Origin of the sequence: Kribbella sp. CA-247076 (genome assembly GCF_050942445.1) — a bacterium.
GTDB lineage: Bacteria > Actinomycetota > Actinomycetes > Propionibacteriales > Kribbellaceae > Kribbella.
Window position 1 is genome coordinate 2,919,833 of sequence record NZ_CP192051.1, and the last position, 56,847, is coordinate 2,976,679.

Consider the following 56,847-nt stretch of genomic DNA (forward strand, 5'->3'; position numbering starts at 1 on the left):
GCCGAGCCGGTCGTCCCGCTCGCAGATGGTGACCTGATGGCCGAGCTTGGCCAGCCGTACGGCGCTGGCGAGACCGGCGAGCCCGGCCCCGATGACGATCACTCGAGCCATCAGATCGCACTGCTCCCGGTCGCCGGGTCGCGGCGTTTCTCCCGCCAGGCCTTGAATCTGGCGTAGCCGCGCTTGATGAAGCGGGAGGCGACGTACACCCCGATCAGGCCGAGCACCAGCAGGACCGCGGCGATCACGAGCGCGACCTCCGGATGGAACGCGGCCAGCGACATCACACCGACGACGGCGATGTCCTCGCCCGACGAGGCGGCGATATTGGTGACCGGCTCGGGGGAGGTGTTGATCGCGAGCCGCAGACTCGACTTGACCGCGTGCGAGAGCAGCGCGACCAGACCGCCGGCGGTGGCGACCGCGGCCTGCTCCAACGTGCTCGCCTCACCGGACAGCAACGCGGCGACGATGGCACCGACCGTCGGCCGGATGACCGTGGAGATCGCGTCCCAGGCGGAGTCGATGTACGGGATCTTGTCGGCGACGAACTCGAACAGGAAGAGCGCACCGGCGGCGATCAGCACGCCGTTGCTCGTCAGCGCCGTCGGCACGTCGTCGGCGCCGGCGAACCGGCCGAGCAGACCGAGGATCAGCACGCAGGCGTAGGCGTTGATGCCACTCGCCCAGCCCGACGTGAACGCCAACGGCAACGCTTCCATGTCCTGCTCCGTAACCCTCTGTCGCCACCCCGTGCGACGACCGCGCTGTCAGTATTGAACCGTACGTGACGAGTTTTGGTTAACCGTTGACTTCCGCGTCGCCTCGACTCACAGTGAGCAGGCTGACAGTCTGTGTGACGGCACCCCGCCCGTCGGTTCAGGAGAACATCATGCGTCGTCGTCCGAAGATTCTCGCCGCAATGACTGCGGTAGCGCTGGCCATCACGGTGACCGGCGTGTCGTCGTCCGGCGGTCCGCCCGCGGCCGCGTCGATCCCCGGACCGTCCGCCACGGCCGCGTCCGCGTTCAGTGCGGCCGCCGCGAAGTACGGCGTACCGGAGTCCGTGCTGCTCGCCGTGTCGTACGCCGAGACCCGCTGGGACGACCACCAGGGTGCGTCCAGCACGGACGGCGGCTACGGCCCCATGCACCTGACCGCGGTCGATCCGAGCCGGGTCATCGACCTCTCCGGCAAGCGCAAGGTCGCCAAGACCAGCTCGCTGCGCACGCTCTACAAGGCGTCCGAGCTGACCGGGCTGGATCCGGTTGCCCTGCGCAATGACACCGCCGCGAACATCGAAGGCGGTGCCGCACTGCTGGCGTCGTACCAGCGTTCGCTCGGCCTCCCCGTCGGCGCCGACACCTCGGCAGCCCAGTGGTACGGCGCGGTGGCGTCGTACGCGGAGGCCTCGGACCGTGCGTCCGCCGCCGTCTTCGCCGACGACGTCTACTCGATCATGGCCCGTGGCGCCGCCCGGACGACGAACACCGGGCAGCAGGTCGTGATGCCGGCCGTCGCGGTCAGCCCGGACAAGTCCCAGGTGAACAAGTTGTCGTTGCCGGCGGGCACCAAGGCGACCAACTCCGGTGTCGAGTGCCCGGCGTCGCTCGGGTGCGAGTGGCTGCCGGCGCCGTACCAGGACCTGGGCAACGGCGACTACGGCAACCACGACCTGGCGAACCGTCCGAAGACCGGCAAGATCGACTACATCATCGTCCACGACACCGAGGGAGGCTGGCAGGGCACGCTCAACCTGGTGCAGGACCCGACGTACGTGAGCTGGCAGTACACGATGCGCTCGTCCGACGGGCACACCTGGCAGCACGTCAAGTCCGACGACGTCGCCTGGCACGCCGGCAACTGGTACGTGAACATGCACAGCGTCGGCATCGAGCACGAGGGCTTCGCGGCCCAGGGGGCCACCTGGTACACCGAGACGCTCTACCGCAACTCGGCCAAGCTGGTCCGCTACCTGGCCGCCAAGCACCGGATCCCGCTCGACCGGGCCCACATCATCGGCCACGACCAGATTCCGGGGACGATCCCGAGCACGGTCCGCGGCATGCACTGGGATCCGGGACCGTACTGGGACTGGGAGCACTACTTCGACCTGATCGGCGCGCCGATCTACGGGCACTCGATCTTCCCGGTGAAGCCCGGCTCGATCGTCACCATCAAGCCCGGGTTCGACGACAACGTGCAGGTGCTGACCAACTGCACCGGCGCCGGCACCACCTGCACCCCGCAGGGCACGAACTTCGTCTACCTGCGGCAGGCGCCGGACGACGCGGCACCACTGGTCAAGGACATCGGCCTGCGGCCGGACGGCTCGGACAGCACGACCGTGGTCTCCGACATCGGCGCACGGGCCGCCGCCGGTTCGCAGTACGTCGTGGCGAAGCGGCAGGGTGATTGGGTGGCCGTCTGGTACCTCGGGGCGATCGCCTGGTTCAAGAGCCCGGCGTCGGACCCGGACGCGTTCGCCAAGCCAGGTCTCGTGGTGAAGCCGAAGAAGGGCAAGGCGTCCGTGCCGGTCTACGGGCGGGCCTATCCGGAGGAAGCGGCGTACCCCGAGGGGATCCCGTACCAGGTGGTCACGCCGCTGCAGTACTCGATCCTCGCGGGACAGGCCTACCCGGTCGGTGACGCGTCCATCGAGACCGACTACTACCGCGCGGTGACCTTCGACGGCCAGCCGCCGACCGACCACGTCCAGGTCGTCGGCAAGGACCGCTACTACCAGATCTGGTTCGGCCACCGCATGGCCTACGTCCGAGCCGCCGACGTAGACCTCCGCCCGGCGATCTAGTCTGCAGAGGTGATCGACGAAGCCGTCCAGTCCTTGCTGGACGGCTTCGTCATGTCGATCCGCGAGGTCGCCGAGGTCGAGGCGGTCTGGCTGCACGGCTCGCTGGCTCTCGGCGACTTCCAGCCCGGCCGCAGCGACCTCGACGTGATAGCCGTGGTCTCGGCCGGTGACTCCGGTCACCCGCCGCGAGCTTGCCTTGAGCAACGTGTCGCTGTTCGGCCCGCCGCCTTCGTCGATGCTGCCGGCAGTCACCGACGAGGAGCTCTTCGCCTTCGTCCGCCAGGATCTCCAGGAGTTCTGGTTCCCGGTCACGACCCGGCGGCGGCCCTGGTACGCCGACGTCTGGGTCGACCTGGGGTTGTTCACGCTCGGCCGGGCCCACGTGACCCTGACGACCGGACAGTTGATCACCAAGCGGGCGGCGCTCGCGGTGCTGCCCGGATTGGGTGCGCCCGCGGCCGTGGTCACGGACATTGCCCGGCGTCGGTACGGCCCTGCCGTGCGGTCGAACCCGTTCTGGCGTCAACGACGGGCCGTCCTGACTCAGCAGTTCATGGGGTCGGCGATCCGTGCCGTGGTCAGTTCACCGTGATCGGCGTGCCGTTGGTGAGGCTGAGGAGCTCGGCGTACGTGGTGGGGAAGACGGAGTGTGGGATGCCGGCGGCCGCCCAGACGACGGCGTACTGCTCGATGGCGGTGTCGACGTACGTCGCGACCTGGTGCGGGTGACCGACCGGGGCGACGCCGCCGATCGACTGACCGGTGTGCTCCTTGACGAACTCCGGGGTGGCGCGGCGCAGCTTGCCGATGCCGAGCTCGGCGGCGACCTTCGCGGTGTCGACCCGGTGCGCGCCGGACGTCAGGATCAGCACTGGGGCGCCGTCGCCGTCGAAGATCAGGCTGTTCGCGATCGCGCCGACCTCACAGCCGAGCTCCGCCGCCGCGGCCGCGGCCGTCGGGACCGCCTCGTCCAGGATCACGATCTCGCCGGTGGCGCCGGCCGCCCGGAGCGCGTCGGCCACCCGTTGCACGTTGGGATGATTGCTCACCCTCGGCAGCTTAGGCGGCCGGTCACACCGCCCTGAGCTCGGCCGCGCCGAACGAGACGTTGAAGCGGTCGCACCAGATCGTCATGCTGCGGAAGTCGGCCAGCTGGACGTCCTTGGGGATCACGTAGTTCTGGTTGCCGTGGTTGCCCTTCAGGTCACCCAGGTTTTGGTACTCGCCGTCGTCGAACACGTGCCAGCCCTTGCGGCCGGGGACCACCTTGGCGTCGCTGAGCCAGACCTTGAGGTCGGGGCCGTCGGAGGTGGCGAGGTTCTCCAGGCGCAGGACGCGGGAGCCGTCGGCGAGCCGGAGTACGGCGACGGTGCCCTCGGTCTCGTGTTCGTGCGTGATCAGCTTCCCGGTCAGCAGGACCTCGGGCCCGGCCGGCTTGGTGGTCGACGGCTTGGTGGTCGACGGCCTGGTGGTCGACGGCTGGGTGGCTGACGGCGCTGTCGGTTTCGGGGTTGCGGTCGGCTCTTCGGAAACTGTCGGTGGCGTGGTCGACGATGAAGGTGTGGAGATCGGAACTGCGCCGGGCAGCGCTTCGTCGACGACCTTGTCGGTGAAGATCCGCCACGGCTGGAACAGCGGCAACGCGACCGCGGTGACCACCACGGCCACCGCCGCCGCGACGATCAGTGCTGCCCGCCAACGCGACCTGAGCTTCGGCATCCTCGCCTCTTCCGTTCTCCCGGCGCCCACCCCGGGCGCAGCTTCACTCACGGCGCCCACCGCGGGCGCTGCTTCGTCGAGCAGTGCGGCGCCCGTGGAGTGTACGGCGCCTGTTCCTTCCTCAGTCTGGACGGCGGACCGGTCGCGCGGGGACGCGCCGGGCTTACGGCCCGTTGACGTTTGTCGGCGCCCGGCGATACGCTGTTCGTGTTCGAACAGATGTTCGATTACCTCCGGCCCGATCTCCGCGGGAGACCGGGTCACGGTGATCCGGACAGCTGGACGGCTCCGGTGCGGAGTTGCGGTCGCATCGGATTCCGGTGGTCCCGGCGGGCCGGGCGCCGAGGTGGTCCTCGACCCCCACCTCACGCCCGCCCGCCGGGCCGCCGATCAGGGGAAGCACGTCGTACACAGGAGGCGATGGACCATGTGGGAGTTCGACGAGGCCGTCGAAGTGCGCTCGGACGTCGTGGACGGCGTCGAGACCCCCGACCAGTTCCTCTGGCGCGGCCGCCTGTGGCGCGTCTGCTCCGTCCAGGCCCACTGGACCGAAACCGCCGCCTGGTGGGAGCGAGGCATCATCGGCGCCGGCCTCGGCCCGTCGTACGACGCCCGCACTCGACCGGCCGAGGAAGCCGGCGCGGCGACCCACACGAACGGTGCGGTCGGTGTGCTGGATGCGGACTGGGGGCCGCGACGTTCGGTGTATCGAGTGGAGGCGGGGTGCGGCCGGCAGGGGCGGCGAGAGTTGTTCGACCTCGCGCACGACCCGGATTCCGGCCGCTGGCAACTGGAAAGGGTGACCGACCGATGACCGTTTCACCGGTATCCCCGGCAGCCGCCGGCGCGGCCAGCCGCGACCTGTCCCGCGCCCGCGCCGCGCTGGCCGAGGCGATGGAGACGAGCGACCACCTGATCCGCTATTCCAGCGCCCATGTCGCGGCGCTCCGGGTCGCGGCCGCGGTCCTCGCCGTCCGCGCCCGGCCGGTGCGCTCCGGCGCCCGCCGCCGGGTCCAGCGCAACGCGTGGGTGCTGCTGGCCGAGGTCGCGCCGGAGTTCGGCGAGTGGGCCACGTTCTTCGCCGCCGGCGCCTCACAACGCGCCGCCGCCGAAGCGGGCCTGGAGCGCGCGGTCACGACGCGCGAGGCGGACGACCTGGTCCGCGCCGTAGAGACCTTCTACGACCTCGTCGAAACCAGCCTGCGCCTGTCCGCCACCCCGGCCCTTACCGCGACCACCGACCCCCAATCCGTCCTCACCCAATCCTGGATGCAAGCCAGCTGACCCCCTCACCCACCACGACCGCCGAGTGCGTCGGGTGGGTGAGCCACGACTCGGGAGACGTGAGTTTGAGCGAGCTACGCAGAGGTGTCGGGAAGGACCTGTGCGGTCGCGTCCATGCGGTGACCGGCGTCGAGTGCTACCTGGCCGACACCCACTACCCGGAGCCGCACCAGTCCCTCGACGGCGACTCCTGGCACGACGGCCTCTGCAGCAAGTGCGCCGGCGGCGGCACCATCCAGGACCTGCCCTGCGACCGCTGCAACACCACCGGCTTCGAACCCGTGGCCCTGATAGACCCCGACACCTACCAACCCGGCTGACCAACCTACGTCCCCACCCCGGCTGACCAACCCACTTCCCACCCCGGCGGAATGGTCTCGTTGGCTTGGGTTGTTGGTGTGGGGGAACCGGTGGGGATCTAGGGTCGGGGGAGTGAGCGGACTTCCTGTGCTGGATGCCGAGGATCAGCGGGTTCTCGGGAGCTTGATGGAGAAGCAGACGACGGTGCCGGCGTCGTATCCGTTGACTGCCAACGCACTGCGGACGGCCTGCAACCAGACCAGCAATCGCGACCCGGTGGTCGACTACGACCAGGGCACTATCGAGCGGGTGGCGCGGTCGTTGCGGGACCGCGAGCTGCTGCGGATCGTGTGGGTGGACACGGGTCGGCGGACGCTGAAGTACCACCAGATCCTGGACGAGCGACTCGGGCTCGAGCAGGACGAGCGGGCGCTGCTGGCGGTGTTGCTTCTGCGGGGTGCGCAGGCGCCCGGTGAGTTGAAGACGCGGACCGAGCGACTGCACCCGTTCGCCGACCGGGCCGACGTCGAGGCGTGCCTGCGCCGGATGGCCGAGCGTCCGGAGCCACTGGTCCGCGAGCTGGAACGTCGCGCAGGCCAGCACGACCACCGCTGGATCCATCTCCTCGGTCCGTTGCCGGAGGAGGTCGCGCAGCTCGCCACGCCGGCGGTCGACCGGGACGCGGTGATCGCCGACGGTGCCGACGTACGGGATGCCAAGGTGCGTACGGCGTACGACGCGGTCGCCTCGACGTACGCCGAACACCTGGTCGACGAGCTGGACGGGCTGCCGTTCGAGACGTGGCTGCTCGATCGGGTGGTTGCGCAGGCTGCTGGCCGGCCGGTGGTGGAGGTCGGGTCGGGGCCGGGGCACATCACCGCCTATCTGGCCGATCATGGCGCGGACGCCAGGGGGATCGACTACTCGCCCGAGATGGTGGCTGAGGCTCGCCGTCGGTTTCCCGATCAGAGCTTCGAGATCGGCGATCTGCGGCGGTTGGGTCGTCCGCCGACGAGCTCCGGCTGGGCGGCGGTCCTGGCGTGGTACTCGCTCATCCACCTCGCTGCAGCTGAGCTTCCCGACGCGCTGGCCGCCCTGATCCGTCCGCTGGATCCTGGCGGTTGGCTCGTGCTCGGCTTGCACGCCGGTGATCAGGTCCGTCACGTCGACGAGTTCCACGGTCATGAGATCGACCTCGACTACGTGCAGCACGACCCGGCGTTCGTCGTCGCCACCGCCGAGTCCGCGGGCCTGGTCGACGTCGAGTGGTACCTCCGCGGCCCGATCACCAGCCGCCAGGAAACAACCCAACGCCTGTACGTCATCGCCCGCACCCCAGCCTGACGCCACGTCGGCCGGAAAGTCGGCCCGGGAAAGTCGGCGCGGGAAATAGGCGTCAGCTCGTCTGGTGGCGGCGGGACTCAGTCGTTGGTGGGTGGCCCTGGTTCAGTCGCGGCGTAGCGGGCGGCGGTGGTGCGGACGGCTTCGTCGACTACCTGGGTGACGCGTTCGGCGCTCACCTCCCAGCCCGGCACGAGGAGTGTCGGCCAGAAGATGTAGTTGGAGATCATGCCCAGGAACTGGGTGGCTGCGAGGTCGACGTCCTCGACCCGCACCGTGCCAGACTCGTGCTCGGCCAGGAGGTAGCTGCGGACGGACTCGAAGTAGGGCATCTTCCCCTGCGAGAACTGCGCGTGGGCCAGCTCGGGGAACCGCGGCAGCTCGGCGATGACGATCCTGAACAGGTCGGTCATCTGGGCACGGCCCAACAGTTCGGCGTAACGGCGACCGATGATGCCGAGCCCGTCGACGACGTTGCCTGCCGGCGGAGGATCCTCCTCGTCGGCGGTCGACCAGGACTCGGTCACGATGGCGTCGAACAGGGCCGCTTTGGTCGGAAACTGCTTGAACAAGGTGGCCCGCGACACGCCGGAGCGCTCGGCGATCCGCGCCAGCGATGTCCGGTCGTAGCCCAACTCGAGAAACAGTGCGGTCGCGGCCGTCACGATCAGTTCGCGCTTCTCCTGGGCGACGCGCTGGTGGTACGTCGGTACGACACTGGGCATGGACCGAGCATACGAGGTGAGTGGCTTGACTCACCACTGTCGGCGGCCTACTGTCAAGGCAGTGGTGAGTCGCTCGACTCGCCACCTGCCGGGCCGCTCAATGCCGTGGATCCCGGCCTTCCCCCACGGACCGAAGGAACCTTTGATGCCCCGCTTCGACAACCAGACCGTGCTCGTGACCGGTGGGACCGGCGGCCAGGGCTCGAGCCACGTGCGCGCCTTTCACGCGGAGGGAGCGAACGTCGTGATCGGCGACATCGACGCGGAACGCGGCGCCGCTCTCGCCGACGAGCTCGGGGCCCGCGCTCACTTCACCCGCCTCGACGTCACCGACGAGAGCTCGTGGTCCGCCGCTGTGCGAGCCGCCGAGAGCGCCTTCGGCGCCCTGAACGTGCTCGTCAACAACGCGGGCGTGCAGAACCCGCCGGCAACCATCGAGAACACCGAGCAGGCCACGTGGTCGCGCATCCTCGACATCAACCTCACCGGGATCTTCCTTGGCATCAAGGTCGCGGCCCCCGCTCTGCGCCGCGCGGCCGGGGGAGCCATCGTCAACATCGCCTCGACCATGGGCCTGGGCGGCACGGCTCACTACGCGCCGTACGTCGCCAGCAAATGGGCCGTGCGAGGACTGACCCGAACGGCAGCACTCGAGCTCGGCCGCGACCACATCCGGGTGAACGCCATCCACCCCGGCGTGATCGCGACCTCCTTCATCCACGAACCAGCAGCCGGCGCCACCGCGGCGATCGCCGACTTCTACTCACCCGAGCCGTTCGCCATCCCTAGGCTCGGAGAACCGGCCGACGTGACCCGCCTGCTGCTGTTCCTCACGTCATCGGACGCGTCGTTCATCACGGGGTCGGAGTACGTCATCGACGGCGGACTCCTCCTCGGCCCCGCCCTTCAGGCCGAGACCGTATGAGCACTCCAGACACGACCCGGTCGAACGGCTCCGCACGGGACGCGTCATTGTCCCACCTGCCCAACCACATCCGACGAGCCATCGAGATCACCCCCGCCGCGCGCACCAGAGAACGGATCATCGACATCACGACGTTCGGGCGCCGCACCGGCCGGGCACGCCGCATCGAGATCTTCTTCTACCGAGCCGCAGGCGCAACGTATCTGTGTAGCGGCGCCGGCAGGGCCGCGACCGACTGGCATGCGAACCTTGTCGCCAATCCCGACTTCACCTTCCACCTCAAGAACGGGATCCGCGCGGATCTGCCTGCCCGGGCCACGCCGGTCACCGATCCGGCCGAACGTCAGGCCGTGCTGGCGGAGATCGTCGCGGATCTCAATCAGCCCCACGACCCCGGCACCATCCGGCCGACTCGGCTCGAAGACTGGGCTGACAGTCGGCTGATGCGCGTCAGCTTCCACCATCGGCAGTGATCGCCCACCCCTCGCTCATCCCGCAGGAACCGCCGCGTGCCGGTCCGTGGAGAGCCGGGAAAGTGGGTGGACATCGGTTTCCTGGGTGGAATAGCGTTTCGGCGGCAGCCGTATGTCGGAAGGACCAGAGGCGAGATGCCCGTACGTCGTCGAGCTAGCGGTCACGGTTGATTCAGCATCAGCCGTCGCGAGGTGGGCCGGAGGGCCCGGGAGTCGCGTAGCCGGAAGCGCCTGTGGGCGCCCGGCGGATCGAGTTCGCGGTGCGCGGTAGCTCGTGCGCTCTGCGCTGACGTTGCCCGGTCCGATGCAACCACCGATTCTCGAAAGCGCGGTGCTGAACCGTGACGCACACTTCCTTCGACGTCCCGTCAGACCGGTCGCCGGTGATCGCGGCGACCGACCTCACCAAGACCTACACCTTCCACAAGCAGCAAGCCGGGCTCGGCGGCGCGATCAGGAGTCTGGTACGGCGGACGTACGAGACCCGCCTGGCCGTCGACGCGATCACCTTCTCCATCGACCGCGGTGAGGTGGTCGGACTGCTGGGCCCGAACGGCGCGGGCAAGACCACCACCCTGAAGATGCTCTCCGGCCTGCTGTACGTCACGTCCGGCGAGCTCGAAGTCCTCGGCTTCACCCCGTCGGACCGCAAGCACGACTACCTGCGCCGGATCGCCCTCGTCATGGGTCAGAAGTCCATGCTCTGGTGGGACGTGCCGGCGATGGAGACACTGCTGCTGCACAAGGACATGTACGGCCTGGGCGCGAAGGAGTTCGACCGCAACGTCGCCGAGCTCGCCGAGCTGCTCGAGGTCCAGGACCTGCTGGACGTCCAGGTCCGCAAAGTGTCCCTCGGCGAGCGCATGAAGCTCGAGCTGATGGCGGCCCTCGTCCATGGTCCGGAGATCCTGTTCCTCGACGAGCCGACGATCGGCCTCGATGTGGTCGCCAAGGCGCGCGTGCGGACGTTCCTTGCCGAGGTCAACCAGCTGCGCGGCACCACGATCCTGGTGACCAGCCACGACATGGACGACATCGAGGCGCTCTGCTCGCGGGTGATGATCATCGACGACGGACGCCTGCAGTACGACGGCGGTCTCGACGAGCTCGTGCACGCGGCCCGGCCCCGCAAGCTCGTCCGGGCGACGTACGCGTCGGACGTCGACGGCAGCCGGCTCGCGGCGGGTGAAGGGGTGACCGCGGTCGACACCGCCGGTCAGACGATCACGCTCGAGGTGGATCGCGAGCGCGCCGGCGATGTACTCGAGCAGCTGACCCGGATCGGACCGCTGGTCGACCTGGACGTCGCGGACGCCGACATCGAGGAGATCATGCGCGACCTGTTCCTGCGCCGCGGCTCGCTCGGGGACGCGTCGTGAACACGGTCGTCCGCACCCTCCGGGTGCTGCGCCGGATGACCGCCGCGCAGATCGTCCAGGCGTCGATCTACCGCGGTGCCTGGACCATTTTCATGGTGGCGAACATCTGCGTGCCGATCATCTCGCTGCTGATCTGGCGGACGGCGATCGCGAACGGCGCGCGACTGCCGATCGACGAGCGCTACGTGACGACGTACTTCGTCCTGCTCAGCTTCGTCACGATGGCGACCTCGTCCTGGATGGCCGGCTTCCTGGCCGAGTCCATCCGGCTCGGCAAGCTGTCCAGCTGGATGGCCAGGCCGGTCTCGCTGCTGCTCAGCTTCGTCGCGAACAACCTGTCGGAGAAGGTCCTCAAGCTGATCGCGCTGGTGCCGATGATCGGCGTGCTGTGGTGGATCTTCCGCGACTCGATGAACATCCCGGCCGGTCCGGGCCGCTGGGCCGTGTTCGCGGTGAGCATCGTGCTCGGGGCGATCCTGGTGTTCACGATCGACATCATGATCGGCGCGCTGGCGTTCTGGATGGACGACGTGACCGCGTTGGCGCAGGCCCGGGAGATCATCGCCGGCGTGTTGTCCGGTGCTGTCGTACCGCTGGCACTCATGCCGGACTGGTCGCGCGGGTTCATCGACCACCAGCCGTTCCGCTTCACGGTGTCGTTCCCGGTCGAGATCGTCGCCGGCGGTCTGTCCGGCCACGAGCTGCTGGTGGGGCTGGGGATCCAGGCCGGTTACGTGGTCGTCTTCGGGATCCTTGCACGCCTCGTCTGGGCGGCCGGCATGCGCGCGTACTCGGCGGTGGGCGCATGACCGGGGATCACGGCGGGCGGCGCGTCGCCGGTGCCCGTACGTCGGCCGACGACCGGGCGCCGCTCGATGCCAACTGGGTGCAGCGGCAGCGGCGGCATGTGCGGCTGTGGCGGCGGTTCCTCGGACAGGCGGTGGTTCGGGAGACGCACTACCGCGCGCACTTCGCCACCACGTTGCTCGTCGGCTTGGTCGAGCTCGGGCTCGGCGTCGTACCGATCCTGCTGCTGTTCGGCTTCACCGAGGAGGTGCAGGGCTGGTCGCGGGCCGAGGTGATCACGCTCGTCGGCTTCTACCAGATCATCACCGGGTTGATGGCGGCGTTCGTCGCGCCCAACCTGCAGCGGATGACGACCTACATCACCGAGGGCGAGCTGGACGGCGTGCTGCTGCGACCGGTGTCGAGCCAGTTCTACCTGACCCTGCGGTGGATCAACGTGGCCGAGCTCAGCAACGTCGCGAGCGGGATCGCCGTGCTGGCGATCGGCCTGGTGCAGTCGGGGGCGAGTCCGGACGCGGTGCAAGTGCTGCAGGCGTTCGTGCTCGCGGCCTGCGGGCTGGTGCTGCTCGCGGCGGTCTGGAGTGCGCTGTCGTTCCTGGCGTTCTGGCTGCAGTCGGTGGGTCCGATCGCCTACATCTACCTGAACCTGGTGGAGGCCGGCCGGTATCCGCTGGCGTTCTTCCCGGTGGCGGTCAGGGCCTTCCTGACGTTCGCGTTCCCGGTGGGGTTCGCGTCGACGTACCCGGCCCAGGCGCTGGCGGGCGATCTGGGCTGGACCCCGGTCGCCGGCGGGCTCGCGCTGGTGGTGGTCGCGGTGACGCTCGTCCGGATGCTGTGGCGGCGCGGCCTGCGCTCCTACGCCAGCGCGAGCTCCTAGCCGAGCCGCTTGCAAGCTCTCAGCGCCGGCGGGCCGGGTCCTTGGTCAGCGCTTGGCGTACGCCTCGGCGGCCTGCGACTCGAACTCCAGACTGACCGCGGGCTGGTCGCCGACCACCCAGGCGTCGTGGCCGGGCTCGATCACGTACGCGATCCCCGGCGTCACCCGCGCCTTGGCGCCGTCGTCGTGGACGACCTCCAGCTCGCCGGAGAGCAACGTGCCGACGTGCCGGATCTGGCAGGACTCGCCGCCGACGACGGGCTTGATGCACTCCGACCAGCGCCAGCCCGGCTGGAACGTGATCCGGGCGACGGTGGCACCCGGCAGCTTGACCACGTCGACGGTGGTCTTGTCCGGCGTACGGCGCTCGTCGGGCTCCTCGAAGGACTTGCTGTGGATCGACATGACTGCCCCCTTGATCGGTGGTTCCCCTTCCTCCGACGGTCGCGCATCCGCCCGTCCGTGCACAGATGCCGGCGGCTTACCACCCGCTTACGGCGGGCGGGGGTGGTGCGCCGGGCCGGGGGAGTGGCGGGAAGTAGGGTGTGGCCGGGTGGGGTCGACGGTTCGAGGAGGGTCATGACGATGGTCGATCGGCGGCGGCGGTCGGTGCGGACGGCGCTGGTGGCCGAGGCACTGCGGGTTGCGCTGGCAGCACGCGCGCGGACCGAGCCCGGGGCCGGGTTGGACATCGTCGACCTCGGTGGTGGGACCGGCGGGTTCGCCGTACCGCTGGCGGTCGAGGGGCACCGGGTGACGGTCGTGGATCCCAGCCCGGACGCGCTGGCGTCGCTCGAGCGGCGGGCGAGTGACGAAGGCGTGAACGATCTCGTCCGCGGTGTGCAGGGTGACGCGGCCGAGCTTCCCGGACTGGCGGGGGAGTCGAGCGCGGACGCCGTCCTGTGTCACGGGGTGCTGGAGGTCGTCGACGATCCGGTGCAGGCGTTGCAGGCGATGGCGTCGGTCCTGCGGCCGGGCGGCGTACTCAGCCTGCTTGTTGCCCAGCGCAACGCTGTCGTGCTGGCCCGCGCGCTCGCCGGGCACCTGGCGGAGGCGCGGGTCGCGCTGCAGGATCCGGACGGGCGCTGGGGCGCGACCGATCCGATGCCGCGGCGGTTCGACGAGGCCGGGATCACCGGGCAGCTGGCGGACGCCGGTTTGATGGTGCATACCGTGCACGGCGTACGGACGTTCGCCGACCTCGTCCCGTCCGCGTTCGTGGACTCCGAGCCGGGCGCGACCGAGTCGCTGGCCGAGCTGGAGCGCGCCGCCAGCCAGCACCCGGCGTTCCGCGCCCTGGCCACGCAGCTCCACATCCTCGCCACCCGCTGACCACCCAGCACTTGGTGTGTCGTGGCTCACAGAGCCGAGGCCGGCGACGGACCGTGATGGGGCGGCTACCGGGCCCCGGAAGGCGCTCCGACACGCCGAAGGCGGCAGGTTTGAGAAGAGTGTGATGGGGGCAGTTGCCGGACCGTGACGCGCTGGACAGGCGGTCAGGGTTTCGTGTCAGCCGACCGCGGCCTAGACTGAAGACGGCCTATCGAGATCGCGCTCACCATGGAGGGATCGACGGTGCCCCTCTCGGAAGAAGAGCAGCGCCAGTTCGAGCAGCTCGAACGTGCCCTTGCTGCGGAAGACCCGAAGTTCGTTTCCGCCATGCGAGGGACCAATGTGCGCTTGTACTACAAGCGCCGGGCAGTGCTTGCCGGCGTTGGATTCGTGCTGGGCATCGCGGTGCTGATGACCGGTGCGATCATTCCCAACACCATCATCGGGGTCATCGGCTTCGTGATGATGGTGGCCTGCCTGTATATCGCCGCGCTGAGCATGAAGCGGATCAGCAACGCGGGGGACGCCGACGACATGCCGCCGCCGCCTCCGCCGCCGACCAAGCGGCACCGGACCAAGCACGACTCGTCCGGCAGTTTCATGGAGCGGATGGAAGACCGCTGGCGCCGCCGCCGCGACGAAGACCTCTGACGCGCCTGAGCCCACGCTGACGTCACACCCGTGCCCCCGCGGCGCGGGTGTGCTGCTGTCTCCCCGGCGCTGTGAAGCCTGCAGGTACGTAGTACCCACCGCAGGGCCGACGCTCGGTGGTGCTCCTGCAGCAGGCGCTACAAACCGAACGGGCCGCACCTTCGTGCGGCCCGTTGACGGTTAGTTGGCGTGTCTCCTGCGGAGGGCCAGGGAGCGGAGGCGGGCGAGGAGGAGGTCGAACTCGTCCAGCAGGTCGGACGCCTCCGTGCTGCCCCGGCTCAGGTACCAGCGCCACGACGGCGGCAGCAGCCGCGCTCGCCAGCGCCGCAACCGCGGTGCCCGGGACCACAGCGCCTTGCGTACGGCGGACGCCTCGGAGCGCAGGTCCAGGGTGAGATCCGCGTCACCGGCGTACCGCAGCGCCTCGATGCCGCGAGCGAGCCGCAGCGCCTGCGGATGCACCTCGTCGGGCAGTTTGGTGACGAGCCAGTCGCCGGCCTGCCGCGGGGTGGAGATGTCGGACCAGTCCAGCCCCAGGTCGCGGGAGGTGTCGCGGATCTCCGCCCACAGGCCCTCGGCTCCGAGCCGGCCGGGCGGCCTGGCGAACCGGCGGCGCCGGGTGAGCGTCCGGATCAGCCACGGGATGGCGAGCAGCAGGAGCACACCCAGGACGATGGCGATCGTCCGGCCACCGCCGTTGGTGAACCAGTTGCCCTCGTCGATGACCGCGACCCCGCTGTCGTCGGGCAGGTTGCGGTCCTCACCCGGCCGGACGATTCCCGGGTCCTCGGTCGCGCCCGGTGAGACCGGCGCGGTGGTCGGCGCCGCACTCGGGTTGGTCGGGTCCGGGGCCGCGGGGACGGTCCAGTTCGGCGTGCTGGCGACCCGGGCGGCCGGGGTCGGCTCGAACCGGACCCAGCCGATGCCCTGGAAGTACAGCTCCGGCCACGCGTGCATGTCGTGCATCCGCACGGTGTACTCGCCGTCCTCACCGGCCTGACCCGGCAGGAAGCCGATGCCGACCCGGGACGGGATGCCGACGATCCGGGCCATCAGCGCCATCCCGGTCGCGAACTGCTCGCAGTACCCGGTCTTGTTCTCCAGCAGGAAGTTGCGCAGCGCGCTCATCCCGCTGCCGCGGCTGTTGTCGGTGCTGTAGGTGAAGCCACCGCCGCTGCGGAACCAGGACTGCAGCAGCACGGCCGCCTCGAACGGGTTGCCGTTCGCCTGCTCGGTGATCTCGGCGGCGAGTTCCTCGACGTCGTCCGGCGTGCGGCGGGGGATTCGGCTGGTGTACTGGTCCGGCTCGCCGGCGCCGATCGCGTCGTGCAGTTGCTGCGGCGTCGGCTGCAGTTCGTACGCCGTGACGTCGTAGTTCTTGCCGCCGACCACCTGACCGTTCGACGAGACCACGTCGAGCGAGCCGGCGTCGTACCGCCAGTCACGCTTGAGCGAGATCGAGCGGACCGGGTACGGGACCGGGGCGAACTGGGAGCGGAAGCTCCGGCTGACGTCGATCTCCATCTTCGACTGCGGGACCTTGCCGAGGTCACCGGCGTACCCGGGCGGCGGGGCCAGGTCGCCGCTGATCTTGCGGCCCTCCTGGCGCGGCGCGATCCGCCAGGTGTCGCCGTCGAAGAAGTCGAGGGCGGTCAGCCGCAGGTAGGTGCCGCCGGACGGGCCGCCCTTGTAGGTCAGCGCGACCACGTTGTCGCCGCGCTTCAGGTTCTTGCCCATGTCGAGCATCGGGTCGGTCGAGGAGATCGAGGCGCCGACGCCGCTGCCGGGACCGCTGCCGGCCAGACCGTTGCCGACGACACCTTCCGGGAGCGCGGGCAGCAGGGCCGGCAGCAGCGCGGCCAGGGCGACCACGGTCAGGCCGATCCGGCGGCCGGCCTGACCGAGCGCGGACGCCTCGACCGGCTCGGCCGCGTCCAGGTGGGAGACACCCGAGATCCGGCGGCCCCACCGGCTGAGTCGGCTGCGGCCCTCCGCGGAGAGCAGCAGGATGTAGCCGAGCGCGGGCGGGACGAACAGCAGCGCCGGGAGCCCACCGTGCACGGTCGCGGCCGGCACCGTGTACATGATCAGCAGCAGCAGCCCGGCCCACGCGGCCTGCCGAAGCTGTACGGCGATGACGTGGATCAGCAGCCCGGTCGCGGCGATCACCGAGGCGGCGAACAGCGTCAGGTGCTCGTCCGGCGGCAGCGGCGCGCTGAACCGGTTGATCGAGTCCATCGCGTTGACCATCTGCTGGTTGAACTCGAGCGCGGTCGCCTTCACCGGGATCAGCCCGAACTTCAGCGTCTCCCGCAGGAAGAAGAACGACAGCAGCTCCACCAGCACCGCGAGCTGCACGAACGGTACGACGACCCGCGGGGCGCGCAGGTTCTGCAGGAGGATGCCGACCCCGGTGATCGCCCCGCACAGGAACGCGCTGATGAACAGGAACGGCCCGGAGAAGACCGGCGTGAGCACCAGCGCCCCCAGCACCGTCGCTCCCCACGCGGCGAGGGAGATCCGCACGTGACCGGTCATGGGGTCACCTGCCGGGACTCGGCCGTCAAGACACTCATGCGATCCTTCCGCTCCGTAGTCCGAGGCTGGACCACACGGTCGGTACGTGGTCGCCGCGCCGGACCCTGGCGACCCGCCAGCCGTTCCGTCGCAGCTCGTTTTCGGTGGCGTCCGCGGCCGTGGTCAGCCGGGCCGCCTTCTCGGTCGACTCGGCGCCGACCGCCCAGCTGGCCGCGTCCAGCACCAGCGCGACACCGATCGCCTGACTGGTCCGCCAGCGGTTCAGCGAGGTGATGTCCTCGGTGCTTAGCGCGCCGACGATCGCGATCACCAGGCTCGGCTCCTGCGCGTGCCGGTCGACGGTCAGCAGCGGGCCGATCTCGGCGTACTTGTGCTCCTCGACGGTCGCGCACTCGGTCAGCAACTGCTGGGTCGTCAGCGGCTGGTGGACGGCCGCCGACGTCCGGTGGTTGATCGCGGACAGCGTCGTCGGCCCGCCCAGCAGCGTGGTCGCGTAGCCGCGGCGGATCCGGTCGGTGCCGATCGAGGCGGCCGCGCTGACGGCCCACTCGAGACTCGACGACGGGCCGTGGCCGTGGTGCGAGATCGTCCGCGCGTCCAGGAACATCGCGCACCGGCTCTGCCAGGGCTGCTCCTCGCGGCGCACCATCAGCTCGCCGCGGCGCGCGGTCGACCGCCAGTGCACCCGGCGCAGGTCGTCGCCGTCGCGGTACTCGCGGACGGTCGCGTCCTCCTCGCCGGCCGAGGCGATCGCCCGCGGACGGTTCTCACCGGATCCGGCGCGGTCCGCACCGAGCCGGATCTCGGGCAGCCGGAAGACCCGCGGCGTGACCAGGAGGTGCTGGCTACGGGTGAACGTCCGGCTGGTCTCGACCAACCCGAACGGGTCGGCCACCGTCAGCATCAACGGCCCGACCTGGAAGAGACCTCGTACGTCGCTCTTGACCGGATAGCCCACCGTACGGCGCCAGTTCGGGCTGACGCGGTCGACGACGAACCGGGGCCGGTGCCCCAGGACGTAGGGGATCCGGTCCTCGAGCAGGAGCAGGCCGGCGGGCATCCGGCCCTGGTTGCTCAGGGCAAGCTCCACGGTCGCCTGCGACCCGACCGGAACCTGGTCCGGGGTGAGGCTGCGCCGTACCTGCAGCCGCAGCCGGGTCCGGCCGACGACGAGCGCCGCGACCACGGGCAGCGCGACCAGGAGGATGCCGACGCGCAGCAGGTCCTTCTGGCCGAGCAGGAGCGCGCACAGGGAGGCAGTGATGCCGGCCGCGACGAAGGCCCGCCCTCTGGTGGTCAGCCCGCGCAGTGCCTGCCGCATGCCTCAGTCCCGACGAGTGCGGGGCAGCGGCACGGTCGCCACCAGCCCGGAGATGATGTCGGCTGCACCGCGCCCACCGAGATGCGCCTCAGCCGCAGGGAGCACACGGTGCGCGAGCACCGGTGCGGCGAGCTCCTGGATGTCGTCCGGCAGGACGAACTCCCGGGAGTCGAGGGCCGCGGCCGCCCGGGCGGCGCGGATGAGGTGCAGGGTCGACCGCGGGCTCGCGCCGAGCCGGAGCTCCTGCGAGCGGCGGGTGGCTCCGACGAGGGCGACGGCGTACTCCTTGACCGACTCGGACACGTGCACCGACTGCACCGTCTTCACCAGCCGGAGGATTTGCTGTCCGTCGGTGACGGCCTGCAGGTTCGCCAGCGGGTCGTCGGCGGCGTGCCCGTCGAGCATCCGCAGCTCGGCGGCCGGCTCCGGGTAACCCATCGAGACCCGGGCCATGAAGCGGTCGCGCTGCGCCTCGGGGAGGGGATAGGTGCCCTCCATCTCGATCGGGTTCTGGGTCGCGATCACCATGAACGGCGCCTCGAGCTGGTACGTCGTGGTGTCGACGGTGACCTGGCGTTCCTCCATCGACTCCAGCAGCGCGGCCTGGGTCTTCGGCGAGGCGCGGTTGATCTCGTCGCCGACGACGATGTTCGCGAACACCGCGCCCGGCTTGAACTCGAAGTCGCGGATCTCCTGGTTGAAGACCGACACGCCGGTGATGTCCGACGGCAGCAGGTCCGGCGTGAACTGGATCCGGCGGACGCTGCAGTCGATCGACTTGGCCAGCGCCTTGGCCAGCATCGTCTTGCCGACGCCCGGCACGTCCTCGATCAGCAGGTGTCCCTCGGCCAGCAGGACCGTGACGGCGACCTCGACCACGTCGGGTTTGCCCTCGATCACCTGCTCGATCGCCCGGCGGACCCGGCCCGCCACCTCGGACAGCTCGTCGAAGTCCCCGGCCCCTGCCAGCGCCGAGCTGGTCGCGGTGGTGCTCACCCTGTGTCCTCCCCATTCGTTGACGGCCGACACATTCTCACCCGGTGTAGGGGTCCGGCCTAGAGCAGCGGAAGTTTCGTTACCTGGCGTTTCGGTGTTCATCGGCACAGGCCCTCACCGGCGTCGGTCGGAAAGTCGTCCCTCCAAGCGTACGGGTGCGGAAAACCCTTCGCGGAAGAGAAGCAGAAGAGAAGCAGTGCGGCGGGTTCGGGGCGGCACGTGGGGGAAATGGGGCGGAAGTTGGTTGACGGTGGTGGAAAGTGGAGTAAGGTGGAGCGCAGTGGAACTGAAGTGGTGGAAACAGCTCGCCTGAGACGGAGAGTCCGCAACGGGGAGGTGGAGCGTGTTCCTCGGAACTCACTTCCCCAAGCTCGACGACAAGGGACGGCTGTTCCTGCCGGCGAAGTTCCGGGAGGAGCTGGCAGAGGGCCTGGTGATCACCCGTGGACAGGAGCGGTCGCTGTCCGTGTGGCCCGAACGCGAGTTCGTCCAGCTGACCGAGCAGTTGAAGCAGGCCCCGATCACCAACAAGGGTGCGCGGGACTACCTGCGGATGCTGTTCGCCGGCGCCTCGAACGAGGTGCCGGACAAGCAGGGCCGGGTCACCATCCCGCCGATGCTGCGCGATTACGCGGGACTGGATCGCGACTGCGTCGTCATCGGGGCGATGAACCGGGTGGAGATCTGGAACACGGAGAACTGGAACAGGTACTCCGCGGAGCAGGAGCAGGCGTTCGCCGACCTCTCCGAGGAGGTCCTGCCGGGGATCTTCTAAAGCTGAACAGTGGGCGAGCAGGACCACGAGCGAACCGACCGTCCGGTGAGATCACGGGTCCGACTTCCGACCTCGAGGTGTTGGCGTCACTTCCCCGGCGCCAAGACCGGAGGTACTTCCCCGGAAGGCGTACCCGTGATCTGACCGGACGGTTCTGCATCCGCCCCCGACGAACAGCGCACAGCGGTACGGCACCGGGTCCGCGACCCCGGTGCGGAGAGGCAGGACGAACACCACACAAGACCTGCGGGGGCAGGGTCGCTCCCGCGGCGACGGAAGGGTCGAGGATGGACGCTGCGGAGCGGCATGTGCCGGTGATGCTGGAGCGCGTGGTCGCGCTGCTGGCTCCCGCGCTCGCGCACCCCGGCGCCGTCCTGGTCGACGCGACCCTCGGTCTGGGTGGTCACTCGGAGGCGTTCCTGCGCCGGTTCCCCGACGCCCGGCTGATCGGTCTCGACCGTGACCCCGAGGCGCTCCGGCTGGCCGGCGAGCGACTGACGCCGTACCAGGAGCGCACCACGTTCGTGCACGCCGTGTACGACGAGCTGCCGCGGGTGCTCGCGGACCTCGACGTACCGGCGATCGACGGCATCCTGTTCGACCTCGGCGTCTCGTCGATGCAGTTGGACGAGGCGGAGCGCGGTTTCGCCTACGCGCAGGACGCGCCGCTGGACATGCGGATGGACAGCACCGGCCCGACCACGGCCGCGGACATCGTGAACACCTACAGCGCGGCCGACCTGGCCCGCGTGCTGTTCCAGTACGGCGAGGAGAAGTTCGCCCGGCGGATCGCGGACCGGATCGTGCGGGAGCGCGAGACCGAGCCGTTCACCACCAGCGCGCGGCTGTCCGAGCTGGTCCGCAACGCGATTCCGCAGGCGGCCCGGCGGACCGGCGGGCACCCGGCCAAGCGGACCTTCCAGGCGCTCCGGATCGAGGTGAACGGCGAGCTCGACGTACTGCGGCGGGCGCTGCCGGCCGCGATCGAGGCGCTGGCGCTGCACGGCCGGATCGTGGTGATGAGCTACCACTCGCTGGAGGACCGGATCACCAAGCAGACGTTCGCCGCCGGCACCAAGTCCGACGTACCGGACGACCTGCCGGTGATCCCGGCCGGGCACGAGCCGTACCTGAAGTTGCTGACCCGGGGTGCGGAGAAACCGACCGAGGAGGAGGTCGCGGCGAACCCGCGGGCCGCCTCCGCGCGCGTGCGGGCGGCCGAACGCGTCCGGGAGAAGGGGCTGGTGGCCTGATGAGTACTGTCTTCAGCCCGTCGAAGGCGCGGGTGACCCCGGCGGTCACCACCGCCAAGCGGCCGGAGCCGAAGCTGCGGGTGGTCTACGGCGCGCCGTTCCGGCCGCCGCGGATGCCGTTCGTCATCTTCGTGGTGTCGCTGCTGGCGGCCGGCCTGGTCGGGCTGCTGCTGCTCAACACGGAGCTGCAGAGCGGGACGTTCCAGGTGACCGAGTTGAACAAGCAGGCCGACCAGCTGAAGGACCAGCAGGAGCAGCTGGAGAAGCAGGTCCGCACGCTGGAGTCCCCGCAGCACCTGGCCGACTCGGCGCTGCGGATGGGCATGGTGCCGAACCCGAACCCGGTCTTCCTGCGGATGTCCGACGGCCGGGTGCTCGGCGTGCCGGAGGAGGGCAAAGCGGGCACGGGGGCGGCGATGTTCGGGCCGGGGATGGCGGCGACCACGCCGAAGGCGACCCCGAAGCCGCCGGCGACCGTGAAGCCGCCGGTGAAGCCGCCGGCCACCGTGAAGCCACCCGCGGCGACGGTGAAGCCGCCGGCGACCGGCACGACCGCACGCACTGGTACGGCGACGGGCACCAAGCCGCCCGCGCGGACGACGACCACCGGGGGATGATCGGATGACCGACCGACGGGGCAGCGAGCCGCCACGCAGGCGTGGTGAACCGGGGCGGACCACTCCGCCCCGCAAGGCTTCGCCTCGTCCGTCGTCGGCTACCGAGCGCACCCGCGCCACCCCGCAACGTCCTGAGTCCACCCGCGAACGCCTCCTCCGCAAAGCCCGCGAGGAGGCGCAGCGCGCGGCCGAGGATCAGGGCGCGCGCCGTCCGGTGAGGAAGGCCCCCGAGAAGAAGGCGCCGGCGAAGAAGGCCGCAGCCAAGAAGCCCATTGCCCGTAGGGGCCCGGCGGACGACCCGAGGGGAGCAGCAGGCGCCCCGAGGACGGCAGCGGCCAAGAAGGCAGCTGCTGGTCAGCGGCGGCCGGTCAAGAAGGCAGCGAAGAAGGGCTCGCCGCCGCGGAAGCGGGTGGAGGACCGGCGGACCCAGCAGCCCAGGAAGCGGCCGCCGCGGCCGAAGACGCGGAAGCCGCCGCGGACGCTGACGTTGGGGCGGCCGACGTTGCGGTTGCGGGTGACATTCGGGGTGATGGCGTTCGTGCTGTCGCTGTTCGCCGGGCGGCTCGTGCTGCTGCAGGGGGTGGACCCGGACAGCTACGCCCTGGCCGCGACCCGGGAGAACACCAAGCCGTTCGTGCTGCACGCTTCCCGCGGCGCGATCCTCGACCGGAACGGCGTACCGCTGAGCGTGTCCGAGGATGCGGTCGCGATCACCGCCGACCCGACGCAGACGAAGCCGGTCGCCCAGCAGCTCGCCCGGATCCTGGCGCCGAAGCTGACGGGTACGACGTACGGCAAGCTGGTGACCGCGATGACCGGGAAGGGGCGCTTCGCGTACCTGGCGCGCCAGGTCAGCCCGCAGATCTGGAACGGCATCGAGGCCGAGCTGAAGGCGAAGAACGCCGCGATCGCGCAGGAGAACAAGAGCAAGCCGCACGATCAGCAGGCTCCGCTGCTGGCCGGGATCTACACCGAGGAAGACCCGATCCGCAGCCACCCGAACGGCACCATCGCGGCCAATGTGGTCGGCGTGGTCGGTGCCGACGGCAAGGGCCTGGCCGGCCTCGAGTACGGGATGGACGACAAGCTGTCCGGCCAGGACGGCAAGGCGATGTACGAGGTGGACACCAAGGGCAACAAGATCCCGAACGCCAACCACACCGTCCAGGAGCCGAAGCCCGGCCTGACCGCCCAGCTGACCCTGGACGCGGACCTGCAGTGGTTCGCGGAGAAGCGGATCGAGCAGGCGGTCAAGCAGTACAAGGCCACCGGCGGCACGGTGATCACCGCGGACGTGAGGACCGGCGAGATCCTGGCGATGGCCAACTACCCGACGTTCGACCCGAACAAGCCGGTGAAGTCCAGCCAGCTGTACAACCCCGCGCTGGAGCAGGTGTACGAGCCGGGCAGCGTGCAGAAGGTGGTCACCATGGCCGCGCTGGCCGACGCCGGGTACATCGACCTGAACACCAAGCTGAAGGTGCCGGGCAGCATCGAGGTGCAGCGCCGCACGGTCCGGGACCACTTCTCCCACGGCACCCTCGACCTGACCATCGCCGGTGTGATCGCGAAGTCCTCGAACGTCGGCACGATCATCGCCTCCCGGGAAATGCGGATCCCGCAGTTCGTGAAGTACCTGAAGGACTTCGGGTTCGGTGAGCCGACCGGACTGAACTTCCCCGGCGAGAGTCGGGGCGTGATGCCGCCCGGTGACGAGTGGAGCGAGCTGACCCGCTCGCAGGTCGCGTTCGGCCAGGGGCTCGCGGTCAACGCCGTCCAGATGACCGCCGCGGTGAACGCGGTCGCCAACGGCGGTGTCTACGTGCCGCCGAAGCTCGTCCGGAACTACGTCGACGAGAACGGCGCCGTCGTCCCGAACCCGGGCGGTCCGGCCCGCCGGGTGGTCAGCGAGAAGGCGGCCAAGGAGGTCGCCACGATGATGGAGGCGGTCACCGCCAAGGGCGGCACCGCGACCCAGGCCGCGATCGACGGTTACCGCGTGGCCGGCAAGACCGGCACCGCGCAGCAGGTCGACTCCGCCTGTGGCTGCTACCGCAAGTGGGCCACCTCTTTCGCCGGATTCGCTCCGGCCGACAACCCGCGCTTCGTTACGTACGTCGTACTCCAGAACCCGACCAACGGTCGCAGTGGCGGTGGACAAGGAGGACCGGTGTTCCGTGACGTGATGAGCTACGCGCTGCAGAAGTACGTCGTACCCCCGACGGGTGCGAAGCAGCCTGTCGTGCCGCTCGAGTGGTGACGCAGGGTCAGGTGGGAGTTACACGGGCTGGAGCGGTAGCCTCAGGGCCCGTGTCCACACCTACCGCCTCCGGCGGAGCCGTTGCGGCGATCAGGCCGCGGCATGTCGTCCCGGTCAGTCTCACCGAGATCGCCCGGACCGCCCACGCGCGGATCCCGACCAGCAGCACGATCGAGGTGACCGGGGTCTCGCTCGACTCCCGCTCCGTCCTTCCCGGTGACCTGTACGCCGCCCTGCCCGGTGCCGTCACGCATGGCGCGGCGTTCGTGGCGAAGGCGGAGCAGTCCGGCGCGGCCGCCGTACTGACCGACCCGACCGGCGAGGAGCGGGCCAGGGAGACCGGTCTGCCCGTGCTGGTGGTCGAGCGGCCGCGGGACGTGCTCGGCGCGGTCGCCGCCCGGATCTACGGTGAGCCGACGAAGGAACTGCACCTGCTCGGCGTGACCGGCACCAACGGCAAGACCACCACCAGCTTCCTGCTGGACTCCGTCCTGCGCCGGCTCGGCCCGGCCGCGCTGATCGGGACGATCCAGACCCGGATCGGGGACGAGGTGGTGAAGAGCGTCCGGACCACCCCGGAGGCGACCGACCTGCACGCGCTGTTCGCGGTCATGCGCGAGCAGGCGGTCGGCTGGTGCGCGATGGAGGTCTCCAGTCACGCGCTGGCGCAGGGCCGGGTGGACGGGGCCCGGTTCGCGGTCGCCGGGTTCACCAACCTGACGCAGGATCACCTGGACTTCCACAACACGTTCGAGGAGTACTTCGCCGCCAAGGCCTCGCTGTTCACCCCGCAGCGGTGTGATGTGGCCGTGGTGATGATCGACGACGAGTACGGGCGCCGCCTGGCCGCGCAGACCGTCGTACCGCTGGTGACCGTGTCCACGACCGGTGCGGCCGACTGGACGGTGGCCAACAAGCATCAGTCCGAGCACGGCACCACGGTGTTCGACGTCCAGGGGCCGGGGGAGACGCTGACGGTCGAGATCGGGCTGCCGGGTGACTTCAACGTGGCGAACGCGCTGCTGGCGGCGGTGATGCTGCGCCAGGTCGGCGTACCGGCCGAGGAGATCGCGGCCGGGTTGCGGACCGCCGCCGTACCGGGCCGGATGGAGACGTTCACCCGCGAGGACGGACTGGCGGTCATCGTCGACTACGCGCACACGCCGGACGCGGTCGAGCTCGCGCTGCGGGCCGCGCGCGGCGCGACCAAGGGGCGGTTGTACGCCGTCGTCGGCTGCGGCGGCGACCGGGACCAGGGCAAGCGCCCGGCGATGGGCGCCGCGGCCGCGCGGACCGCGGACGTGGTGATCATCACCGACGACAACCCCCGTAGCGAGGACCCGGCGGCGATCCGGGCGGCCGCGCTCGAGGGCGCCCGGGCCGCCGTACCAGGGGTCGATCTGCACGAGATCGGCGACCGCCGGCAGGCCATCGCCGGTGCGATCGACCTGGCCGGCCCCGGGGACACCGTCGTCGTGCTGGGCAAGGGCCATGAGACCGGCCAGGACGTCGGCGGTGTGATCCACCCGTTCGACGACCGCGAAACCGTGCGTGAGTTGCTGGAGGCAGAGCGGTGATCCCTGTCAGTTGCGGCGAGATCGCCGAAGCCGTCCGGGGCGAGCTGGTGGGCGTGGACCCGTCGGCCGTCGTCGACGGCGCGGTGGTGATCGACTCGCGAGCCGCGGTCCCGGGCGGGCTGTTCGTCGCCCTCCCCGGTGAGCGCGTCGACGGGCACGACTATGTCGGTACGGCGACCGAGGCCGGCGTCACCGTGTCGCTGACCACCCGAGCCGTCGACGGTTCGCCGTGCATCGTCGTCGCGGACACCCAGAAGGCCCTCGGCGACCTGGCCCGGCTGGTGGTGAGCCGGCTGCCCGGGCTCACCGTGATCGGGCTGACCGGGTCGTCCGGGAAGACGAGCACCAAGGACCTGATCGCCCAGCTGATCCGCCCGTACGGCGAGACCGTGTCGCCGGAGGGCTCGTTCAACAACGAGATCGGGCACCCGCTGACCGCGCTGCAGGCGACGGAGAACACGAAGTACCTGGTGGCCGAGATGGGTGCGCGGCACCTCGGCGACCTCACCTACCTGTGCGGGATCACGCCGCCGACGGTCGGGCTGGTGCTGAACGTCGGAACCTCGCACATCGGCGAGTTCGGCAGCCAGGACAACATCGCGCTGGCGAAGGGTGAGCTGATCGAGGCGCTGGCCCCGGGCGGCACCGCCGTACTGAACGCCGACGACCGGCGGGTGGCCGCGATGGCGAGCCGGACCGGCGAGCGGGTGATGACGTTCGGGGAGGCCGAGTCCGCGGATGTCCGGGCGACCGACGTCAAGCTGGACGCCGAAGGCCGGCCCGGATTCACGCTCCGGATCGGGGAGTTCAGCCGGGCGGTCCAGCTGCGGCTCGTCGGCGAGCACCACGTGTCCAACGCCCTCGGCGCGGCGACCGTCGCCGCGGCGGTCGGCCTCACCCCGGAGCAGATCACCGAAGGCCTCGCCGGCGCGACCGCGGTGTCGGCCGCCCGGATGGAGGTCACCGAGCGCGCGGACGGCGTGACCGTGATCAACGACGCGTTCAACGCCAACCCGGACTCGGTCCGCGCCGCGCTGAAGGCGCTGGTCGCGATCGGCCGCTCCCGCGGCGCCCGGACCTGGGCGGTGCTCGGCGAGATGCTCGAGCTCGGCGACACCTCCACCGACGAGCACGACGCGATCGGGCGGCTGGTGGTCCGGCTGGACGTCAACCGGCTGGTCGTCGTCGGCCCGGGCGCGAAACCGATCCATCTCGGCGCCTCGCTGGAGGGCTCCTGGGGCGACGAGTCGGCGTACGTCGACACGATCCCGGAAGCCCTGGACCTGCTCCGGGCCGAGCTGCGGGCCGGTGACGTCGTCCTGGTGAAGTCCTCGAAGGCGGCCAAACTGCGCAGCCTCGCCGACGCCCTGCTGGAGGACGCGCAGTGATCTCGATCCTGTTCGCCGGTGCCGTTGCGATGGTGCTGACGCTGCTCGGCACGCGCTGGGCGATCACCCTGCTGGCCCGGCGCGGCTACGGCCAGGAGATCCGCGACGACGGGCCGACCTCGCACCACACCAAGCGCGGTACGCCGACGATGGGCGGCACCGTCTTCATCGTCGCCACGATCATCGGCTACTTCGCCGCGAAACTGCTGACGATGTCGCCGCCCAGCGCGTCCGCGCTGCTGGTGCTGTTCCTGTTCGCCGGCATGGGCGCGGTCGGCTTCCTGGACGACTTCATCAAGATCTTCCGGCAACGCAGCCTGGGCCTGCGCAGCAAGGCGAAACTGGCCGGCCAGACGATGGTCGCGGTGGTGTTCGCCGTCCTCGCGCTGCAGTTCCCCGACGAGCGGGGCCAACGGCCCGCGTCGCCGTTCATCTCGTTCATCCGCGACATCGGCTGGCTGGAGTTGCCGCTGATCCTCGTGGTGATCTGGATCCTGCTGCTGATCGCCGGCATGTCGAACGGGGTCAATCTCGCGGACGGCCTGGACGGTCTGGCCACCGGTGCCTCGATGATGGTCTTCGGCGCGTACACCTTGATCTGCATCTGGCAGTTCAACCAGAGCTGTGCCACCGCCGAGGGCGCCGGAGCCAAGTGTTACGAGGTGCGCGACCCGCTCGACCTCGCGGTGGTCGCGGCCGCACTGACCGGTGCGCTCTTCGGCTTCCTCTGGTGGAACGCGTCGCCGGCGAAGATCTTCATGGGTGACACCGGGTCGCTGTCGCTCGGCGGCGCGCTGGCCGGCATGGCCGTGATGACCCGGACCGAGCTGCTGGTGCTGCTGCTCGGCGGTCTGTTCGTCATCATCACCGCCTCGGTGATCCTGCAGGTCAGCTACTTCAAGGTCACCAAGCGCACCACCGGTGTCGGCAAACGGATCTTCCGGATGGCGCCGCTGCAGCACCACTTCGAGATGCTCGGGTGGGAACAGGTGAACGTGGTGATCCGCTTCTGGATCATCCAGGGCCTGTGCGTCGTCATCGGTCTGGGCATCTTCTACGCGGAATGGGTGACCGGGTGAGGCTGGCAACACGCACTGACGACGGCTGGGCGACCACCCGGTTCGTCGTTTTCGGGTTCGGTACGGCGGGCTACGCGTGCGCTGACTCGCTCCTCCAGGCCGGCGCCGAGCACCTCGTCGTACTCGACGACCGGGACAACGAGGGGTTGCGCGAGAAGGCACAGATCCTCGAGACCCTCGGTGCCACCATCACGCTTGGCCCGGGCAGTACGGCGGAGCTGCCCAAGGACGTCGACGTGGTCGTGACGTCGCCCGGCGTACCACCGCATGCGCCGTTGCTGGCGCAGGCGGCCGAGCGGGACGTACCGATCTGGAGCGAGATCGAGCTGGCCTGGCGGCTGCGCGACCCGGCCAATGCCGCGCCTTGGCTGTGCATCACCGGCACCAACGGCAAGACCACCACCGTGCAGATGCTGACCGCGATGCTGACCGCGGCCGGCCACCGGGCTGTTGCCGCCGGCAACGTCGGACTGCCGTTGCTGGAAGCGGTCATGGACCCCGAGCCGTACGACGTGATCGCCGTCGAGCTGTCCAGCTACCAACTGCACTTCACCCACTCGATGTCCGCGCACTCGGCCGCCGTGCTGAACATCGCACCGGACCACGTCGACTGGCACGGCTCGCTGGACGAGTACGCGAAGGCCAAGGGCCGGATCTACGAGAACTGCCAGATCGCCTGCGTCTACAACGTCGCCGACCCGGCCACCGAGCAACTGGTGGTCGACGCCGACGTGATCGAGGGCTGCCGCGCGATCGGCTTCACCCTGGGTACGCCGGACATCTCGATGGTCGGCCTGGTCGACGAGCTCCTCGTCGACCGCGCGTTCGTCGAGCAGCGCGCGTCCTCGGCACTCGAGCTGGCCACGCTGGACGACATCACCCCACCCGCCCCGCACAACGTGGCGAACGCGCTGGCCGCCGCCGCGCTGGCCCGGTCGTTCGGCGTACCGGCAACCGCGGTGCGGGACGGATTGCGCGGGTTCCGGCCGGACAAGCACCGGATCGCGCACGTCGCCGAAGTTGCCGGAGCCAACTATGTCGACGACTCGAAGGCGACCAACCCGCACGCGGCGCAGGCGTCCCTGCTGGCCTACGAGCACGTGGTCTGGATCGCCGGCGGTCAGGCGAAGGGCGCGACCTTCGACGAACTCGTGGTCGCCGCCCGCGACCGGCTGCGCGCCGTCGTCCTGCTCGGCCAGGACAAGCTGGTGATCGCCGAAGCTCTCGCCCGACACGCACCGGATGTCCCGACGATCACCGTCGAGGCAACGGACACTGGAGCCATGGAGATCGTGGTGGGGGAGGCGGCGAAGCTTGCACAGGCAGGAGACACCGTGCTGCTCGCCCCCGGCTGCGCCTCCTGGGACATGTTCGCCAACTACGGAGCCCGCGGCGACGCCTTCGCCGAAGCCGTACTGCGGCTGGGCCACAGCTGATCCGGGGGTGATCGCGTGACGTCGATCGCGGATCAGCCGGATCAGAAGAAGCGGACCGACGACCGGCCGTGGGTCGCGGCCATCCGCGAGGTGCTCGACCGGCCGCTGACGTCGTACCACATCCTGCTCGGGGCGACCGGCCTGCTGTTGGTGCTCGGGCTGCTGATGGTGCTGTCGGCGTCCAGCGTGCTCTCGCTGCGCGCGAACGGGAACAGCTACACGATCTTCGTCCGGCAGCTGATCTGGGTCGGTGTCGGCCTGCCGATGGCGTACGTCGCCTCGCGGATGACTCCGCGGCACTTCCGGATGCTCGCGTACGTCGCCTTGCTCGGCTCGGTGTTCCTGCTCGTGCTGACCTACATCCCGGGTCTCGGCGTCGGGGTCAACGGCAACACCAACTGGCTGAACCTGGGCGGTCCGCTGCAGATCCAGCCGAGCGAGTTCGCCAAGCTCGCGCTGGTGATGTGGTGCGCGGACCTGTACGCCCGCAAGGAGAAACTGCTCACCCAGTGGAAGCACCTGCTGGTGCCGATGGTGCCGGTCTGCGGCCTGGTGATCGCCCTGGTCGTCGGCCAGCGCGACCTGGGGACGGCGCTGGTGCTGATGGCGGTGATGATCGGCCTGATCTGGATCGTCGGCGCGCCGACCCGGTTGTTCGTCGCGACCATCGTGGTGGTCGGCACGATCGCGTCGTACTTCGTCATCACCGCGAAGCACCGGATGGACCGGATCTCGTCGTTCTGGGACCCGTTCAACGACCCGTCCGGGGTCGGCTGGCAGGCGTACCACTCGTTCTACGCGCTGTCGACCGGCGGCTGGTGGGGGGTCGGCATCGGCAACAGCCGGCAGAAGTGGGGCAACCTGCCGGAGGCGCACACCGACTTCATCTTCTCCGTGATCGGTGAGGAGCTCGGCCTGGTCGGGTCGCTCACCGTGCTCGCCCTGTTCCTCACCCTGGCCTACGCCGGGGTGCGGATCGCGACCCGGAACACCGAGCCGTTCGTCCGCTACGCGGCGGCCGGGATCACCATCTGGATCATGGCGCAGACCCTGGTCAACCTGGGGGCCGTGATCGGACTGCTACCCATCGTGGGGATCCCGCTCCCGCTTTTGTCGTACGGTGGTTCCGCACTGCTGCCGACATTGATCGCGGTCGGTATGTTGCTGTCCTTCGCGAAGGCCGAGCCCGGCGCGCAGGCCGCCCTGAAGGAGACCAGGCGGCCGCGGTTCGGGTGGCTGCCGACGCGTTCGCACTGACGAGAGAACCCGCGGGAGCGTTGAAAGCTGTGCCCAGCATCGTCCTGGCCGGTGGCGGTACCGCCGGCCACACCTCACCCCTGATCGCCACCGCCGACGCCCTGCGCCGGATCGACCCCACCATCGAGATCCTCGCCCTCGGCACCGAGCGCGGCCTGGAGACCCGGGTGGTCCCGGAGGCGGGCTACCGGCTGGAGCTGATCCCGCCGGTGCCGCTGCCGCGCAAACCCACGCCGGCGCTGCTCGCCGTCCCCGGGAAGATGCTCGCCTCGGTGAGCGCCGCCCGCCGGGTGCTGGACGAGGCCAAGGCCGACGCCCTGGTCGGCTTCGGCGGCTACGTGTCCACCCCGGCGTACGTCGCCGCCTGGCGGCGGAAGACGCCGATCGTGGTGCACGAGGGCAACGCGGTGCCGGGGATCGCGAACAAGTTCGCCGCCCGCTACTGCACGCAGAACGTGGCCACCTCGTTCCCGGGCACCGACCTGCCGCACGCGTCGTACGTCGGCCTGCCGATCCGGCGGGCGATCTCGACCCTCGACCGGGCCGCCCTGCGCGCCGAGGCGCGGCAGTTCTTCGGGCTCGACCCGCAGGCGCCGACGCTGTTCGTGACCGGTGGCTCACAGGGAGCGCAGCGGCTGAACGAGGCGTTCGCCGGCGCCGCCGCCGACCTGCAGGCCGCCGGGATCCAGGTGATCCACGCGATCGGCCCGAAGAACACCCTCGAGGTCCCGCAGACCGGCCCGCTGCCGTACGCCGTCCTCCCGTACGTCGACCGGATGGACCTCGCCTACGCGGCCGCCGACCTGGTCGTCTGCCGCTCGGGCGCGAACACGGTCACCGAGGTCTCAGGCGTCGGCCTGCCGGCGATCTACGTTCCGCTGCCGCACGGTAACGGTGAGCAAAGACTGAACGCGAAGCCGGTGGTCGACGCGGGCGGCGGGCTGCTCGTGGACAACGCCGACGTCACGCCGGACTGGGTGCGCGCCACCGTGCCGCAACTTCTGCACGACTCCGCGCGTCTGACAGCCATGTCCACAGCAGCCCGAGGCGTCATCCGTACGGATGCCGACGAGCGATTGGCGCGAATCATCCTGGATGTGGTGGGGTCTGCTTCGTGATCGTCACCGCTCCTGACACGACGCTGCCGGCGGAGAAGCTCGGCAGAGTCCACTTCGTAGGTATCGGCGGCGCGGGCATGTCCGGGATCGCCCGGATCATGGCCTCCCGCGGGATCGAGGTCTCGGGCTCCGACGCCAAGGACGGGAAGGTGCTGGCCGCGCTGCGCGCGCTCGGCGCCACCTGCTGGGTCGGTCACGCCGCCGAGCACGTCGCCGAGGCCGACACGGTGGTGGTGTCCACCGCGATCCGCGAGACCAACCCCGAGGTGGTCGCCGCCCGGGCCGCCGGGATCCCGATCCTGCCGCGGGCCGCGGCGCTCGCCTCGGTGATGGTCGGCCGCCGGACGCTCGCGGTCGCCGGCACGCACGGCAAGACGACCACCACGTCGATGCTGACCGTCGCCCTGCAGCACTGCGCGGCCGACCCGTCGTTCGCGATCGGCGGCAACCTGAACGAGTCCGGCTCGAACGCCCACGACGGCACCGGCGACCTGTTCGTCGCCGAGGCGGACGAGTCCGACAAGTCGTTCCTGACCTACCGCCCCGAGGTGTCGATCGTCACCTCGGTCGAGCCGGACCACCTGGACAACTACGGCGACGAGGCCAGCTACCGGCTCGCCTTCGAGCAGTTCTGCGACCGGGTGATCCCGGGCGGCTTCATGGTGATCTGCTTCGACGACCCCGGTGCGCGCCGGCTGGCCGAGTTCGCCCGCGCTCGCGGCATCGACGTACGCACGTACGGCGAGTCCGGCGACGCGGACCTGCGGGTGACCGAGTTGACCGCGACCGGGGCGACACAGTCGTTCGTGCCGGTGTACCGCGGGCGCAAGCTGCCTCTGGTCCAGCTGCAGCAGGCCGGCAAGCACAACGCGCTGAACGCGTCGGCCGCGCTGACGGTCGGGCTCGGGCTCGGCTTTTCCGCGTCGGATCTGGCCGAGGGGCTGGCGTCGTTCACCGGCACCGGTCGGCGGTTCGAGTTCAAGGGGCTCGAGGACGGGGTGCGGGTGTTCGACTCCTACGCCCACCACCCGACCGAGCTGGCCGTCGACCTGACCGCGGCCCGGCAGGTGGCGGGGGAGGGGCGCGTGATCGCGTGCTTCCAGCCGCATCTGTTCAGCCGGACGCGGATCTTCGCGGCGCAGTTCTCCGAGGCGCTCGCGCTCGCCGACGAGGTCGTCGTGATGGACGTGTTCGCGGCCCGCGAGGACCCGGAGCCCGGCGTGACCGGTGCCCTGATCGCGAACCACGTGCCCCTGAAGCCGGAGCAGGTCCGGTTCGAGCCGTCGTGGTCCGCCGTACCGCAGGTGGTCACCGACCTGGCCGAGCCGGGCGACCTGGTGGTCACCCTCGGCGCCGGCGACGTGACGCTGATCGGCCCGGAGGTCGTCGGTCTGCTGGCCGAACGCGCCGCCGCCCGCGAGTCTGCGGCAGCAGCTCTCACTCCTGTGGTGGAGTAAAAGGGTGAGGTCTCCTGGATGAGCCAGAGCGTTGATCTGGCTCGGGCACAACAGCGGTTCGCGCGCCGGCAACGGCTGGTGCGGTGGCGGAGCTGGTTGCCGTGGGCGGTCGGCGGCGCCCTGCTGGTGCTCGGCGGCCTGGTCGTCTGGTTGTTCTACTACTCGTCCGCGCTGGCGGTCGGCGGCGTCCGGGTGAGCGGCGCGGATACGGTGCCGGTGGCAACGATCGAGAACGTCGCCGAGGCGCCGGTGGGAACGCCGCTGGCGAAGGTCGACCTTGGCGCGATCGCCGAACGGGTGCGGACGATCCCGGCGGTGGCGGACGCGCAGGTGACCCGGGCCTGGCCGGACAAGGTGGTGATCGTGGTCACCGAACGGGTCCCGGTGGTCGTGGTCACCGACGGCTCCCGGTTCGAGCTCGTGGACGCGACCGGCTCGGCGTTCAAGACGGTGCCGGACCGGCCGGCCGGGCTGCCGGAGGCCAAGGTGACCGGGGCCCGGCGGGACGTGACGATCCGTTCGGTGGTGACGGTTTCGGCCGCCTTGCCGTCCGCACTGCGGGCACAGGTGGGATCGATCTCGGCAGCGTCGCCGGACTCGGTCACCCTGCACCTCGGGTCCGGGGTGAAGGTCGTGTGGGGCAGTTCCGATGACAGCGAGCGCAAGGCGGCGGTACTCAGCGTGCTGATGAAGCGCAAGGCGACCGTGTACGACGTCTCCGCGCCCGATCTCCCTGTCACCAAAGGGGAAAAGCGGTGACGGATCACATCACGGGACAGTGCGGCGAGGCGCGTGGACTTTGGTTGGAAGCGTCCCGTACCGTGCGTCGTAATCTAAAGTTGACATAAGTCTAAGCATTCACTTGAGGTTCAGTCTTTTCGCTGGACAACGGGAAACGAACGAGGCGAGAGGCGCGGACGTGGCGGCACCGCAGAACTACCTGGCACTCATCAAGGTCGTCGGCATCGGCGGAGGCGGCGTGAACGCCGTCAACCGGATGATCGAGCACGGTCTGAAGGGCGTTGAGTTCATCGCCATCAACACCGACGCGCAAGCGCTGTTGATGAGCGACGCGGACGTCAAGCTCGACATCGGCCGCGAGGAGACCCGCGGCCTGGGCGCCGGCGCCAACCCGGCGATCGGGCAGAAGGCCGCCGAGGACCACGCGGAGGAGATCGAGGAGGCGCTGAAGGGCGCCGACATGGTCTTCGTCACCGCCGGCGAGGGCGGCGGCACGGGCACCGGCGGTGCGCCGGTGGTCGCCCGGATCGCCCGGTCGCTCGGCGCGCTGACCATCGGTGTCGTCACCCGGCCGTTCTCCTTCGAGGGCAAGCGCCGCGCCACCCAGGCCGAGGACGGCATCAGCACCCTCCGCGAGGAGGTGGACACGCTGATCGTCATCCCGAACGACCGGCTGCTGACCATCTCCGACCGCGCCGTGTCGGTGCTGGACGCGTTCAAGCAGGCCGACCAGGTGCTGCTGCAGGGTGTCTCCGGCATCACCGACCTGATCACCACCCCCGGCCTGATCAACGTCGACTTCGCCGACGTCAAGGCGGTCATGTCGAACGCCGGCTCCGCGCTGATGGGCATCGGCTCGTCCCGCGGCGAGGACCGCGCGGTCGCGGCGGCCGAGGCGGCCATCTCCTCTCCGTTGCTCGAGGCAAGTATCGAGGGTGCGCACGGCGTACTGCTGTCGATCGCCGGCGGGTCCGACCTGGGCCTGTTCGAGATCAACGAGGCCGCCCAGCTGGTGTCGGAGTCGGCGCACTCGGACGCCAACATCATCTTCGGTGCGGTCATCGACGACGCCCTCGGCGACGAGGTGCGGGTGACGGTGATCGCGGCCGGCTTCGACGGCGGGATGCCGAAGCGCCGCGAGCAGGCGATGAACGCCGCCCGCCCCCAGGCCACATCGCGTCCGGCGGCCGGCTCCGACGGCGGATCGTCGTACTCGGCGCCCATGCAGTCCGGATCGGGTGCCCCACCGGCCTCGTCCGCGACTCCGCCGGTGACCCCGGCCGGTGGGCAGCCCGCGTCGGCTCCCGGCGCGACTCCGGCCGCGCCGCCCGCGGCGGGCCAGGCGTCAGGCGCGCAGACCTCCGCCGGACAGACCCCAGCGGGGCAGGGGCCGGCCGGACAGACCTCCGCGGGGCATGCTTCGGCTGGGCAGGCGCCCGGCGGGCACGGCTCGACGGGCCAAACCGGCGGGCAGGGCTCGGCTGGACAGGCCGGCGGGCAGGGCTCGGCTGGGCAGGCATCGCCGGGTCAGGCAGGCGCGGCGGCGGCTGCCAACGGACAGGCTCCGGGGAACCCGCCGGTGCCGACCGACGACACCGTCCCGGTCCCCGCGCCCACGGAGGGCCGTCCAGGCGCCGGCACGACGAACTCGGCCCGCCCGCAGACCGGCGACCCGGTCCGCACCGTGCCGCCGACCGCGCAGCCCACGCCGCACACCCCGGCCTCGCCGACCACCCAGCACTCCTGGCCGGTCAACGGCCCCAGCGGCTCCTCCTCGTCGACCCCGTCGACGCCGACCCGCCCACCCCGCAAGCCCGAGCCCGAAGAAGACCTCGACATCCCCGACTTCCTCAAGTAGCCCGTCGTACGTCGGCGGGGCGGGTCCCGGGGCCTTGCACCTGCGGCGGTGGGCTTGAACACGAAATAACCTGGGTCGACTCCCCAGTTCCTGTGTCAGCCCACGGGACCGGCCCGCGCGTCCTGCGGTAAGCAGTGTCGTGGCCGGTAGGCTCTGGATGTGTTCGGGTACGACGAGGTCCGCCGTGATGTCCGCTTCGCCTTCACCGACCGGTACGGCGGTGTGAGCACGGCGCCGTACGGCGAGCTGAACCTCGGCGGAGCGGGTGAGGATCCCGAACGGGTCGGGGAGAACTTCCGGCGGATCGCGGACGCGTTCGGCGTCCGGCCGGAGGCGGTCGTCCGGGTCAGCCAGGTCCACGGCCGCGACGTCCACGTGGTCCGCCCCGGCGACGAGCTGCCGCCGGCCCGCATCCCGAAGGCGGATGCGCTCGTCACCACCAGGCCCGACGTGGTCCTCGCCGTCCGGGCCGCCGACTGCCTCCCGGTGCTGCTGGCCGCGGAGGGTGTCATCGGCGCGGCCCACTCCGGCCGCAAGGGCATGTACGCCGGCGTCGTACCCGCCACTGTGGACGCGATGCGCGAGCTCGGTGCGGACCGGATCACCGCCGTCCTCGGGCCGTACGCGTGTGGCAACTGCTACGAGGTGCCGGCCGAGATGCGGGCGGAGGTGGCCGAGCGGGTGCCGGCGTCGTACGCCGAGACGAGTTGGGGGACACCGTCGATCGACGTCGCCGCCGGGGTGCGGTCGCAGCTGGAGGAGCTCGACGTCGAGGTGGTCGACGCGACCGCCTGCACGATCGAGTCGGAGGACCTGTACTCCTACCGGCGGGAAGGCCCCGTCAGCGGCCGGCTGGCCGGGCTCGTCAAGTTGGCCGGCTGATGACGACGCGTGCCGACGAGCTGCGGGACAACGTGCGGCTGGTGCGGGAGCGGATCGAGAAGGCCTGTGAGGCGGCCGGGAGGACCCCGGACGAGGTCACCCTGGTCGCGGTCACCAAAACCTTCCCAGTCAGCGATGTGCGGGCGCTGACGGCCCTCGGAGTGCGGGACGTGGGCGAGAACCGCGAGCAGGAGCTCAAGGTGAAGGCGCCGGACTGTCCGGACGTCACCTGGCACTTCGTCGGCCAGTTGCAGTCGAAGAAGGCCCGTTCGGTGGTCCGGTACGCCTCGGTCGTGCACTCGGTGGACCGGTCGTCGCTGGTGACCGCGCTCTCGAAGGCCGCGGTCGCGGAGGAGCGGACCGTGCGCTGCCTGCTCCAGGTGAGCCTGGCGTCGTACGGATCGGCCGACGCCGCCACCGGCGCCGGACGCGGGGGAGTCGAGCCGTCCGCCGTACTCGAACTGGCTGCGGAGGTGGCCGCCGCGGACGGGCTGGAGCTCGGCGGCGTGATGGCGGTCGCCCCGCTCGGATCGGACCCGGACGAGGCCTTCGCCGGGCTGCGGGACGTAGCCTCCCGGCTACGCTCCGAACATGCCGGCGCGGACTGGATCTCGGCCGGGATGACCGGCGATCTGGAGGCGGCGATCCGGCAGGGAGCGACACACGTGCGCCTAGGGCGCGCCTTACTCGGAACCCGTACTCCGCCGGGTTAGTGTCGACATCGAGCAGGTTTTGCTTCCTGCTCACCGTTGTCGTCGAACCGGATCGAGGGGCTGGAGGGCCATGAGCGGCGCGCTGCGCAAGATGGGTGTCTACCTCGGCTTGGTCGAGGACGGGGAGCGCTACAACGCGCGGTACGACGACTACGACGAGTACGACGACTACGACGAGGACGCGGTCGAAGCCGTCGACGGGGAGTCCCACGAGACCGAGCCGGTGCCTGCCGGCCGGGACGGCCGCGAGTCCCGCGAGACGCAGGGCGCGACGGTCAGCAAGTTTCCAGATCGACGTGGTGTCGCACCGTCCCCGGAGGTTACCGAGTTGGCCCGCATCACCACCGTGCATCCGCGCAGTTACAACGAGGCGCGGGTCATCGGTGAGCACTTCCGCGACGGCACGCCCGTCATCATGAACCTGACCGAGATGGACCACGCCGACGCCAAGCGCCTGGTCGACTTCGCCGCCGGGCTGATCTTCTGCTGCCGTGGCTCGATCGAGCGGATCACCACCAAGGTGTTCCTGGTCTGCCCGCCGAACGTGACGGTGGCCGCCGAGGAGAAGGAGAAGATCGCCGCGGACGGGTTCTACAACCAGAGCTGACGCCTCGCGTCCGCCACGGTTTCCGTCGGTCTTCTACACTCATTGACGACATGGTTGCTTTAGCGCTCGTCCTCACGGTTCTCAGCTGGGTCCTGCTCGCCTTCTTCCTGATGCTGGTGGCGCGGTTCGTACTCAGTCTGATCGTCATGTTCGCGCCCCAGTGGCACCCCAAAGGGCCGCTGCTGCTGTTCTTCGAGCTGATCTACTCGGTCACCGATCCGTTCCTGCGCCCGCTGCGGCGGATCCTGCCCCCGATCGGGGCCGGTGGGATCCGGATCGATCTCTCGATGCTGATGCTGTTCGTCATCGTCTCGCTGGCGATGTCGATCAACTCGACCGCCCTGCGTTCACTGTGAGCGTGAGGACGCTGGGGACGGGGTAGGTAGAGTCTCGGAGAAACGGGGAACCTAGGCCGTTGTCGCCGCCCGGATTCCGTCATAAGACAACGAAGCGATAACGTGATCTACTGAGTCGCCGGGGTGAGAGCCACGGGGACTCCGCCAAGACACAGACAAACGAGGTGAAAGATGCCGCTGACGCCGGATGACGTCCGCTCGAAGCAGTTCACGCCCGTCCGACTACGGGAGGGCTACGACGTCACTGAGGTCGACTCGTTCCTCGACGAGGTCGAAGCCGAGCTCGAGCGACTTCTGGCCGAGAACGAGGAGCTGCGGGCCAAGCTCGCGGCGGCTCAGCGCGCGGGTGCGGGGCAGGACCGGCCGGTCGACCAGACCGCCGCGCTGCCGCCCGTCGTGCAGCAGCCCAAGCCCCCGGTCGTGGTCGAGAAGCCGGAGGAGAAGCCACCCGTCGTCGCGCCTGTAGCGGCCGCGGGGGCTGCTGCGGCGGCAGGGACCGTCGGTGACGCCTCCAGCTCGGCCGTGCGGCTGCTGGAGATGGCCACCAAGCACTCCGACGACCTCGTCCAGGAGGCGAAGGACACCGCCGACAAGATCATCGGCGAGGCCCGCGCCAAGGCCGAGCGGCTGGAGAACGAGGCGCGTGGCAAGGCCGACCGGATGACCGGCGAGGCCCGTGCCCGCGCCGAGAAGCTGGACGGCGAGATCGCCGAGCGCCGGGCCCAGATGCTCGGCACCCTGGAGAAGCAGAAGGGCCAGCTCGAGCGGACGATCGACGACCTGCACGCCTACGAGCGCGAGTACCGCAGCCGGCTGAAGACCTACTTCACCGAGCAGCTCAAGGCGCTGGGCAACGGCGACGACACGCTCAGCCCGCGCAACGGCTTCCGCCCGGAGGCCCGCGCCCAGGCGCACGGTCACGGCGTGTAAGACACAACACCTCGAGAAGAGGCGGTGCTTTCCGGCGGCACCGCCTCTTCGTCATGTCCGGACCCTTCTGACCGAGGGTTCCCCGCCGGTGACAAGCAGTTACGGCCAGGCCGGTACGTCGCGCGCCGGGCCGGCGCGAGCCCGGGACTTCGGGCCCGCGCCGTGCGGCCGCCGCGTCAGGCCTTGGTCAGCCAGTAGGTCAGGTGCAGGTCCTCGTCGGTGCCGGTGGCAACGTCGGCGGACTCCGACGGGGCGGACTGGCTGAGCTCGACGGCCAGCACCTCGCGGGCGATCTCGTCCGCGTGCTTGCCGAGAGCATCGGTCAGGTCGGCGTCGGTCGAGGTCAGCCAGACCTTGATCCGGTCGGAGACCTCCAGGCCGGCGTTCTTCCGGGCCTCCTGCAGCGTCCGGACCACCTCGCGGGCCAGCCCGGCCTGCTTGAGCTCCGGGGTGACCTCGAGGTCGAGGGCCACGGTCTCGCCCTGCTCGTTGACCACCGACCAGCCCTCCCGCGGCCGCTCGGACAGTAGGACCTCCGCTTCGCCGACCTCGACGTCCTCGCCGTCGACCACGACGGTCGCCGTACCGGACGTCTTCAGGGCGGCGGCCAGCGCGGCCGCGTCGGCCGCGGCGATCGCGGCCGCGACCACCGGGGTCTGCTTGGCGAACCGCTTGCCGAGCTCGCGGAAGTTGCCCTTCGCGGAGAACTCGACCAGGTCGGCGCCGGCCGACGACAGCGGCTCGACCGAGCCGACGTTCAGCTCGTCGGCGATCTCCCGCAGGAGCTCCGAGGACAGGTCCGCGATCGCGGCCGAGCCGACGAGCGCGCGGGACAGCGGCTGGCGCGTCCGCACCTTCGCCTCCGCCCGGGCCGACCGCCCGAGCTCGACGACCCGCCGGGCCATCGACACGTGCTGCGCGAGACCGTCGTCGATGAGCGCGGCGTCGTACGTCGGGAAGCTCGACAGGTGCACCGACTCCGGCAGCTCCGGGTTCACCGGGCGGAACACGTCCTGCCAGACTCGCTCGGTGACGAACGGCGTCAGCGGCGCCATCACCCGGGTGAGTACGTCGAGCGTCTCGTGCAGCGTGGCGAGCGCACCGGGCTCGCCGGCCCAGAAGCGCCGCCGAGAGCGCCGGACGTACCAGTTCGAGAGCACGTCGACGAACGAGTTGATCAGCGACCCGAGCCGCTGGGTGTCGAAGTCGGCGTACGCCTGGTCGGTATCGCGGACCAGCCGGTGCGTCTCGCTGACCAGCCAGCGGTCCAGCACCGAGCGCTCGGCCACCGGCGGTACGTCGGCCGTCGGCGACCAGTCGGCCAGCCGCGCGTACAGGGCGTGGAAGGCGACCGTGTTCCAGTAGGTGAGCAGCACCTTCCGGACGATCTCGTTCAGCACGTTCGGGCCGATGCCGCGGGCCTTCCACGGCGACCCGGAGGCGGCCATGAACCAGCGCACCGCGTCCGCGCTGTGGTCGTCCATCAGCGGGATCGGCTCCAGGATGTTGCCCAGGTGCTTGGACATCTTCCGGCCGTCCTCGGCCATGATGTGCCCGAGGCAGACGACGTTGCGGTACGACGACTCGTCGAAGACCAGCGTGCCGACGGCCATCAGCGTGTAGAACCAGCCACGCGTCTGGTCGATCGCCTCGGAGATGAAGTCGGCCGGGTAGGACTGCCCGAACTTCTCCTTCGACCCCTCCGCCCACGGGTAGCCCCACTGGGCGAACGGCATCGCGCCGGAGTCGTACCAGGCGTCGATCACCTCGGCCACCCGCCGGGACACCTGCCCGCAGGTCGGGCAGTCGAAGGTGATGTCGTCGACGTACGGCCGGTGCGGGTCGGTGTCGCCGAGGTCCCGGCCGGCCAGCTCGCCGAGCTCGGCGAGCGAGCCGACGCACACCTGGTGGTCGTCCTCGCACCGCCAGATCGGCAGCGGCGTACCCCAGTAGCGGGAGCGGGAGACGGCCCAGTCGATGTTGTTCCGCAGCCAGTCGCCGTACCGGCCCCACTTGACCGAGTCCGGGTACCAGTTGGTCTTCTCGTTCTCCCGGAGCAGGGCGTCCTTCACCTGCGTGGTGCGGATGTACCAGGAGGGGAGCGCGTAGTACATGACCGGGGTGTGGCAGCGCCAGCAGTGCGGGTACGGGTGCTCGTAGGCGACGTGGCGGAAGAGCACACCGCGCTCCTGCAGGTCCTTGACCAGTGCTTCGTCCGCCTTCTTGAAGAACTGCCCGCCGACCAGCGGTACGTCGGCCGCGAAGTGGCCGTCGCTCTCCACCGGGTTCACCACCGGCAGCCCGTACGCACGGCACACAGCGAGGTCGTCCGCACCGAACGCGGGCGACTGGTGCACCAGACCGGTGCCGTCCTCGGTGGTCACGTACTCGGCGAGTACGACGTAGTGCGCCGGCTCGGGGAACTCCACCAGCTCGAACGGGCGCTGGTACGTCCACCGCTCCATCTCCCGGCCGCCGTACCGACCGGTGACCGTCCAGCCCTCGCCGAGCGTGTCCAGCAGCGGCTCCGCGACCACCAGCGACTCGGTGCCGTCGGTGGCGACGACGTACTGCACGTCGGGATGGACCGCGACCGCGGTGTTCGACACGAGGGTCCACGGGGTCGTCGTCCAGACCAGCAGCGATGCCTGACCCGCGAGCGGACCGGAGGTCAGCGGGAAGCGCACGTACACCGAAGGGTCGACCACGGTCTCGTAGCCCTGCGCGAGCTCGTGGTCGGACAGACCGGTGCCACAGCGGGGGCAGTACGGCGTGATGCGGTAGTCCTCGACCAGGAGACCCTTGTCGTGGATCTGCTTGAGCGACCACCAGACGGACTGCACGTACTCCGGGTCCATCGTCTTGTACGGGTGGTCGAGGTCCACCCAGTAGCCCATCCGGGTGGTGAGCTCGGCGAACGCGTCGACGTGCCGCAGCACCGACTCACGGCACTTGGCGTTGAACTCGGCGATCCCGTAGGCCTCGATGTCGTTCTTGCCGTTGAAGCCGAGCTCCTTCTCGACCGCGACCTCGACCGGCAGGCCGTGGCAGTCCCAGCCGGCCTTGCGCTCGACCGAGAAGCCCTTCATGGTCCGGTAGCGCGGGAACACGTCCTTGAAGACGCGGGCCTCGATGTGGTGCGTCCCGGGCATCCCGTTCGCGGTCGGTGGGCCCTCGTAGAAGGTCCACGGCGGGTTGCCGGCCGACTGCTCCAGGCTCTTGGCGAACGTGTCGTGCTGGTCCCAGTGGACAAGCACCTCCCGCTCGAGCGCGGGGAAGTCCACCTGCGCCGGGACCTGCCGCCACGGAGTTGCTGCCATCTCTGTCGTCCTTCGTCGAGCGCTGCTGCGTGCTGGACGAGGGACGAAGCACCGGCGATTCCTTCGCCGGGCCGCGCGGTACCACCCTCCTTGGTGACCCGAAAGTTGCGGCCACCCACTTCCTTGTCGCGCCGCTGCCGGTTCTAATGGGTCCTTGCGGACTGTTCTTCCGGCGGCTCCGGGGTGATGGCCCCATCACTGCCGTGCGGATCGCGGTTGTCAGTGTACGACGGCGTACCGGGCAACTACGAATCGTTAATCGGTGGTCAGGCGAGTGCCGAGCCAGGAGAATTCTGCTGCCGCACGGGCATGGTCCGAGGGGGAGGGGAAGTACGTAACAAGGCTGTGACGCGCGGAACACGGGGTGAATTTGAAGAACCGACTACCGTATGTCCACGGTCTGCGCGTCGGACTGGCACGTGGTGGACACGTGGCCTACTGTCTTGCGACCAGTCCGCTTCAGTCTCCGACGAAGGCAGGGGGTAGCTGACCGTGGCTACATCGGCTCCCAAGAAGTCCGCCCCCCAACGCACCGCCGCGGCCAAGAAGAGTGCCGCGACATCCGCCGAGCCGGCCCCGAAGAAGGCGGCCCGTAAGGCACCGGCGAAGAAGGCGTCGCCGGCGACCAAGGCTTCCGCGAAGAAGACGGCGGCGAAGAAGTCGACCGGCACCTCCGCGGCCAAGAAGACTCCGGCCAGGAAGGCCCCTGCCAAGCAGGCACAGACGAAGAGGGTGGCCATGAAGACGAACGAGAACAGGACCCCGGCGACGGCGCCGGCGAAGTCCGCAGCACACAAGGCAGAGACCCTCACGGTGAAGTCCGGCGAGAACCCGTGGACCGCGGCCGAGCTGGCCGAGCTGCGTGGCGAGCTGGAAGCCGACGTGGTGCACCTGAAGAAGGAGATCCGCGACGCCGAGCAGGAGATCGTCGGGCTGCTGCGTGACGGCGGTGACGGTGCCGGCAACGACCAGGCCGACGTCGGCTCGACCACGCTCGAGCGCGACCACGAGATGTCGCTGGCGAACAACGCCCGGGACATGCTCGACCAGATCGAGCGCGCGCTGGCCCGGATCGAGGACGGTACGTACGGCGTCTGTGAGAGCTGTGGCAACGCGATCGGCAAGGGTCGGTTGCAGGCGTTCCCGCGTGCGACACTGTGCGTGTCATGCAAAGAACGCGAAGAACGCCGCTGAGCGACCCCGACACGTCCCAGGCAGGGGACACCCCCGCCGAGCCCACGGAACCGGCCGACTCCCCGTCGGCCGGTTCTCCGTCGTCTCCGGACCCGGCCGGTGAGCCCCCCGCGCTCACGGAGGGTGACAGCCCACCGCGGCGGCCGTCCTGGAAGCTGATGGCGCTGTTCGCGGCGGTCGGGCTGCTGATCCTGTTCCTGGACCAGTTCACCAAGGCGCTCGCGCTGCAGCACCTGACGCCCGGCGAGCCGGTGAACGTGATCGGGAGCTTCCTGAAGTTCAACCTGATCCGGAACTCCGGCGCCGCGTTCAGCCTCGGTGCCGGTTACACGCCGTACATCAGCGCGATCCAGATCGCCGTCGCGCTCGGCGTGATCTGGCTGTCCCGCAAGCTCGGGTCGGTCGGCTGGGCGGTCGCGTTCGGGTTCCTGTTCGGCGGCGCGGTCGGCAACATCCTGGACCGGATCTTCCGCGAGCCGTCGCCGTTCCACGGCCACGTGGTCGACTTCCTGCAACTGCCGCACTGGGCGATCTTCAACATCGCGGACATGGCCGTCACTTCGGCCGCCGTCCTGCTGGTCGTCCAGACGCTGCGCGGGATCCGGCTCGACGGGACGAAAGAACAGCGGAAGTGAGCGGCGACTCGCGCACCCTGGTGGTCCCGGACGGCCTGGCCGGCGAGCGCCTGGACGCGGCGCTGTCCCGGCTGTTCGGCGTGTCCCGGACCAAGGCGGCGGAGCTGATCGAGTCCGGGCTGGTCCAGGTCGACGGCGCCCCGGCGGCCAAGTCGGCCCGGGTCGCGGCCGGCGTCCTGCTGGACGTCGAGCTGCCACCGCCGCCCGGCGAGGTCACCGTCGTCCCCGAGACCGTCGAGAACCTGCGGATCGTGTACGACGACGACGAGATCGTGGTCGTGGACAAGCCGGTCGGCGTGGCCGCGCACCCGTCGCCCGGGTGGACCGGCCCGACGGTGATCGGCCACCTGGCCGGCGCCGGGTTCGCCATCTCCACCAGCGGCGCCGCCGAGCGCAAGGGCATCGTGCACCGGCTCGACGTCGGCACGTCCGGGCTGATGGTGGTCGCCAAGACGGAATACGCCTACACCGTGCTCAAGCGGGCGTTCAAGGAGCGCACGGTCAAGAAGATCTACCACGCGCTGGTGCAGGGCCATCCGGATCCGTTCACCGGCACGGTGGACGCGCCGATCGACCGTCATCCGCACCACGACTACAAGTTCGGGATCGTCGCCGGTGGCAAACCGAGCGTGACCCACTACGAGACGCTTGAGGCGTTCCGGTACGCGACGCTGCTCGAGATCACCCTCGAGACCGGCCGCACCCACCAGATCCGCGTGCACATGTCCGCCATCGGCCACCCCTGCTGCGGCGACCTCACCTACGGCGCCGACCCGGTGCTGGCCGAGCGCCTGCAGCTCAGCCGGCAGTGGCTGCACGCGATGCGACTCGGCTTCGACCACCCCGGCACCGGCGAGTACGTCGAGTTCACCTCGACGTACCCGGACGACCTCGACCACGCGCTCGACCTGCTGGTGGACAGCCAGTGAAGCTGTACCTCTCGTCGTTCCGCCTGGGCGACCACCCGGAGCGCCTGGTCGCCCTGCTGCCGCCGGCCGCCCGGGTCGCGGTCGTCTGCAACTCGATCGACGCCGAGGACCCCGCCGTACGCCGGGAGAAGGTCGCCGACGAGCTCACCTGGCTGACGGAGCTCGGGCTGCGGCCGGAGGAGCTCGACCTGCGGGAGTCCGCGGACCTGGCGTCGTACGACGGTGTCTGGGTGCGGGGCGGGAACGTCTTCGTCCTTCGGCGGGCGCTTGCCGACAGTGGTGTGGACCAGGTGCTGCCGGAGCTGATCCGTTCGGAGGCGCTCGTGTACGCCGGTTACAGCGCCGGCGCCTGCGTGCTGGCGCCCAGCCTGCGCGGACTCGAGCTGTGCGATCCCACCGACGCGGTCGACGGCGAGCTCATCTGGGACGGCCTGGGCGTCCTCGACCACGCCTTCGTCCCGCACCTCGACTCGCCCGGTCACCCGGAGACCGAGCTGGTCGCGAAGGTGGCCGCTCTCTACGACCAGACGGGCGTCGCCTACGTGCCGATGAGCGACGGCCAGGCGTTCGTCGTCTCGGGCGACCAGCGCGAGCTTGTCTAGAGCCGCTCGACCAGTCTGATCACCGCCGCGACCACCTCCGGCCCGTGGACCAGCGCGGCGTCGTTGTGGTCGGCGCCTGGGATCTCGACCAGGTCCTTCAGCGTCGGCGCGGCCTCGGCCACCTCGCGGCTTTGGCCGGCCGGTACGACGGAGTCGTCGCTGCCGTAAACCACGGAGACTGGTGCTTTCACCCGGGCGAGTTGCTCGGCGAGCGGGAAGCGGTCGCGGAGCAGCAACCGGACGGGCAGGAACGGGTAGTGAGCCTGCCCGACCGATGCCAGGTCCACGAACGGCGATCGCAGTACCAACCCGGCCGGTGCCTCCGAGGTCGCCAGCTCGGTCACCACGGCCGCTCCGAGGCTCTCACCGAAGTACACGATCCGGTCCGCCGGTACGCCGTACCCGACCAGGTACTGCTGGGCTGCCCGCACGTCCCGCGCCAGCCCCCGCTCACTCGGGCTGCCCTCGTTGCCGCCGTACCCGCGATAGTCGAACAGCAGCACGGTCAGCCCCTGAGCGGAGAGTGCGCGGGCGAGCGGCACCCGCCCGGCCCGATTGCCGCCGTTGCCGTTCGCGACCAGTACGGCGACGTCGCGCGCCGGCTGCTCAGCCGGCACCAGCCAAGCACCCAACCGCAGCCCGTCGCTGGTCGTCAGCTCGAACTCTCGGCCGATGCTCGCCGTCACCGGCGTGTTGTCGGGCAGGTAGATCAGCTGCCGCTGGTACCCCCAGAGCACGGCCAGCAGCAGGAGGACCACCGACACCAGGATCAGCGCCACCCGCACCATGCTCACAGTGTGCGCCCTTCAGGTTCCATCCGCCGCGGACTCCGGGTCCGGATAGCGACCGCATCGGCGTGCCAGGTCCGCCCCTCACGGAACTTGTCGGTGGGCCCGATTAGGCTGCTGCGAGTCACCCTCACTCACGCCCTGGGAGGTCTGCGCAGACATGGCGTCCAGCGACAGTTTCGTGCATCTACACGTGCACACCGAGTACTCCATGCTGGACGGCGCCGCGCGGATCGACGAGTTGTTCAAGACCGCCCAGGAGATGGGCATGCCGGCCATCGCCACCACCGACCACGGCTACGTGTTCGGTGCCTACGAGTTCTGGCGGACGGCGAAGAAGTACGACGTCAAGCCGATCATCGGCGTGGAGGCGTACCTGACGCCGCACACCCACCGCAGCGAGCGGAAGCGGGTCAAGTGGGGCGACGCGAACGCGGGCCGCGACGACGTCTCCGGCAGTGGTGCCTACACGCACATGACGCTGCTGGCGAAGAACACGTCCGGCATGCACAACCTGTTCCGGATGAGCTCGCTGGCCAGCCTCGAGGGCTACTACTTCAAGCCCCGGATGGACCGCGAGCTGCTGAACACCTACGGCCAGGGCCTGATCGCGACCACCGGCTGCCCGTCCGGCGAGGTGCAGACCCGGCTCCGCCTAGGGCAGTACAAGGAGGCCGTCGAGGCGGCCGCGGAGTTCCGCGACATCTTCGGCAAGGAGAACTTCTACTGCGAGCTGATGGACCACGGCCTCGGCATCGAGCGGGACATCCAGAAGGACCTGCTCAAGCTGGCCCGGGAGCTCGACCTGCCGCTGGTCGCGACCAACGACCTGCACTACACCAAGCCCGAGGACGCCACCGCGCACGCCGCGCTGCTGTGCGTCCAGTCCGGCTCGACGCTGTCCGACCCGAACCGGTTCAAGTTCGACGCGAACGAGTTCTACGTCAAGACCGCGGCCGAGATGCGCGAGGTCTGGAAGGAGCTGCCGGAGGCGTGTGACAACACGCTGCTGATCGCCGAGCAATGCGACGTCACCTTCACCGAGGGCGAGGGCCGGTTCATGCCGCGGTTCCCCTGCCCGGAGGGCCACAACGAGGAGTCCTGGTTCGTCGCCGAGGTCGAGACCGGTCTGCACCACCGCTACCCGGCCGGCATCCCGGACGCCGTCCGCAAGCAGGCGGAGTACGAGATCGAGGTCATCGTCTCGAAGGGGTACGCCGGCTACTTCCTCGTCGTCGCCGACTTCATCAACTGGGCCAAGAAGAACGGCATCCGGGTCGGCCCGGGCCGTGGTTCCGGCGCCGGCTCGATGTGTGCGTACGCGATGAAGATCACCGACCTGGACCCGCTCCAGCACGGCCTGATCTTCGAGCGCTTCCTGAACCCGGAACGCATGTCGATGCCCGACTTCGACGTCGACTTCGACGACCGCCGCCGCCCCGAGGTGATCCGCTACGTCACCGAGAAGTACGGCGACGACCGGGTCGCGATGATCGTCACCTACGGCACGATCAAGGCCAAGCAGGCGATCAAGGACGCCGGCCGGGTGCTGGACTACCCGTTCGCGATGGGCGACCGGATCACCAAGGCGATGCCGCCGACGGTGATGGGCAAGGACATCCCGCTGTCCGGCATCTTCGACTCCACCCACAAGCGGTACTCCGAGGCCACCGAGTTCCGCCAGCTGTACGAGGCCGACCAGGACGTCCGCAAGATCGTCGACACCGCCCGCGGCCTGGAGAACCTGAAGCGCCAGTGGGGGGTGCACGCGGCCGGCGTGATCATGTCCAGCGAGCCGCTGATCGACCTGATCCCGATCATGCGCCGCGAGCAGGACGGCCAGGTGATCACCCAGTTCGACTACCCGAGCTGCGAGACGCTCGGCCTGGTCAAGATGGACTTCCTCGGCCTGCGCAACCTGACGATCATGGACGACGCGGTCAAGAACGTCGAGGCCAGCCGCGGCATCACGCTGGACCTGGACGAGCTGGCCAAGACGCTCGACGACAAGCCGACGTACGACCTGCTCGCCCGCGGTGAGACGCTCGGCGTGTTCCAGTTCGACGGCGGACCGATGCGGGCCCTGCTGCGGCTGATGCGGCCGGACAACTTCGAGGACATCTCCGCGGTCGGCGCGCTCTACCGGCCGGGGCCGATGGGCGCGAACAGCCACACCAACTACGCCCTGCGCAAGAACGGGCAGCAGGAGGTCACCTACCTGCATCCCGAGCTCGCCGAGGCGCTCGAGCCGATCCTGGGGACGACGTACGGCCTGATCGTCTACCAGGAGCAGGTGATGGCGATCGCCCAGCAGCTCGCGGGCTACACGCTCGGCAAAGCGGACCTGCTCCGCCGGGCGATGGGCAAGAAGAAGCGTGAGGTGCTGGACGCGGAGTACGTCGGCTTCTCCGAGGGCATGAAGGCGAACGGGTTCTCCGAGGCGTCGATCAAGGCGCTCTGGGACGTGCTGGTCCCGTTCTCCGACTACGCGTTCAACAAGGCGCACTCGGCGGCGTACGGTCTGGTGTCCTACTGGACGGCGTACCTGAAGGCCAACTACCCGGCGGAGTACATGGCCGCCGTCCTCACGTCCGTCAAGGACGACAAGGACAAGATGGCCATCTACCTGAACGAGTGCCGCCGGATGGGCATCAAGGTGCTCCCGCCGGACGTGAACGAGTCCGACTCGAACTTCACCCCGGTCGGCACCGACATCCGCTTCGGCCTGTCCGCGATCCGCAACGTCGGCGTGAACGTTGTCGCCGAGATCGTCGCGGCCCGGGAGGAGAAGGGCCGGTTCACCGACTTCGTCGACTTCATCGACAAGGTGCCGCTGCCGGTCTGCAACAAGCGGGTGATCGAGTCGCTGGCCAAGGCCGGGTCGTTCGACTCGATGAGCCACGCCCGGCGCGCGGTCGTCGCGGTGCACGAGCAGGCCGTCGACGAGGCCATCGACCTGAAGCGGAACGAGGCGCACGGGCAGTTCGACCTGTTCTCGATGGGCGACGACGAGGCCGACGAGGGCGAGGGCAACAGCCGGCTCACGGTCACGGTCCCGGAGATCGAGGAGTGGGACAAGGCCACCAAGCTCGCGCACGAGCGGGACATGCTGGGGCTGTACGTCTCCGACCACCCGCTGTTCGGGGTCGAGCACGTGCTCACCAACGGCTCGGACTGCACGATCGGTCAGCTGCTCGCGGACGAGGACCGGCCGGACGGCAGCCGGGTCACGATCGGCGGCCTGGTCACCGCGGTCCAGCGCAAGGTGAACAAGCGCGGCGACATCTACGCGATCGTCACCATCGAGGACCTCGAGGGTTCGATCGAGGTGATGATGTTCTCCTCGGCGTACCAGCTGCACGCGCACCTGCTGACCAACGACGCGATCATCCTGATGAAGGGCCGCGTCCGCCGCCGCGAGGACCGCCTCGAGCTGAGCGGCGACGAGGTCGTCGTCCCGGACCTCACCGAGGGCCCGAGCGGACCGGTGGTGATCACGATGGCGGTCAACCGGTGCACCCAGCCGGTCGTGGACCAACTCCGGGACATCCTGCAGTCCCACCCCGGCATGACCGAGGTCCAACTGCGCCTCCAGGCCCGCCAGAAGACCACAGTCATGCGCATCGGCGACCGCTTCCGCGTCACCCCCACCTCAGCCCTCATGGCGGACCTCAAAGCCCTCCTAGGCCCCTCCTGCCTCGCCAGCTGAGAGAAGCAGGTGGATGCAGAAGATGAGTGCCGCCGGCCGGACATGCAAAGGCCCCGGGGGGTTTCCCTGGCCGAAGCCGGTACGCCATGATTCCCGGGGCTCTCGTGCCCACGAATACTACCAGCCGTCGGCGATTCGCGAGAAGGTGTGCGCCAGGTGAACCAGCCGACTCATCGGCCCATGCAGGCAGGCCGGAGGGCGCCCTGGACATTGGAGAACCTGCTGTCCGAGGCCAGACTCGGCCCGTACCTCGCCGCCACGGACGGCAGTCTGACCTCGGCTCTGAACTTGTACCACTGGAACACCCGGATCAGCGCTGCCTTCCACGAAGTACTGCACTATGTCGAGGTCGAGTTGCGCAATGCCATGGACCGGCAATTGACCGCCTGGGCGACTGGACTTGGCGCACAAGCCTCTTGGTACTCCGATCCGGTGGTTCCATTGAGGCCGCCGACCCGCCGGAAGGTCGAAGACGCTCGGATCAACGCCACCAGAGGTGGGCAGATCGAGCTTCACGGCAAGGTCGTGGCGGAACTGATGCTGGGCTTCTGGTGGTCGCTGCTGTCCGATGAGTACAACCGGCGACTGTGGCAGCCGTGTCTGCAGTTCGCGTTCGACGGGCCGGTGCGCCGCGCGCGGCTGCACTCCGAGCTCGACGACCTGCGACGCCTCCGCAACCGGATCGCTCATCATGAGCCCGTCCACGCGCGGGATCTCGCAGCTGACCATCACCGTGTGCTGGACGTCGCGGGGCGTATCTCGCCCCGGCTGAGCGCGCGGATCCAGGCGGTCAGCCGAGTGCCTGATGTGCTCCTGGAGCGACCTGACCGGCGATCCGCCTAGCGTCCTGGAGCTCAGTCCGGGGTAGGTGAGTACCTGACTGCGGCGCTCCGGTTTGTCGATTGGGTGGGGTTGGTGGTGGTGCGGCACACTGTCGAGGTGACGGAACCTCAGCCAGTGCAGCCTTCGCCGTACCAGCCCCCGCCTGCGGGGGTTCCTTTCGGTACGCCGCCTCCGTCGGAGCCGGCGATGCCGTGGGCGAAGGCGATCGCGGTCACCGTGGTCGTGTTCCTGGTCGCCGGCGTGGTGGCCGGGTGGGCGTGGCAGCAGTTCTCGCCGCTCGCGCAGTACACCGTGGACGAGAACGGCGGGGCCCTCGGCGAGGAGCAGATGACCCGGATCTTCGGGCCGGACGGCACCTTCGCCGCGATCGGGTTCATCACCGCGCTGGTGCTCGGCGGTGCACTGTTCTGGTGGCTGCGGAACTACGGTCCGTGGTCAGTCGCGATCGTGGCCCTCGGCGCCGTTCTCGGCGCGGGAGTCGCGTGGGGTGTCGGCATGCTACTCGGCCACGATCCCGTCGAGCCGCGCCTCGAAGCTGCCAAGCCGGGTGACCTGGTGTCGGCGCCGCTCGAGCTGCACACGTGGACCCCTGCTGCGGCATGGTTGGTCGGTGCGGCACTGGCGGCCGCGATCATCGCCGCCACGACCTGGCGGGCCGATCCGGTTGCAACCACATCGCAACCTGGCGCGTCCGAGTCCTCGCCGCAGGTGCACTAGCCTGACTAGGCCCGGCGGGTGAGGCCGTTCGGGACCATGCGAGGGAGACTATGTCCGACCAGAACTACCCGCCCAATCCGCCGTACCCGGGTGGGCCGCAGCAGAACCCCGGTCAGTACGGCGGACAGCCGGGCAGCCAGCGTCCGCCGATGAATGCTCAGGGCAACCAACTGGGTCAGTGGCAGCAGCCCGGCCAGGGTCAACCCGGGCCGCAGCAGTCCGGCCCGCGGTACGGGCAACCTGGTCCGCAGCCGTCGGGTCCGCAGTACGGCGGTCAGCCGCAGAGCGGGCCTCAGGGCGGACCGCACTATGGTCAGCCGGGTGGCCCTCAGGGAGGCGCGCAGTACGGGCAGCCTGGTCAGCAGTACGGGCAGCCTGGCGGGCAGACGGCGTACGAGCACCTGCAGGTCGGCGGTCAGCCGCCGCAGGGTCCCGGGTACGGACCCGGCCAGCACCAGTGGCAGCCGGAGCCGAAGAAGAAGCGTGGCAAGCTGGTCCCGCTGATCGCGGCGCTGGCGATGGTGCTGGTGGTCGCCGGCGGCGGCATCTTTGCCTACGGCAAGCTCAACGGCGGCAAGCAGCCGGCCGCGGTGCTGCCGGGCAACGCGGTCGCCTACGCCCGCGTCGACCTGAACCCGTCGGCCGGCCAGAAGGTCGCCGCGATCCGCTTCATGCTGAAGTTCCCGTCGGTCAAGGAGAACCTCGGCCTGACCGGTGAGCAGGACGACCTGCGGCAGAAGCTGTTCGAGAGCATCAAGAAGTACGCCGGTGACGACCTGGCCGACGTGGACTACGAGAAGGACGTCAAGCCGTGGCTCGGTGAGCGGGCCGGCCTGGCCGCGCTGCCGTCCGCGGACGGCGACGACGAGCCGACCGTGGTGGTCGCCGTCGAGGTGAAGAACGAGGACGAGGCCACCAAGGGCCTGGACAAGCTCTTCGCCAAGGAGGACAAGAAGCCGGGGCGCGCGTTCAGCAACGGTTACGTGCTGCTCGGTGACGACCAGGCGGTCGTCGACCAGGCGGTGGCCACCAGCAAGGACAACCCGCTGGAGAAGAACGCCAAGTTCAGCGCCGACATGGACGCCCTCGGCGAGCAGGGGTTCGCCTCGGTCTGGGCGGACATGAAGGGGATGGCCTCGATCTCGGGCAAGGTGCGGTCGGAGCAGCTGGCCGGCATCTCGGACGCGTCGATGGCGGCCGCGCTGCGGTTCGACGCGTCGTACGTCGAGCTGAAGGGCATCGCCCACGGCGACCAGAGCATCAAGGTCGACGGCGCCGACGCCGGTGAGCTGATCGGCCAGCTGCCCGACACGACGGCCGGTGCGCTCGCAGTGTCCGGCGGCGAGAACCTGGTCGACACGATGTGGAAGCAGCTCGAGAAGGCCTCGAACAACAACATCCAGGAGCTCACCGAGGGCATCACCCAGGAAACCGGGCTGAAGCTGCCCGACGACCTGAAGAGCCTGCTCGGCAAGAACCTCGCGGTCGCGATCGACAAGGACGCCGGCAACGGCCCGAAGATCGCCGCCCGGATGGAGACCGACCCGGCCAAGGCCGAGCCGGTGGTGGAGAAGCTGACTACCCTGCTGCGCCGCAAGGCCGAGGCGAACATCCCGATCGAGACGGCCAAGGACGGCGACTCGCTGGTCGTGGCGACCGACGCGACGTACGCCGAGCAGGTCCTCAGCGGCGGCAACCTCGGCGGGACCGAGAACTTCAAGCAGGCCCTGCCGGACACCAAGGGCGCGGTGACGATCGGGTACGTCGACTTCGAGGCGGCCGGCTCCCTGAGCAGGCGCTTCAGCTCCGACAAGGACCTGGCGGCCCTCCGCGCCGGCGGCTACGTCGTCCGCTCCACCGCCGACGGCAAGGCAGAGTTCAACCTCCGCGTGGTCGCTAAGTAACCCGCCAGAAAAGCCCCGGACGACCCGCACGTGGTCGTCCGGGGCTTCTTCATGACTTTGTCGGTCGGTGATGTCGAAATCTTGGGGGTGGTTTCTACCTACCAGTGAAAGCACTCGACATCTGGAGGTAGTCATGAACCACTTCAGCGGTATTCGGACCATCGGTGTGCCCGTCGGCGATCAGGACCGTGCGGTTGCGTTCTACACCGGCAGGCTGGGGTTCGAGGTCGTGATGGACGCGCCGTTGCCGGAGCTGGGCGGGCGCTGGATCGTCGTCGCGCCGCCTGGTGCGCCGACGAACCTCGCGCTCACGCCGGCAACCGGCGACGGTCCGGTCGACACCGGCGTACGGCTCGTCACCGCCGACGCGGCCGCGGCCCACGAGCACCTGACCACGGAAGGCGTCGACACCGACGAACTGATCAGCTGGCCGGGCGTCCCGCCGATGTTCACCTTCCGCGACCAGGACGGCAACACCCTGTACGCCGTCCAGGAGTGATCAGCCGGGGAACGGCACCCCGGCGAGCTCGCCGCACGCCGCGAGGAACGCGTCCTGGACGTCGGGATCGGAGGCCGCAGGATGCGTCGAGTGCGGGCGTTGGTGGTAGTAGTACCCACCGCTCGGCGTGGTCGGCGCGGTCGCCAGCCACACCTGGGTGAGGTGCGCCTGGCCGAGGTCGCCGGGCGCACCTCGGCCGCCCATCTTCGTCGGCACCCAGCCGGGGTCGACGGCGTTCGACCGTACGCCGGTCCAGCGCCGGGCGACCGCGAACGCGAGGATCACGTCGTGCAGCTTCGAGTCCGCGTACGCCCGGGACCCGCTCCACCGCCGGCGTACCCACTGCAGGTCGTCCAGGACGACGTCGCCTCCTTCGTGCATACCCGAGCTCAGGTAGACGAGCCGGTCCGGCCGGTCGATCAACGCCGTCAGCAGGTACGGCGCGAGCGCGTTGACCGCGAACACGTGCTCCAGCCCGTCGACGGTCTCGATCCGCGGCTCCTGGTAGCCGACGGCCGCGTTGTGGATCACCACGTCGAACCGTCCGGACTCGTTCGCCTGCCGGGCAACGTCGGCCGTCTCGGCCAGGCTCGCCAGATCGCCGACCAGCACTCCGGCGGCCTTCGGCAACGCCGCCGTCGCGTCCTCGGCCCGCCGCCCGTTCCGCGCATGCAGCACGACCTCGTGCCCCTGCTCGAGCAACTCCCCGGCCACCATCCGTCCGAGCCCGTCCGCGGACCCGGTCACCAGAACCCGTGCCATGCCCCCACCCTGCCAGCCGGGCCAAACACAGGTCAGGCCTCGGCGAGTGCTTCCAGGACGCCGTCGCCGTACTTGGTGAGTTTGTTGTCGCCGATGCCGCTGATGCGGCCGAGCTCGGTCAGGGTGGTCGGGAGGTCGGTGGCGATCTGGCGGAGGGTGGCGTCGTGGAAGATCACGTACGCCGGGACGCCTTGCTCCTTGGCGGTCGCGGCCCTCCAGGCGCGGAGGCGTTCGAACACCGCGGCGGTCTCGGGGGAGAGGTCCTCGGTCGCCTTCTTCTTCCCACTCGACGACCGGGACGACCGGCCGACGCGCTCCGGCTCGCGGCGCATCATCACCTCGCGGCGGCGACCGAGGACCTCACCGCTCTCCTCGGTCAGGACGAGCGTGCCGTAGTCGCCCTCGACCGTGAGCAGGCGTTGCGCCAGTAGTTGCCGGACCACTCCGCGCCACTCGGCGTCCTTCAGCTCCGTGCCGATCCCGAAGACCGTCAGCTGGTCGTGCCGGAACTGCTTGACCTTGTCGGTCTCCTTGCCGAGCAGGATGTCGATCAGCTGGCCGGCGCCGAACTTCTGCCCGCGCTCGTGCTGCAACCGGTAGACCGTGGACAGGAGCTTCTGCGCCGCGATCGTGCCGTCCCAGGACTCCGGTGGCGTCAGGCAGGTGTCGCAGTTCCCACACGGGTCGCCGTGCTGACCGAAGTACGCCAGCAGCTGCGAGCGCCGGCACTGCACGGTCTCGCACAACGCCAGCATCGCGTCGAGATGCGCGCTCAGCCGGCGGCGATGGGCGAGATCGCCCTCGGACGTGTCGATCATCTTCCGCTGCTGGACGACGTCCTGCAGCCCGTACGCGAGCCAGGCGGTCGACGGCAGCCCGTCGCGTCCAGCGCGGCCGGTCTCCTGGTAGTAGCCCTCGACCGACTTCGGCAGATCGAGGTGCGCGACGAATCGGACGTCGGGCTTGTCGATGCCCATCCCGAACGCGATCGTGGCGACCACGACCAGGCCGTCCTCGCGCAGGAACCTGGCCTGGTTCGCCGCGCGGGTCCGGCTGTCCAGGCCGGCGTGGTACGGCAGGGCCTCGATCCCGTTCCTGGTCAGGAACTCGGCGGTCTTCTCCACACTGTTGCGTGACAGGCAGTAGACGATGCCGGCGTCA

At 69.8% G+C, this 56,847-nt stretch carries 52 protein-coding genes and 2 pseudogenes (2 of these 54 only partly in view); 41 read left to right on the top strand and 13 right to left on the bottom strand.

Translation table 11 applies throughout. The features are described from left to right. Both ACQPYZ_RS13880 and ACQPYZ_RS13885 read right to left on the bottom strand, forming a co-directional pair. A protein-coding gene (locus ACQPYZ_RS13880) for a phytoene desaturase family protein (protein ID WP_433168126.1) crosses the window boundary here: on the bottom strand, nt 1–111 show its start. Its footprint begins 1,197 nt before the window's first position; 111 of the gene's 1,308 nt are visible here — the first part of the coding sequence; its start codon is at nt 109–111; the stop codon falls past the left edge of the window. After that, nucleotides 111–722 carry a DUF4126 domain-containing protein gene (locus ACQPYZ_RS13885; protein WP_433168128.1) on the bottom strand — a complete coding sequence of 204 codons (612 nt, stop codon included), beginning with the start codon at nt 720–722 and terminating at the stop codon, nt 111–113. The genes ACQPYZ_RS13880 and ACQPYZ_RS13885 overlap by 1 nt, the downstream gene beginning before the upstream one ends. Before the next feature lie 200 nt (nt 723–922). Between ACQPYZ_RS13885 and ACQPYZ_RS13890 the strand changes: the two genes are divergently transcribed. From ACQPYZ_RS13890 to ACQPYZ_RS13900, 3 genes and pseudogenes are all read left to right on the top strand, one after another. Then, nucleotides 923–2,812 carry an N-acetylmuramoyl-L-alanine amidase gene (locus ACQPYZ_RS13890; RefSeq protein ID WP_433168129.1) on the top strand — a complete coding sequence of 630 codons (1,890 nt, stop codon included), beginning with the start codon at nt 923–925 and terminating at the stop codon, nt 2,810–2,812. Between the two features lie 51 nt (nt 2,813–2,863). Next, nucleotides 2,864–2,938: pseudogene (locus ACQPYZ_RS13895) on the top strand (hypothetical protein); the annotation flags it as partial. 40 nt (nt 2,939–2,978) lie between these two features. Then, the gene (locus ACQPYZ_RS13900) at nt 2,979–3,404 is read left to right on the top strand and encodes a hypothetical protein (RefSeq protein WP_433169847.1); all 426 of its coding nucleotides are present in this window, start codon (nt 2,979–2,981) and stop codon (nt 3,402–3,404) included. Here the strand turns inward: ACQPYZ_RS13900 and ACQPYZ_RS13905 are convergent. After that, complete coding sequence (locus tag ACQPYZ_RS13905) at nt 3,391–3,861, bottom strand: YbaK/EbsC family protein (protein WP_433168131.1); 471 nt, start codon at nt 3,859–3,861, stop codon at nt 3,391–3,393. The two genes, ACQPYZ_RS13900 and ACQPYZ_RS13905, sit on opposite strands and share 14 nt — an antisense overlap. Nucleotides 3,862–3,883: 22 nt before the next feature. After that, the gene (locus ACQPYZ_RS13910; RefSeq protein ID WP_433168134.1) at nt 3,884–4,531 is read right to left on the bottom strand and encodes a DM13 domain-containing protein; all 648 of its coding nucleotides are present in this window, start codon (nt 4,529–4,531) and stop codon (nt 3,884–3,886) included. A 427-nt stretch (nt 4,532–4,958) separates the two neighbouring features. Here ACQPYZ_RS13910 and ACQPYZ_RS13915 point away from each other — a divergent pair, with 427 nt between their 5' ends. The 4 genes from ACQPYZ_RS13915 to ACQPYZ_RS13930 all read left to right on the top strand — a co-directional run bounded on the left by ACQPYZ_RS13915 (nt 4,959) and on the right by ACQPYZ_RS13930 (nt 7,459). Further along, nucleotides 4,959–5,345: a DUF6504 family protein gene (locus tag ACQPYZ_RS13915; protein ID WP_433168136.1), complete on the top strand. Its 387-nt coding sequence runs from the start codon at nt 4,959–4,961 to the stop codon at nt 5,343–5,345. Then, nucleotides 5,342–5,815 (top strand): SAV_6107 family HEPN domain-containing protein, encoded by a 474-nt coding sequence (locus ACQPYZ_RS13920; RefSeq protein ID WP_433168138.1) that lies wholly within the window; start codon nt 5,342–5,344, stop codon nt 5,813–5,815. Before ACQPYZ_RS13915 ends, ACQPYZ_RS13920 begins: the two co-directional genes overlap by 4 nt. 119 nt (nt 5,816–5,934) lie before the next feature. Then, on the top strand, nt 5,935–6,135 hold the full coding sequence (locus tag ACQPYZ_RS13925) for a hypothetical protein (RefSeq protein ID WP_433168140.1): 201 nt from the start codon (nt 5,935–5,937) through the stop codon (nt 6,133–6,135). A gap of 112 nt (nt 6,136–6,247) precedes the next feature. Beyond that, nucleotides 6,248–7,459 carry a DUF480 domain-containing protein gene (locus ACQPYZ_RS13930; protein ID WP_433168142.1) on the top strand — a complete coding sequence of 404 codons (1,212 nt, stop codon included), beginning with the start codon at nt 6,248–6,250 and terminating at the stop codon, nt 7,457–7,459. Nucleotides 7,460–7,536: 77 nt separating this feature from the next. Here ACQPYZ_RS13930 and ACQPYZ_RS13935 read toward each other — a convergent pair whose 3' ends face one another. Beyond that, complete coding sequence (locus tag ACQPYZ_RS13935; protein WP_433168144.1) at nt 7,537–8,181, bottom strand: TetR/AcrR family transcriptional regulator; 645 nt, start codon at nt 8,179–8,181, stop codon at nt 7,537–7,539. A gap of 145 nt (nt 8,182–8,326) precedes the next feature. Here ACQPYZ_RS13935 and ACQPYZ_RS13940 point away from each other — a divergent pair, with 145 nt between their 5' ends. The 5 genes from ACQPYZ_RS13940 (at nt 8,327) to ACQPYZ_RS13960 (ending at nt 12,642) form a co-directional block, all read left to right on the top strand. After that, entirely contained in the window at nt 8,327–9,106 is a 780-nt protein-coding gene (locus ACQPYZ_RS13940; protein WP_433168146.1) for a glucose 1-dehydrogenase, read from the top strand. Next, nucleotides 9,103–9,579, top strand: coding sequence for a nitroreductase/quinone reductase family protein (locus tag ACQPYZ_RS13945; RefSeq protein WP_433168147.1), 477 nt, complete (start codon nt 9,103–9,105; stop codon nt 9,577–9,579). Before ACQPYZ_RS13940 ends, ACQPYZ_RS13945 begins: the two co-directional genes overlap by 4 nt. A 341-nt stretch (nt 9,580–9,920) precedes the next feature. Further along, nucleotides 9,921–10,958 (top strand): ABC transporter ATP-binding protein, encoded by a 1,038-nt coding sequence (locus ACQPYZ_RS13950; RefSeq protein ID WP_433168149.1) that lies wholly within the window; start codon nt 9,921–9,923, stop codon nt 10,956–10,958. Continuing rightward, nucleotides 10,955–11,767 carry an ABC transporter permease gene (locus ACQPYZ_RS13955; RefSeq protein ID WP_433168151.1) on the top strand — a complete coding sequence of 271 codons (813 nt, stop codon included), beginning with the start codon at nt 10,955–10,957 and terminating at the stop codon, nt 11,765–11,767. Before ACQPYZ_RS13950 ends, ACQPYZ_RS13955 begins: the two co-directional genes overlap by 4 nt. Then, nucleotides 11,764–12,642 (top strand): ABC transporter permease, encoded by an 879-nt coding sequence (locus ACQPYZ_RS13960; RefSeq protein WP_433168153.1) that lies wholly within the window; start codon nt 11,764–11,766, stop codon nt 12,640–12,642. The genes ACQPYZ_RS13955 and ACQPYZ_RS13960 overlap by 4 nt, the downstream gene beginning before the upstream one ends. A 45-nt stretch (nt 12,643–12,687) precedes the next feature. Here the strand turns inward: ACQPYZ_RS13960 and ACQPYZ_RS13965 are convergent, their stop codons facing one another. Next, nucleotides 12,688–13,047, bottom strand: coding sequence for a cupin domain-containing protein (locus ACQPYZ_RS13965; protein WP_433168155.1), 360 nt, complete (start codon nt 13,045–13,047; stop codon nt 12,688–12,690). 174 nt (nt 13,048–13,221) lie between these two features. Between ACQPYZ_RS13965 and ACQPYZ_RS13970 the strand changes: the two genes are divergently transcribed. Beyond that, complete coding sequence (locus ACQPYZ_RS13970; protein WP_433168157.1) at nt 13,222–13,974, top strand: class I SAM-dependent methyltransferase; 753 nt, start codon at nt 13,222–13,224, stop codon at nt 13,972–13,974. Nucleotides 13,975–14,202: 228 nt separating this feature from the next. Continuing rightward, the gene (locus tag ACQPYZ_RS13975) at nt 14,203–14,625 is read left to right on the top strand and encodes a DUF3040 domain-containing protein (protein ID WP_433168159.1); all 423 of its coding nucleotides are present in this window, start codon (nt 14,203–14,205) and stop codon (nt 14,623–14,625) included. Between the two features lie 180 nt (nt 14,626–14,805). Here the strand turns inward: ACQPYZ_RS13975 and ACQPYZ_RS13980 are convergent, their stop codons facing one another. Genes ACQPYZ_RS13980 through ACQPYZ_RS13990 form a run of 3 tightly spaced genes read right to left on the bottom strand, consistent with a single transcriptional unit; the run spans nt 14,806 to nt 19,480 of the window. Then, nucleotides 14,806–17,163, bottom strand: a complete 2,358-nt coding sequence (locus ACQPYZ_RS13980) for a transglutaminaseTgpA domain-containing protein (protein ID WP_433168161.1) — start codon at nt 17,161–17,163, stop codon at nt 14,806–14,808. Between the two features lie 34 nt (nt 17,164–17,197). After that, the gene (locus tag ACQPYZ_RS13985) at nt 17,198–18,484 is read right to left on the bottom strand and encodes a DUF58 domain-containing protein (protein ID WP_433168163.1); all 1,287 of its coding nucleotides are present in this window, start codon (nt 18,482–18,484) and stop codon (nt 17,198–17,200) included. Between the two features lie 3 nt (nt 18,485–18,487). Beyond that, nucleotides 18,488–19,480: an AAA family ATPase gene (locus ACQPYZ_RS13990; protein ID WP_433168165.1), complete on the bottom strand. Its 993-nt coding sequence runs from the start codon at nt 19,478–19,480 to the stop codon at nt 18,488–18,490. 343 nt (nt 19,481–19,823) lie between these two features. On the opposite strand from ACQPYZ_RS13990, the gene mraZ reads away from it, so the two are divergent. The 18 genes and pseudogenes from mraZ (at nt 19,824) to ACQPYZ_RS14080 (ending at nt 39,784) form a co-directional block, all read left to right on the top strand. After that, nucleotides 19,824–20,255 carry a division/cell wall cluster transcriptional repressor MraZ gene (mraZ, locus tag ACQPYZ_RS13995; protein WP_433168167.1) on the top strand — a complete coding sequence of 144 codons (432 nt, stop codon included), beginning with the start codon at nt 19,824–19,826 and terminating at the stop codon, nt 20,253–20,255. A 287-nt stretch (nt 20,256–20,542) separates the two neighbouring features. Next, nucleotides 20,543–21,508 carry a 16S rRNA (cytosine(1402)-N(4))-methyltransferase RsmH gene (rsmH, locus tag ACQPYZ_RS14000; RefSeq protein WP_433168168.1) on the top strand — a complete coding sequence of 322 codons (966 nt, stop codon included), beginning with the start codon at nt 20,543–20,545 and terminating at the stop codon, nt 21,506–21,508. Beyond that, on the top strand, nt 21,508–22,125 hold the full coding sequence (locus tag ACQPYZ_RS14005) for a hypothetical protein (protein WP_433168170.1): 618 nt from the start codon (nt 21,508–21,510) through the stop codon (nt 22,123–22,125). Before rsmH ends, ACQPYZ_RS14005 begins: the two co-directional genes overlap by 1 nt. Before the next feature lie 4 nt (nt 22,126–22,129). Next, nucleotides 22,130–24,385, top strand: a complete 2,256-nt coding sequence (locus tag ACQPYZ_RS14010; RefSeq protein WP_433168172.1) for a peptidoglycan D,D-transpeptidase FtsI family protein — start codon at nt 22,130–22,132, stop codon at nt 24,383–24,385. 50 nt (nt 24,386–24,435) lie between these two features. Continuing rightward, entirely contained in the window at nt 24,436–25,962 is a 1,527-nt protein-coding gene (locus ACQPYZ_RS14015) for a UDP-N-acetylmuramoyl-L-alanyl-D-glutamate--2,6-diaminopimelate ligase (protein WP_433168174.1), read from the top strand. Continuing rightward, nucleotides 25,959–27,350: a UDP-N-acetylmuramoyl-tripeptide--D-alanyl-D-alanine ligase gene (locus tag ACQPYZ_RS14020; RefSeq protein WP_433168176.1), complete on the top strand. Its 1,392-nt coding sequence runs from the start codon at nt 25,959–25,961 to the stop codon at nt 27,348–27,350. The genes ACQPYZ_RS14015 and ACQPYZ_RS14020 overlap by 4 nt, the downstream gene beginning before the upstream one ends. After that, nucleotides 27,347–28,429, top strand: a complete 1,083-nt coding sequence (mraY, locus tag ACQPYZ_RS14025) for a phospho-N-acetylmuramoyl-pentapeptide-transferase (protein ID WP_433168178.1) — start codon at nt 27,347–27,349, stop codon at nt 28,427–28,429. Before ACQPYZ_RS14020 ends, mraY begins: the two co-directional genes overlap by 4 nt. Beyond that, nucleotides 28,414–29,865: a UDP-N-acetylmuramoyl-L-alanine--D-glutamate ligase gene (murD, locus tag ACQPYZ_RS14030; RefSeq protein WP_433168180.1), complete on the top strand. Its 1,452-nt coding sequence runs from the start codon at nt 28,414–28,416 to the stop codon at nt 29,863–29,865. Before mraY ends, murD begins: the two co-directional genes overlap by 16 nt. A gap of 15 nt (nt 29,866–29,880) precedes the next feature. Further along, nucleotides 29,881–31,122, top strand: a complete 1,242-nt coding sequence (gene ftsW / locus ACQPYZ_RS14035) for a putative lipid II flippase FtsW (RefSeq protein ID WP_433168182.1) — start codon at nt 29,881–29,883, stop codon at nt 31,120–31,122. A 29-nt stretch (nt 31,123–31,151) separates the two neighbouring features. Beyond that, nucleotides 31,152–32,240: an undecaprenyldiphospho-muramoylpentapeptide beta-N-acetylglucosaminyltransferase gene (gene murG / locus ACQPYZ_RS14040; RefSeq protein WP_433168184.1), complete on the top strand. Its 1,089-nt coding sequence runs from the start codon at nt 31,152–31,154 to the stop codon at nt 32,238–32,240. Then, a complete protein-coding gene (murC, locus tag ACQPYZ_RS14045) occupies nt 32,237–33,697 on the top strand; it encodes a UDP-N-acetylmuramate--L-alanine ligase (protein WP_433168186.1) in 1,461 nt (486 codons plus the stop codon). Before murG ends, murC begins: the two co-directional genes overlap by 4 nt. Before the next feature lie 18 nt (nt 33,698–33,715). Continuing rightward, nucleotides 33,716–34,456, top strand: coding sequence for a cell division protein FtsQ/DivIB (locus ACQPYZ_RS14050; protein ID WP_433168188.1), 741 nt, complete (start codon nt 33,716–33,718; stop codon nt 34,454–34,456). A 160-nt stretch (nt 34,457–34,616) separates the two neighbouring features. Beyond that, nucleotides 34,617–35,562: pseudogene (gene ftsZ / locus ACQPYZ_RS14055) on the top strand (cell division protein FtsZ); the annotation flags it as partial. A gap of 893 nt (nt 35,563–36,455) precedes the next feature. Next, nucleotides 36,456–37,178, top strand: coding sequence for a peptidoglycan editing factor PgeF (gene pgeF, locus ACQPYZ_RS14060; RefSeq protein ID WP_433168190.1), 723 nt, complete (start codon nt 36,456–36,458; stop codon nt 37,176–37,178). Continuing rightward, entirely contained in the window at nt 37,178–37,891 is a 714-nt protein-coding gene (locus ACQPYZ_RS14065) for a YggS family pyridoxal phosphate-dependent enzyme (protein WP_433168192.1), read from the top strand. The genes pgeF and ACQPYZ_RS14065 overlap by 1 nt, the downstream gene beginning before the upstream one ends. A 70-nt stretch (nt 37,892–37,961) precedes the next feature. Next, on the top strand, nt 37,962–38,498 hold the full coding sequence (locus ACQPYZ_RS14070; RefSeq protein ID WP_433168194.1) for a cell division protein SepF: 537 nt from the start codon (nt 37,962–37,964) through the stop codon (nt 38,496–38,498). A gap of 50 nt (nt 38,499–38,548) precedes the next feature. Next, on the top strand, nt 38,549–38,854 hold the full coding sequence (locus ACQPYZ_RS14075; protein ID WP_132206882.1) for a YggT family protein: 306 nt from the start codon (nt 38,549–38,551) through the stop codon (nt 38,852–38,854). Nucleotides 38,855–39,025: 171 nt separating this feature from the next. Further along, complete coding sequence (locus ACQPYZ_RS14080; protein ID WP_132144064.1) at nt 39,026–39,784, top strand: DivIVA domain-containing protein; 759 nt, start codon at nt 39,026–39,028, stop codon at nt 39,782–39,784. Between the two features lie 176 nt (nt 39,785–39,960). Here ACQPYZ_RS14080 and ileS read toward each other — a convergent pair whose 3' ends face one another. Continuing rightward, the gene (gene ileS / locus ACQPYZ_RS14085; protein ID WP_433168197.1) at nt 39,961–43,104 is read right to left on the bottom strand and encodes an isoleucine--tRNA ligase; all 3,144 of its coding nucleotides are present in this window, start codon (nt 43,102–43,104) and stop codon (nt 39,961–39,963) included. A 492-nt stretch (nt 43,105–43,596) separates the two neighbouring features. On the opposite strand from ileS, the gene ACQPYZ_RS14090 reads away from it, so the two are divergent. From ACQPYZ_RS14090 to ACQPYZ_RS14105, 4 genes are all read left to right on the top strand, one after another. After that, the gene (locus tag ACQPYZ_RS14090) at nt 43,597–44,298 is read left to right on the top strand and encodes a TraR/DksA family transcriptional regulator (RefSeq protein WP_433168199.1); all 702 of its coding nucleotides are present in this window, start codon (nt 43,597–43,599) and stop codon (nt 44,296–44,298) included. Between the two features lie 158 nt (nt 44,299–44,456). After that, entirely contained in the window at nt 44,457–44,933 is a 477-nt protein-coding gene (lspA, locus tag ACQPYZ_RS14095) for a signal peptidase II (protein WP_433168200.1), read from the top strand. Continuing rightward, on the top strand, nt 44,930–45,862 hold the full coding sequence (locus ACQPYZ_RS14100) for an RluA family pseudouridine synthase (protein WP_433168202.1): 933 nt from the start codon (nt 44,930–44,932) through the stop codon (nt 45,860–45,862). The genes lspA and ACQPYZ_RS14100 overlap by 4 nt, the downstream gene beginning before the upstream one ends. Beyond that, the gene (locus ACQPYZ_RS14105) at nt 45,859–46,464 is read left to right on the top strand and encodes a Type 1 glutamine amidotransferase-like domain-containing protein (RefSeq protein WP_433168204.1); all 606 of its coding nucleotides are present in this window, start codon (nt 45,859–45,861) and stop codon (nt 46,462–46,464) included. The genes ACQPYZ_RS14100 and ACQPYZ_RS14105 overlap by 4 nt, the downstream gene beginning before the upstream one ends. Here ACQPYZ_RS14105 and ACQPYZ_RS14110 read toward each other — a convergent pair. Continuing rightward, on the bottom strand, nt 46,461–47,252 hold the full coding sequence (locus ACQPYZ_RS14110) for an alpha/beta hydrolase (protein WP_433168207.1): 792 nt from the start codon (nt 47,250–47,252) through the stop codon (nt 46,461–46,463). The genes ACQPYZ_RS14105 and ACQPYZ_RS14110 overlap by 4 nt on opposite strands. Before the next feature lie 160 nt (nt 47,253–47,412). On the opposite strand from ACQPYZ_RS14110, the gene dnaE reads away from it, so the two are divergent. The 5 genes from dnaE to ACQPYZ_RS14135 all read left to right on the top strand — a co-directional run bounded on the left by dnaE (nt 47,413) and on the right by ACQPYZ_RS14135 (nt 54,924). Next, a complete protein-coding gene (dnaE, locus tag ACQPYZ_RS14115; protein ID WP_433168209.1) occupies nt 47,413–50,961 on the top strand; it encodes a DNA polymerase III subunit alpha in 3,549 nt (1,182 codons plus the stop codon). A 147-nt stretch (nt 50,962–51,108) separates the two neighbouring features. After that, nucleotides 51,109–51,804, top strand: coding sequence for a hypothetical protein (locus ACQPYZ_RS14120; protein ID WP_433168210.1), 696 nt, complete (start codon nt 51,109–51,111; stop codon nt 51,802–51,804). Nucleotides 51,805–51,990: 186 nt separating this feature from the next. Further along, entirely contained in the window at nt 51,991–52,521 is a 531-nt protein-coding gene (locus tag ACQPYZ_RS14125) for a hypothetical protein (protein WP_433168212.1), read from the top strand. 50 nt (nt 52,522–52,571) lie between these two features. Beyond that, nucleotides 52,572–54,425: a DUF3352 domain-containing protein gene (locus tag ACQPYZ_RS14130; RefSeq protein WP_433168214.1), complete on the top strand. Its 1,854-nt coding sequence runs from the start codon at nt 52,572–52,574 to the stop codon at nt 54,423–54,425. 133 nt (nt 54,426–54,558) lie between these two features. After that, on the top strand, nt 54,559–54,924 hold the full coding sequence (locus ACQPYZ_RS14135; protein ID WP_433168216.1) for a VOC family protein: 366 nt from the start codon (nt 54,559–54,561) through the stop codon (nt 54,922–54,924). Here ACQPYZ_RS14135 and ACQPYZ_RS14140 read toward each other — a convergent pair whose 3' ends face one another. Further along, a complete protein-coding gene (locus ACQPYZ_RS14140; protein WP_433168218.1) occupies nt 54,925–55,686 on the bottom strand; it encodes an SDR family NAD(P)-dependent oxidoreductase in 762 nt (253 codons plus the stop codon). A gap of 32 nt (nt 55,687–55,718) precedes the next feature. Further along, on the bottom strand, nt 55,719–56,847 hold the 3' portion of the coding sequence (gene recQ, locus ACQPYZ_RS14145; RefSeq protein WP_433168220.1) for a DNA helicase RecQ. Its footprint extends 716 nt past the window's final position; only the last 1,129 of its 1,845 coding nucleotides appear in the window; its start codon lies off the right edge, out of view; the stop codon is at nt 55,719–55,721.

Bases quoted from the DNA above. Each gene is read 5' to 3' on its own strand.
- ACQPYZ_RS13890 (WP_433168129.1), top strand. From the start codon at position 923: ATGACTGCGGTAGCGCTGGCCATCACGGTGACCGGCGTGTCGTCGTCC.
- ACQPYZ_RS13910 (WP_433168134.1), bottom strand. From the start codon at position 4,531: ATGCCGAAGCTCAGGTCGCGTTGGCGGGCAGCACTGATCGTCGCGGCG.
- ACQPYZ_RS14070 (WP_433168194.1), top strand. From the start codon at position 37,962: ATGAGCGGCGCGCTGCGCAAGATGGGTGTCTACCTCGGCTTGGTCGAG.
- ACQPYZ_RS13885 (WP_433168128.1), bottom strand. From the start codon at position 722: ATGGAAGCGTTGCCGTTGGCGTTCACGTCGGGCTGGGCGAGTGGCATC.
- ACQPYZ_RS14140 (WP_433168218.1), bottom strand. From the start codon at position 55,686: ATGGCACGGGTTCTGGTGACCGGGTCCGCGGACGGGCTCGGACGGATG.
- ACQPYZ_RS14110 (WP_433168207.1), bottom strand. From the start codon at position 47,252: ATGGTGCGGGTGGCGCTGATCCTGGTGTCGGTGGTCCTCCTGCTGCTG.
- ACQPYZ_RS13915 (WP_433168136.1), top strand. From the start codon at position 4,959: ATGTGGGAGTTCGACGAGGCCGTCGAAGTGCGCTCGGACGTCGTGGAC.
- ACQPYZ_RS13960 (WP_433168153.1), top strand. From the start codon at position 11,764: ATGACCGGGGATCACGGCGGGCGGCGCGTCGCCGGTGCCCGTACGTCG.
- ACQPYZ_RS13975 (WP_433168159.1), top strand. From the start codon at position 14,203: ATGGAGGGATCGACGGTGCCCCTCTCGGAAGAAGAGCAGCGCCAGTTC.
- ileS (WP_433168197.1), bottom strand. From the start codon at position 43,104: ATGGCAGCAACTCCGTGGCGGCAGGTCCCGGCGCAGGTGGACTTCCCC.
- ACQPYZ_RS14130 (WP_433168214.1), top strand. From the start codon at position 52,572: ATGTCCGACCAGAACTACCCGCCCAATCCGCCGTACCCGGGTGGGCCG.
- ACQPYZ_RS14125 (WP_433168212.1), top strand. From the start codon at position 51,991: ATGCCGTGGGCGAAGGCGATCGCGGTCACCGTGGTCGTGTTCCTGGTC.
- ACQPYZ_RS14005 (WP_433168170.1), top strand. From the start codon at position 21,508: ATGAGTACTGTCTTCAGCCCGTCGAAGGCGCGGGTGACCCCGGCGGTC.
- ACQPYZ_RS14050 (WP_433168188.1), top strand. From the start codon at position 33,716: ATGAGCCAGAGCGTTGATCTGGCTCGGGCACAACAGCGGTTCGCGCGC.
- rsmH (WP_433168168.1), top strand. From the start codon at position 20,543: ATGGACGCTGCGGAGCGGCATGTGCCGGTGATGCTGGAGCGCGTGGTC.
- ACQPYZ_RS13965 (WP_433168155.1), bottom strand. From the start codon at position 13,047: ATGTCGATCCACAGCAAGTCCTTCGAGGAGCCCGACGAGCGCCGTACG.
- ACQPYZ_RS13970 (WP_433168157.1), top strand. From the start codon at position 13,222: ATGACGATGGTCGATCGGCGGCGGCGGTCGGTGCGGACGGCGCTGGTG.
- ACQPYZ_RS14075 (WP_132206882.1), top strand. From the start codon at position 38,549: ATGGTTGCTTTAGCGCTCGTCCTCACGGTTCTCAGCTGGGTCCTGCTC.
- ACQPYZ_RS13985 (WP_433168163.1), bottom strand. From the start codon at position 18,484: ATGCGGCAGGCACTGCGCGGGCTGACCACCAGAGGGCGGGCCTTCGTC.
- ACQPYZ_RS13980 (WP_433168161.1), bottom strand. From the start codon at position 17,163: ATGACCGGTCACGTGCGGATCTCCCTCGCCGCGTGGGGAGCGACGGTG.
- ACQPYZ_RS13920 (WP_433168138.1), top strand. From the start codon at position 5,342: ATGACCGTTTCACCGGTATCCCCGGCAGCCGCCGGCGCGGCCAGCCGC.
- ACQPYZ_RS14080 (WP_132144064.1), top strand. From the start codon at position 39,026: ATGCCGCTGACGCCGGATGACGTCCGCTCGAAGCAGTTCACGCCCGTC.
- murD (WP_433168180.1), top strand. From the start codon at position 28,414: ATGGGTGACCGGGTGAGGCTGGCAACACGCACTGACGACGGCTGGGCG.
- ACQPYZ_RS13935 (WP_433168144.1), bottom strand. From the start codon at position 8,181: ATGCCCAGTGTCGTACCGACGTACCACCAGCGCGTCGCCCAGGAGAAG.
- lspA (WP_433168200.1), top strand. From the start codon at position 44,457: ATGGCGCTGTTCGCGGCGGTCGGGCTGCTGATCCTGTTCCTGGACCAG.
- dnaE (WP_433168209.1), top strand. From the start codon at position 47,413: ATGGCGTCCAGCGACAGTTTCGTGCATCTACACGTGCACACCGAGTAC.
- ACQPYZ_RS13945 (WP_433168147.1), top strand. From the start codon at position 9,103: ATGAGCACTCCAGACACGACCCGGTCGAACGGCTCCGCACGGGACGCG.
- ACQPYZ_RS14065 (WP_433168192.1), top strand. From the start codon at position 37,178: ATGACGACGCGTGCCGACGAGCTGCGGGACAACGTGCGGCTGGTGCGG.
- ACQPYZ_RS14010 (WP_433168172.1), top strand. From the start codon at position 22,130: ATGACCGACCGACGGGGCAGCGAGCCGCCACGCAGGCGTGGTGAACCG.
- ACQPYZ_RS14135 (WP_433168216.1), top strand. From the start codon at position 54,559: ATGAACCACTTCAGCGGTATTCGGACCATCGGTGTGCCCGTCGGCGAT.
- ACQPYZ_RS13940 (WP_433168146.1), top strand. From the start codon at position 8,327: ATGCCCCGCTTCGACAACCAGACCGTGCTCGTGACCGGTGGGACCGGC.